The sequence below is a fragment of the Methylobacterium oryzae genome (assembly GCF_036441375.1).
GTDB classification, from domain to species: Bacteria; Pseudomonadota; Alphaproteobacteria; order Rhizobiales; family Beijerinckiaceae; genus Methylobacterium; species Methylobacterium oryzae_A.
Window position 1 is genome coordinate 1 of sequence record NZ_MLCA01000007.1, and the last position, 56,382, is coordinate 56,382.

49 protein-coding genes and 1 pseudogene (1 of these 50 only partly in view) are annotated in these 56,382 nt (G+C 71.2%); 35 read left to right on the forward strand and 15 right to left on the reverse strand.

All coding sequences use genetic code 11. The features are described from left to right. From MOTC310_RS14270 to MOTC310_RS14300, 7 genes are all read left to right on the forward strand, one after another. Window positions 1-819, forward strand: an 819-nt coding sequence (locus MOTC310_RS14270) for an acyl-CoA dehydrogenase family protein (protein WP_331302240.1), incomplete at its 5' end; no start/stop codon positions are given. Window positions 820-835: 16 nt separating this feature from the next. After that, complete coding sequence (locus MOTC310_RS14275) at window positions 836-2,077, forward strand: CaiB/BaiF CoA transferase family protein (protein ID WP_331302241.1); 1,242 nt, start codon at window positions 836-838, stop codon at window positions 2,075-2,077. Beyond that, window positions 2,074-2,871, forward strand: a complete 798-nt coding sequence (locus tag MOTC310_RS14280; protein ID WP_331302242.1) for an enoyl-CoA hydratase/isomerase family protein — start codon at window positions 2,074-2,076, stop codon at window positions 2,869-2,871. The genes MOTC310_RS14275 and MOTC310_RS14280 overlap by 4 nt, the downstream gene beginning before the upstream one ends. Before the next feature lie 170 nt (window positions 2,872-3,041). Continuing rightward, a complete protein-coding gene (locus tag MOTC310_RS14285) occupies window positions 3,042-4,043 on the forward strand; it encodes a TRAP transporter substrate-binding protein (RefSeq protein ID WP_331302243.1) in 1,002 nt (333 codons plus the stop codon). A 28-nt stretch (window positions 4,044-4,071) separates the two neighbouring features. Beyond that, complete coding sequence (locus tag MOTC310_RS14290) at window positions 4,072-4,659, forward strand: TRAP transporter small permease (protein ID WP_331302244.1); 588 nt, start codon at window positions 4,072-4,074, stop codon at window positions 4,657-4,659. After that, window positions 4,656-5,939 carry a TRAP transporter large permease gene (locus tag MOTC310_RS14295; protein ID WP_331302245.1) on the forward strand — a complete coding sequence of 428 codons (1,284 nt, stop codon included), beginning with the start codon at window positions 4,656-4,658 and terminating at the stop codon, window positions 5,937-5,939. Before MOTC310_RS14290 ends, MOTC310_RS14295 begins: the two co-directional genes overlap by 4 nt. Before the next feature lie 124 nt (window positions 5,940-6,063). Beyond that, complete coding sequence (locus MOTC310_RS14300) at window positions 6,064-6,258, forward strand: hypothetical protein (protein ID WP_331302246.1); 195 nt, start codon at window positions 6,064-6,066, stop codon at window positions 6,256-6,258. A 1,013-nt stretch (window positions 6,259-7,271) separates the two neighbouring features. On the opposite strand, the gene MOTC310_RS14305 is transcribed toward MOTC310_RS14300, so the two are convergent. Continuing rightward, entirely contained in the window at window positions 7,272-7,628 is a 357-nt protein-coding gene (locus MOTC310_RS14305; protein ID WP_331302247.1) for a hypothetical protein, read from the reverse strand. A 407-nt stretch (window positions 7,629-8,035) separates the two neighbouring features. Between MOTC310_RS14305 and ccoN the strand changes: the two genes are divergently transcribed. The 14 genes from ccoN (at window position 8,036) to MOTC310_RS14375 (ending at window position 22,980) form a co-directional block, all read left to right on the forward strand. Then, window positions 8,036-9,715 carry a cytochrome-c oxidase, cbb3-type subunit I gene (gene ccoN / locus MOTC310_RS14310; protein ID WP_331302248.1) on the forward strand — a complete coding sequence of 560 codons (1,680 nt, stop codon included), beginning with the start codon at window positions 8,036-8,038 and terminating at the stop codon, window positions 9,713-9,715. Between the two features lie 64 nt (window positions 9,716-9,779). Continuing rightward, on the forward strand, window positions 9,780-10,526 hold the full coding sequence (gene ccoO, locus MOTC310_RS14315; protein WP_331302249.1) for a cytochrome-c oxidase, cbb3-type subunit II: 747 nt from the start codon (window positions 9,780-9,782) through the stop codon (window positions 10,524-10,526). A 5-nt stretch (window positions 10,527-10,531) separates the two neighbouring features. Next, on the forward strand, window positions 10,532-10,681 hold the full coding sequence (locus MOTC310_RS14320; protein WP_331292901.1) for a cbb3-type cytochrome c oxidase subunit 3: 150 nt from the start codon (window positions 10,532-10,534) through the stop codon (window positions 10,679-10,681). A 5-nt stretch (window positions 10,682-10,686) separates the two neighbouring features. Then, a complete protein-coding gene (ccoP, locus tag MOTC310_RS14325; protein WP_331302250.1) occupies window positions 10,687-11,565 on the forward strand; it encodes a cytochrome-c oxidase, cbb3-type subunit III in 879 nt (292 codons plus the stop codon). Between the two features lie 374 nt (window positions 11,566-11,939). After that, complete coding sequence (gene ccoG, locus MOTC310_RS14330; protein ID WP_331302251.1) at window positions 11,940-13,457, forward strand: cytochrome c oxidase accessory protein CcoG; 1,518 nt, start codon at window positions 11,940-11,942, stop codon at window positions 13,455-13,457. Window positions 13,458-13,459: 2 nt separating this feature from the next. Then, complete coding sequence (locus tag MOTC310_RS14335; RefSeq protein WP_331302252.1) at window positions 13,460-13,987, forward strand: FixH family protein; 528 nt, start codon at window positions 13,460-13,462, stop codon at window positions 13,985-13,987. Between the two features lie 12 nt (window positions 13,988-13,999). Beyond that, the gene (locus MOTC310_RS14340) at window positions 14,000-16,330 is read left to right on the forward strand and encodes a heavy metal translocating P-type ATPase (RefSeq protein ID WP_331302253.1); all 2,331 of its coding nucleotides are present in this window, start codon (window positions 14,000-14,002) and stop codon (window positions 16,328-16,330) included. Next, complete coding sequence (gene ccoS / locus MOTC310_RS14345; RefSeq protein WP_331302254.1) at window positions 16,327-16,464, forward strand: cbb3-type cytochrome oxidase assembly protein CcoS; 138 nt, start codon at window positions 16,327-16,329, stop codon at window positions 16,462-16,464. Before MOTC310_RS14340 ends, ccoS begins: the two co-directional genes overlap by 4 nt. A 177-nt stretch (window positions 16,465-16,641) precedes the next feature. Further along, complete coding sequence (gene hemN / locus MOTC310_RS14350; protein WP_331302255.1) at window positions 16,642-17,988, forward strand: oxygen-independent coproporphyrinogen III oxidase; 1,347 nt, start codon at window positions 16,642-16,644, stop codon at window positions 17,986-17,988. Between the two features lie 139 nt (window positions 17,989-18,127). After that, window positions 18,128-19,681, forward strand: coding sequence for a PAS domain S-box protein (locus MOTC310_RS14355; RefSeq protein WP_331302479.1), 1,554 nt, complete (start codon window positions 18,128-18,130; stop codon window positions 19,679-19,681). Beyond that, the gene (fixJ, locus tag MOTC310_RS14360; RefSeq protein ID WP_331302256.1) at window positions 19,671-20,288 is read left to right on the forward strand and encodes a response regulator FixJ; all 618 of its coding nucleotides are present in this window, start codon (window positions 19,671-19,673) and stop codon (window positions 20,286-20,288) included. The genes MOTC310_RS14355 and fixJ overlap by 11 nt, the downstream gene beginning before the upstream one ends. Window positions 20,289-20,719: 431 nt before the next feature. After that, window positions 20,720-21,127 (forward strand): response regulator transcription factor, encoded by a 408-nt coding sequence (locus MOTC310_RS14365; RefSeq protein ID WP_331302257.1) that lies wholly within the window; start codon window positions 20,720-20,722, stop codon window positions 21,125-21,127. 72 nt (window positions 21,128-21,199) lie between these two features. Beyond that, window positions 21,200-21,880, forward strand: a complete 681-nt coding sequence (locus MOTC310_RS14370) for a helix-turn-helix domain-containing protein (protein WP_331302258.1) — start codon at window positions 21,200-21,202, stop codon at window positions 21,878-21,880. Window positions 21,881-22,296: 416 nt separating this feature from the next. Next, complete coding sequence (locus tag MOTC310_RS14375) at window positions 22,297-22,980, forward strand: OmpW/AlkL family protein (protein ID WP_331302259.1); 684 nt, start codon at window positions 22,297-22,299, stop codon at window positions 22,978-22,980. A gap of 70 nt (window positions 22,981-23,050) precedes the next feature. Here MOTC310_RS14375 and MOTC310_RS14380 read toward each other — a convergent pair whose 3' ends face one another. The 4 genes from MOTC310_RS14380 to MOTC310_RS14395 all read right to left on the reverse strand — a co-directional run bounded on the left by MOTC310_RS14380 (window position 23,051) and on the right by MOTC310_RS14395 (window position 26,546). Continuing rightward, window positions 23,051-23,791, reverse strand: a complete 741-nt coding sequence (locus tag MOTC310_RS14380) for a Crp/Fnr family transcriptional regulator (RefSeq protein ID WP_331302260.1) — start codon at window positions 23,789-23,791, stop codon at window positions 23,051-23,053. Window positions 23,792-23,963: 172 nt separating this feature from the next. Next, entirely contained in the window at window positions 23,964-25,208 is a 1,245-nt protein-coding gene (efeB, locus tag MOTC310_RS14385) for an iron uptake transporter deferrochelatase/peroxidase subunit (RefSeq protein WP_419539902.1), read from the reverse strand. 75 nt (window positions 25,209-25,283) lie between these two features. Further along, window positions 25,284-26,171, reverse strand: coding sequence for an iron uptake system protein EfeO (gene efeO / locus MOTC310_RS14390; RefSeq protein WP_331292771.1), 888 nt, complete (start codon window positions 26,169-26,171; stop codon window positions 25,284-25,286). 189 nt (window positions 26,172-26,360) lie between these two features. Next, a complete protein-coding gene (locus tag MOTC310_RS14395) occupies window positions 26,361-26,546 on the reverse strand; it encodes a hypothetical protein (RefSeq protein WP_331302261.1) in 186 nt (61 codons plus the stop codon). Between the two features lie 540 nt (window positions 26,547-27,086). On the opposite strand from MOTC310_RS14395, the gene MOTC310_RS14400 reads away from it, so the two are divergent. Continuing rightward, entirely contained in the window at window positions 27,087-29,111 is a 2,025-nt protein-coding gene (locus tag MOTC310_RS14400; protein WP_331302262.1) for a HAMP domain-containing sensor histidine kinase, read from the forward strand. Then, window positions 29,108-30,460 (forward strand): sn-glycerol-3-phosphate ABC transporter substrate-binding protein UgpB, encoded by a 1,353-nt coding sequence (gene ugpB / locus MOTC310_RS14405; protein WP_331302263.1) that lies wholly within the window; start codon window positions 29,108-29,110, stop codon window positions 30,458-30,460. The genes MOTC310_RS14400 and ugpB overlap by 4 nt, the downstream gene beginning before the upstream one ends. 120 nt (window positions 30,461-30,580) lie before the next feature. On the opposite strand, the gene MOTC310_RS14410 is transcribed toward ugpB, so the two are convergent. The 4 genes from MOTC310_RS14410 to MOTC310_RS14425 form a co-directional block, all read right to left on the reverse strand. Beyond that, window positions 30,581-32,218: an ABC transporter substrate-binding protein gene (locus MOTC310_RS14410; RefSeq protein WP_331302264.1), complete on the reverse strand. Its 1,638-nt coding sequence runs from the start codon at window positions 32,216-32,218 to the stop codon at window positions 30,581-30,583. Beyond that, complete coding sequence (locus MOTC310_RS14415; protein ID WP_331302265.1) at window positions 32,215-34,563, reverse strand: HAMP domain-containing sensor histidine kinase; 2,349 nt, start codon at window positions 34,561-34,563, stop codon at window positions 32,215-32,217. Before MOTC310_RS14415 ends, MOTC310_RS14410 begins: the two co-directional genes overlap by 4 nt. A gap of 112 nt (window positions 34,564-34,675) precedes the next feature. Beyond that, window positions 34,676-34,897 carry a hypothetical protein gene (locus MOTC310_RS14420; protein WP_331302266.1) on the reverse strand — a complete coding sequence of 74 codons (222 nt, stop codon included), beginning with the start codon at window positions 34,895-34,897 and terminating at the stop codon, window positions 34,676-34,678. A 426-nt stretch (window positions 34,898-35,323) separates the two neighbouring features. Next, window positions 35,324-36,079, reverse strand: a complete 756-nt coding sequence (locus tag MOTC310_RS14425; protein ID WP_331302267.1) for a response regulator — start codon at window positions 36,077-36,079, stop codon at window positions 35,324-35,326. A 134-nt stretch (window positions 36,080-36,213) separates the two neighbouring features. Here MOTC310_RS14425 and MOTC310_RS14430 point away from each other — a divergent pair, with 134 nt between their 5' ends. Together MOTC310_RS14430 and MOTC310_RS14435 are read left to right on the forward strand one after the other, a co-directional pair. Further along, window positions 36,214-37,968, forward strand: coding sequence for an ATP-binding response regulator (locus MOTC310_RS14430; protein ID WP_331302268.1), 1,755 nt, complete (start codon window positions 36,214-36,216; stop codon window positions 37,966-37,968). Between the two features lie 242 nt (window positions 37,969-38,210). Next, a complete protein-coding gene (locus tag MOTC310_RS14435) occupies window positions 38,211-38,342 on the forward strand; it encodes a hypothetical protein (protein ID WP_331292763.1) in 132 nt (43 codons plus the stop codon). Window positions 38,343-38,465: 123 nt separating this feature from the next. On the opposite strand, the gene MOTC310_RS14440 is transcribed toward MOTC310_RS14435, so the two are convergent. Beyond that, window positions 38,466-38,978 (reverse strand): c-type cytochrome, encoded by a 513-nt coding sequence (locus MOTC310_RS14440; RefSeq protein ID WP_331302481.1) that lies wholly within the window; start codon window positions 38,976-38,978, stop codon window positions 38,466-38,468. A 220-nt stretch (window positions 38,979-39,198) separates the two neighbouring features. Further along, window positions 39,199-40,590 (reverse strand): aminotransferase-like domain-containing protein, encoded by a 1,392-nt coding sequence (locus MOTC310_RS14445; RefSeq protein ID WP_331302269.1) that lies wholly within the window; start codon window positions 40,588-40,590, stop codon window positions 39,199-39,201. A gap of 193 nt (window positions 40,591-40,783) precedes the next feature. Here MOTC310_RS14445 and MOTC310_RS14450 point away from each other — a divergent pair, with 193 nt between their 5' ends. From MOTC310_RS14450 to MOTC310_RS14465, 4 genes are all read left to right on the forward strand, one after another. Continuing rightward, window positions 40,784-41,188 (forward strand): DUF983 domain-containing protein, encoded by a 405-nt coding sequence (locus tag MOTC310_RS14450; RefSeq protein WP_331302270.1) that lies wholly within the window; start codon window positions 40,784-40,786, stop codon window positions 41,186-41,188. 246 nt (window positions 41,189-41,434) lie between these two features. Then, entirely contained in the window at window positions 41,435-42,361 is a 927-nt protein-coding gene (locus MOTC310_RS14455) for a LysR substrate-binding domain-containing protein (protein WP_331302271.1), read from the forward strand. Between the two features lie 118 nt (window positions 42,362-42,479). Further along, on the forward strand, window positions 42,480-43,724 hold the full coding sequence (locus MOTC310_RS14460) for an MFS transporter (protein WP_331302272.1): 1,245 nt from the start codon (window positions 42,480-42,482) through the stop codon (window positions 43,722-43,724). Next, on the forward strand, window positions 43,721-44,674 hold the full coding sequence (locus tag MOTC310_RS14465) for an alpha/beta hydrolase family protein (protein WP_331302273.1): 954 nt from the start codon (window positions 43,721-43,723) through the stop codon (window positions 44,672-44,674). Before MOTC310_RS14460 ends, MOTC310_RS14465 begins: the two co-directional genes overlap by 4 nt. 215 nt (window positions 44,675-44,889) lie before the next feature. Here the strand turns inward: MOTC310_RS14465 and MOTC310_RS14470 are convergent, their stop codons facing one another. Next, window positions 44,890-45,315 carry a Ros/MucR family transcriptional regulator gene (locus MOTC310_RS14470; RefSeq protein ID WP_419539903.1) on the reverse strand — a complete coding sequence of 142 codons (426 nt, stop codon included), beginning with the start codon at window positions 45,313-45,315 and terminating at the stop codon, window positions 44,890-44,892. A gap of 382 nt (window positions 45,316-45,697) precedes the next feature. Here MOTC310_RS14470 and MOTC310_RS14475 point away from each other — a divergent pair. Then, window positions 45,698-45,850 (forward strand): annotated as a pseudogene (locus MOTC310_RS14475) (methyl-accepting chemotaxis protein); the annotation flags it as partial. A 512-nt stretch (window positions 45,851-46,362) separates the two neighbouring features. On the opposite strand, the gene MOTC310_RS14480 reads toward MOTC310_RS14475, so the two are convergent. Beyond that, window positions 46,363-48,144 carry a putative bifunctional diguanylate cyclase/phosphodiesterase gene (locus MOTC310_RS14480; RefSeq protein ID WP_331302275.1) on the reverse strand — a complete coding sequence of 594 codons (1,782 nt, stop codon included), beginning with the start codon at window positions 48,142-48,144 and terminating at the stop codon, window positions 46,363-46,365. A gap of 1,145 nt (window positions 48,145-49,289) precedes the next feature. Between MOTC310_RS14480 and MOTC310_RS14485 the strand changes: the two genes are divergently transcribed. Further along, window positions 49,290-49,991 carry a GntR family transcriptional regulator gene (locus MOTC310_RS14485; RefSeq protein WP_331302276.1) on the forward strand — a complete coding sequence of 234 codons (702 nt, stop codon included), beginning with the start codon at window positions 49,290-49,292 and terminating at the stop codon, window positions 49,989-49,991. 10 nt (window positions 49,992-50,001) lie between these two features. Here MOTC310_RS14485 and MOTC310_RS14490 read toward each other — a convergent pair whose 3' ends face one another. After that, window positions 50,002-50,418: a nuclear transport factor 2 family protein gene (locus MOTC310_RS14490; RefSeq protein ID WP_331302277.1), complete on the reverse strand. Its 417-nt coding sequence runs from the start codon at window positions 50,416-50,418 to the stop codon at window positions 50,002-50,004. 198 nt (window positions 50,419-50,616) lie between these two features. Here MOTC310_RS14490 and MOTC310_RS14495 point away from each other — a divergent pair, with 198 nt between their 5' ends. From MOTC310_RS14495 to MOTC310_RS14510, 4 genes are all read left to right on the forward strand, one after another. Beyond that, window positions 50,617-51,798 carry an ABC transporter substrate-binding protein gene (locus MOTC310_RS14495; protein WP_331302278.1) on the forward strand — a complete coding sequence of 394 codons (1,182 nt, stop codon included), beginning with the start codon at window positions 50,617-50,619 and terminating at the stop codon, window positions 51,796-51,798. An 8-nt stretch (window positions 51,799-51,806) separates the two neighbouring features. Beyond that, window positions 51,807-52,676, forward strand: coding sequence for a branched-chain amino acid ABC transporter permease (locus MOTC310_RS14500; protein WP_331302279.1), 870 nt, complete (start codon window positions 51,807-51,809; stop codon window positions 52,674-52,676). Between the two features lie 4 nt (window positions 52,677-52,680). Next, complete coding sequence (locus tag MOTC310_RS14505; RefSeq protein WP_331302280.1) at window positions 52,681-55,026, forward strand: branched-chain amino acid ABC transporter ATP-binding protein/permease; 2,346 nt, start codon at window positions 52,681-52,683, stop codon at window positions 55,024-55,026. A gap of 11 nt (window positions 55,027-55,037) precedes the next feature. Continuing rightward, on the forward strand, window positions 55,038-55,928 hold the full coding sequence (locus tag MOTC310_RS14510; protein WP_331302281.1) for a polysaccharide deacetylase family protein: 891 nt from the start codon (window positions 55,038-55,040) through the stop codon (window positions 55,926-55,928). A 22-nt stretch (window positions 55,929-55,950) separates the two neighbouring features. Here MOTC310_RS14510 and MOTC310_RS14515 read toward each other — a convergent pair whose 3' ends face one another. Further along, window positions 55,951-56,382, reverse strand: partial view of an amino acid ABC transporter ATP-binding protein gene (locus MOTC310_RS14515; RefSeq protein ID WP_331302282.1) — the 3' portion only. Its footprint extends 348 nt past the window's final position; the window shows 432 of its 780 coding nt (coding positions 349-780); its start codon lies off the right edge, out of view; its stop codon occupies window positions 55,951-55,953.

Genomic DNA, 56,382 nt, shown 5'->3' on the forward strand with positions numbered 1-56,382 from the left:
CTCTGGGCCGCGGCCGGCGGGGGCGCGAGCGCCGACGCCCTGTCGCTGGTCCCGCGCGGCGGCCCCGTGCGGATCGCGCCGCAGGCGGAGGGCTTCGTCCTGGACGGACGGGTCGCGCAGGTGCCCTGGGGCGGTTCGGTCGCCGCTTTCCTCCTCGACGCCGTCGACGCGGCCGGCGTCCCGCAGCTCGTGCGGATCGCCGCGCCCGGCACGATCCGCGACACGCGCCACAATCTCGCGGGCGAGCCGCGCGACACGCTCGACCTCACGGGCTGCACCGTCCCCGCCGACGATATCCGGGCCGCGCCGGGCTGGGCGACCGAGGCGGGCGTGCCGTCCGTCGAATCCGTCGGCGCCTGGGTTCGCGCGCAGCAGATGGTGGGCGCCCTGGAGACCTGCCTCGGGTCCGCCCTCGATCACGCCCAGGAGCGGCAGCAATTCGGCCGGCCGCTCGCCAAGTTCCAGGCGATCCAGCACATGCTGGCCGAGGCCGCGGGCCACGTCGCGGCCGCGACCGCGGCCGCCGATCTCGCGGCCGCCTGCTGGGGCGACCCGCGCTTCGTCCTCGCGACCGCGATCGCCAAGGCGCGCTGCGGCGAGGCGGCGGGGCACGTCGCGGCGATCGGCCACCAGATCCACGGGGCCATGGGCTTCACCCAGGAGCACCCGCTCCACCGCGCGACGCGGCGGCTCTGGTCCTGGCGCGACGAGTTCGGATCCGACGCCCTCTGGCAGGAGCGGATCGGGCGCGCGGTCTGCGCGGGCGGCGGCGCGGCCCTCTGGCCGATGCTGGTCCGGCTCCGGGGCGGCGCCGGCTGAGATGGGAGATCAGTGCGTGCCGGACCACTCCGCCGAGACGAAGAAGGCCGGGCCGCTGGCGGGCGTGCGGGTGGTCGACCTGACGAGCGTGATCATGGGGCCCTCGGCGACGCATATCCTCGCCGATCTCGGCGCCGACGTAATCAAGATCGAGACGCCGGAGGGCGATTCCTTCCGGCATTACCGGCCGGCCCGGGGCGCCGGGATGGGCGGCAACTTCCTGCACCTCAACCGCAACAAGCGCAGCGTCCGCCTCAACCTGAAGCGGGCTGCGGCGCGCGCGGCACTGGACCGGCTGATCGCCACGGCCGACGTGTTCGTCCACTCGATGCGGCCCGACGCGATCCTGCGCCTGGGCTACGGCTACGATCGCGTGCGCGCGCTCAGGCCCGACATCGTCTTCTGCGGCGCCTACGGGTTCGGGGCCGACGGCCCCTACGCCCACAAGGCGGCCTACGACGACCTGATCCAGGCGGGCTCGGGCCTGGCGGCCCTCCAGACAGCCGCTACCGGCCAGCCCGGCTACCTGCCCACCGTGCTGTGCGACAAGATCGCCGGACAGGCCATCGCCTGCGCGATCCTCGCGGCCCTCTACGAGCGCCGGGCCGGCGGCGGCGGGCAGGCGGTCGAGGTGCCGATGTTCGAGACCATGGTGGAGTTCAACTTCGTCGAGCACATGGTCGGCTACGCCTTCGAGCCGCCGCTGGGGCCGCCGGGCTTCAACCGGGTGCTGAGCCCGCGGCGCAAGCCCTACCGGACCCGGGACGGCCACGCCTGCATCCTGCCCTATTCCGACCGGAACTGGCGCGACTTCTTCATCCATACCGGCCGGCTCGAATTCGTGGACGACCCGCGCTTCGCGCCGCTCGCCGTGCGGGTGGAGAACATCGAGATCCTCTACGCGCTGGTGGAGGAGGAGGCGCCGCGCCGGACCACCGCCGAGTGGGTGGCGTTCTGCGACTCGGTGAGCATCCCGTGCATGCCGGTCCTCGGCCTGGAGGACCTGCCGGAGGACGCGCACCTGAAGGCGGTGGGCTTCTTCGGCAGCGCCGAGCACCCGAGCGAGGGGCGCTACCGCACCATGCGCCGGCCGGTCTCGTTCAGCGGCAGCCGCTTCGCGATCCGCCGCCACGCCCCCCGGCACGGCGAGCACACCGCCGAGGTCCTGGCCGAGGCCGGGCTCGACCCGGCGGAGATCGCCGCCCTGATCGACGCGCCGGACAAGCCCGACACCGCGCCCCTGGAGGCCGCCCGATGACTGCCGAGACCCGAGACGCCGGCGAGGACCTGCTGCTCTCCGTCGCGGAGGGGGTGGCGACCATCACGCTGAACCGGCCCGAGCGGAAGAACGCCTTCACCTTCCCGATGATCGAGGCCTGGACGGCGGCCCTGCAGCGCTGCCGCACCGACGCGGCGATCCGCGTCGTGGTGGTGACCGGGGCGGGCTCGGCCTTCTGCAGCGGCGGCGACATCGTCGAGATGGGCGAGCGCCTCGACCAGCCGCCGGCGCGGCGCAAGGACGAGCTCCACGGGCGAATCCAGCGCATCCCGCTGACGCTGGAGGATCTCGACAAGCCGGTGATCGCCGCCCTGAACGGCGTGGCGACCGGCGCGGGCCTCGACCTCGCCCTGATGTGCGACCTGCGCTACGCGGCGAAAAGCGCCCGCTTCGCCGAGACCTACGTGCGGGTCGGCCTGGTCCCGGGTGCGGGCGGCGCCCATTTCCTGCCCCGTCTCGTCGGGACCGCGAAGGCGCTGGAACTGTTCTTCACCGGCGATTTCGTCGACGCCGACGACGCCCTGCGGATCGGCCTCGTCAACGGCGTTCACGCCGACGCGGATCTGATGCCGGCCGTCGCGGCGCTGGCGCGCAGGATCGCCAAGGCGCCGCCGCTGACGCTGAGCCTGATCAAGCGCGCGGTCTACCAGGGGATGCGCAACGATTTGCGCACCAACCTCGACCTGATCTCCTCGCATTATGCCGTCGTCACCGCCACGCCCGAGCACCGGGAGGCCGTGCGGGCCTTCATCGGCGGGCGCGACAAGGCGTAATCCCGCTGGATCCGGCTCTCGCGTCGTCCCGGACGAGGGAGAGAACCGCCGCCGCGCGCGACATCTACCCTCGGGCGTCGCACTTTCGCGCTTGTCGCCACCGCGCTCAACTGCAAGTCTATCCAAAATTCAATCTGCGCAACGACGCGGAATCAGTCTGGGAGGACACGATGACGGCTCGGATTCTCGGTGCGCTCGCCTGTGCGCTCGCCTTCATCGCGCCGACCGCGGCGCAGACGCCGATCGTCATCAAGTTCAGCCACGTCGTCACCACCGACACGCCCAAGGGTCAGGGCGCCGAGCGGTTCAAGCAGCTCGCCGAGGAGCGCACCAAGGGCGCGGTCAAGGTCGAGATCTACCCGAACAGCACGCTCTACAAGGACAAGGAAGAGGTGGAGATGCTCCAGCTCGGCGCCGTGCAGATGCTGGCGCCGTCCACGAGCAAGTTCGGCCCCCTCGGCGTGAAGGAGTTCGAGGCCTTCGACCTGCCCTACATCTTCCCCAACGAGCAGGTGCTGCGGCGCGTCCAGGACGGGCCGATCGGCCAGGGGTTGTTCAAGAAGCTCGAATCCAAGGGAATCAAGGGCCTCGGCTACTGGGACAACGGCTTCAAGATCCTCACCGCCAACAAGCCCATGCACGCGCCCGAGGACGTGAAGGGCCTGAAGTTCCGGATCCAGTCCTCGAAGGTGCTGGAGGCGCAGTTCAAGCAGCTCGGCGCGCTGCCGCAGGTCCTGGCCTTCTCCGAACTCTACCAGGCGCTGCAGACCGGCGTGGTCGACGGTCAGGAGAACCCGCCGTCGAACGTGACGACCCAGAAGATCAACGAAGTGCAGAAGCACGCCACGCTCACCTACCACGGCTACATCGGCTACGCGGTCATCGTGAACAAGGGCTTCTGGGACGGCCTGCCCGCCGATATCCGCACGACGCTCGAGGGCGCCATCAAGGACGCGACCGCCTACGAGCACGAGATCGCCGACAAGCAGAACGAGAAGGCGCTCGCCGACATCCGCGCCACCGGCAAGACCGAGGTCTACACGCCGACCGAGGCCGAGAACGCCGCGTGGCGGAACGCCCTGGCGCCGGTCCAGCGCGAGATGGCCTCCCGCGTCGGCAAGGATCTGGTCACGGCGCTCAACAAGGAAGCCGAGGCGGCGCCGAACAACTGATCCCGCCGCAGCAGCGCCCGGACCGACCATGTTGCTGAAACTTCTCGATCGGCTCGAAGAGGTGCTGATCGGAACGCTGATGGCGGCCGCGACCGTCATCACCTTCGCCACGGTGGTGCACCGGTTCCTCTCCGGCATCCCGGCGCTGCAGGACTACACCGACCGGATCGACTTCGGCTGGTCGCAGGAACTGTGCATCTACATGTTCATCTGGGTCGCGAAGTTCGGCGCGGCCTACGGCGTGCGCACCGGCATCCATGTCGGCGTCGACGTGCTGGTCAACCGGCTGCCGCCGGGCGCGCGCCGGGTCATGGTCCTGGTCAGCCTCGCGGCGGGCGCCCTGTTCACCGGGATCGTCGGCACGCTCGGCGCGAACTTCGTCTGGCGCATCGGGCACACCGACCAGACGACGCCCGACATGGAGATCCCGGTCTGGATCGTCTACCTCGCGATCCCGCTCGGCTCCTACCTGATGTGCTTCCGCTTCCTGCAGGTCGCGTGGGGCTACTGGACGACCGGGCACCTGCCCGCCCGAGACCACGCCCATGTCGACGGCGTCCGGACCGTCGAGGGGGTCGACCCGGTCCAGCTCGGCCGCGAGGGAGGCCCCGCATGAGCGGCCTGATCATCTTCGGGCTGCTCATCGCCCTGATGCTCACCGGCATGCCGATCTCGATCGCACTCGGCCTGACGGTGCTGACCTTCCTGTTCACCCTGACGCAGGTGCCGATCGAGAGCGTCGCGCTCAAGCTGTTCACCGGGATCGAGAACTTCTCGATCATGGCGATCCCGTTCTTCATCCTCGCCGGCAACTTCCTGGCCCATGGCGGCGTGGCGCGGCGGATGATCGCCTTCACGACCTCGCTCGTCGGGCACTGGCCGGGGGGGCTCGGCCTCGCCGGCGTGGTCGCCTGCGCGCTGTTCGCCGCCGTGTCGGGGTCGAGCGTGGCGACGGTGGTGGCGATCGGCTCGATCATCCTGCCCGCCATGGTGGCGGAGGGCTACCCGAAGCGCTTCGGCGCCGGGGTGATCACCACGTCGGGGGCGCTCGGCATCCTCGTGCCGCCCTCGATCATCCTCGTGCTCTACGGGGTGTCGACGAACTCCTCGATCGGCAACCTGTTCCTGGCCGGGGTGATGCCCGGCATCGTCCTGTCGGCGATGCTCGCCAGCGTCACCTTCGTCATCGCCAAGCGCCGCGGCTATCCGCGCATGCCGAAGGCCTCCTGGGCCGAGCGCCTGCGTGCGTTCCGCGAGAGCGCCTGGGGCCTGTTCCTCGTGGTGATGGTGATCGGCGGCATCTACGCCGGCATCTTCACGCCGACCGAGGCGGCCGCGACCGCGGCGGTCTACGCCTTCGTCATCGCGGTGTTCGTCTACCGCGACCTGAAGCTGTCGGACGTGCCCCGGGTGCTCCTCGCCTCGGCCAACATGAGCGCGATGCTGCTCTACATCATCACCAACGCGGTGCTGTTCTCCTTCCTGATGACGTCGGAGAACATCCCGCAGGCGATGGCGGCGTGGCTGATCGCGATGAACTTCAGCCCGCTGGTCTTCCTGCTCGTGGTCAACATCATCCTGCTGATCGCCGGCAACGTGATGGAGCCGTCCTCGATCCTGCTGATCATGGCGCCGATCCTGTTCCCCATCGCGGTCAAGCTCGGGATCGACCCGATCCATTTCGGGATCATCATGGCGGTCAACATGGAGGTCGGCCTGTGCCACCCGCCGGTCGGGCTCAACCTCTACGTCGCGAGCGGCATCGCCCATATGGGCATCTCCGAGCTGACGGTCGCGGTGCTGCCGTGGCTGCTGACGATGCTGGCCTTCCTGGTCCTGGTGACCTACTGGCCCGCCCTCTCCCTGTGGCTCCCGCGGGCGCTGGGGGCAATGTGACGGGCGCCGGGCCGCGCGCGGGTGCAGCCTAGGGCTCGGCCGGCGTTATCCAGAGCCGCCACTCTACATCTGGCGCTCGCTGGATGAGACGGAGGAGTTCCTCGAGCGCGAGCCGAGGCCGTCCATGAACGAGGTGTTCGGCTCGCTCGCCCGCGACTGGCAGATCGTGCTGCTCGGCACGCTCCTCGTCGGCATGACCACGATCTCGTTCTACACGATCACCGTCTCCACGCGGCTCATCGAGGCCACGTGCAAGCGCGCGGCCCCCGGTCTGTGGATGGCCTTCGGGGCGCCTGCGGCCTCGTCGCCACGCTCCTGATCTACCGCCGTGCGGCCCAGCCGGACGCCCTGGGCGCTCCGGCCTGATCGGGCCGGCCCTGGACCGGCAGGGGTCGCTCACGCCCCCCCTGCCCCGCCGGGAGAGCCGGCTGGGCGAACCGCGCGGCCGGGACGGTGGCGCGGCGCAAGCTGCGTGCGAGGCAGACGATCGGGAGGGCGCGGGCCGCGAGCAGTGTCGTTTAGCCGACCAGCGCGCTCGCCGGGCATGGCCACGCCAGTGCACGTCCTCGACGGTGCGGGCCCAACCCCGGCCCACCATCCAGCGGAGTTCGCCCTCGTTGAGGTCGTGTCCCGGACCGCCCCCCCTTCCCGACGATGCGCAGCGCATCCGTCCCGCAGGCGGCCTCCACGCGTTCGACGGCGGCGGCGGCGAGTTGGGCCGCGGCACGGGCGAGGCGCGCCTGACGCTCGACCCCCCCATCCACCGGGAAATCGCCGCCCGCCAACGGGGCGCTTCGAAGCGAGAGCACCCCCGCGCCGGAGGTCACGCCCGGCCCATTCGCCACCCGGACGAGCCGTCGGGCTCGCGGGAAGGCTCCGACGGACCGTGCCCGGCCCGAGGCTGGCAGCGCCCCGTCTCGAAACGTGCCACCAACCGCAGCCCGGCCCAGAGCTCGACGACCGCGTCCGCAACCAGCGCCTCAGCCAGAAGCCGAGCGTCCGCTTCGCTGGAAGCCTCCAGAGGCTCCATCCCGAGCACACGTCCGTTCGGGGCGACGAAGAACGCCCTGAAGGCTTCCCCGCCTCGTGCCGGCGCAAGGGTCGGGATGCCCGTCGAAGTCTGATCCATCGCGAAATCTCTCAAGCTGCGCGGCGGGATGGCCCGGGGTTTGCGGTCGCTGCGCGGCCGTCGCCGACGCCGTGATCCGGGCCGGAGATCACGGGTCGGATCCGCCTGGCGGTTCGCGAGCGGGCGATCGGACGGTGCCCCCGAGGACCGGCAACGATCGATCGCGCAGTCCTGGTTCGCCGGCCGGCCCGCATCGTCCGCCGCTACGGCAGGGGCCCCATGAGGCGCTTGGCGTCCGTGAGGATGTTCTCGCAGGCGCGTTGGTCGCCCTCGCGATCCGCATCCAGCGCTTCGCCGATGAGAAGCTTGGCCGCCACGACGTTCCCGCGGGTCGGACCGCTCTGCTGGCTGGTCGGCTCAACCGGCAGAGCGCGCGGAAGCGCCTTGAGCGAGCCGGTGGTCAGAGTGTGTCCGGGATCGAGGCCCGCGACCTGCACCGCACCGAAGCTGTCGAGGCGGCGCTGGAGGGCGCTGATCTGCTGCGTGCAAGAGGAGGCGACGACGGGGAGGGCCGAGCAACTGAGGAGGGCAGCGGCGACAACGAGGGATGAGGCGCGCATAGCAATGTTTCCTTGATCGTCGGGCAGGTCGTGACCGTACCGGACGGCCCGTTCTGCGATGCCCCGCGCGGCCAAGCCTTGCGATGGATCAAGGACCTCGACGGGCGCCGCCGCGGAAGGCTGCGGATGATCGTCCCGTCGGGCAACGAAGCGCCCCCCCACACACCCCGTTTCGCGCGGACGCCGTCGCTCGATCCAGTGTAGATTGACTGACGTCTACAGTTGTCGGCACCCGGACGATCGAAATTCGAGCGCCGCGATCGAACACGACTGGCAGTCGCGCGCGGTTCGACCTCGCAATCCCGCGTCGATGCGCGAGCCCGGTTTGATTCAGGTCAAGGCCGAGCTTCGCCCCGTCTCTTATCCGCCGCAGGACCCGTACCCGCGCGACGCGAATAGAGCGAGCCATGGCCGCCACACCTGTTGCCAAGTATATGACCGAAGGCGAGGTCGGGCTGGGTCTCGCCCTGCTCGTCGGCGCCTTCGTATGCGCCCTGGCATCGACATACGCGGTCGACGCGCCGTTCAGCTTCCATATGGGCCTGTTCGCCCTGGCCGGCCTGGCGGGCGTCGTCGCGATCCTCAAGCGCTACGAGGCGCGGGCGTTCGAGCCGGCGCCGCAGGAGATCGACGGCAAGCCGAACTACAATCTCGGCCCGGTCAAGTTCGCGGTCGTCGCCGCCATGGTCTGGGGCATCGCGGGATTCACGGTCGGCTGCATCATAGCCTTCCAGCTCTGGGCGCCCGCGCTCAATCTCGGGCTCGAATACACGACGTTCGGTCGCCTGCGTCCCCTGCACACCTCGGCGGTGATCTTCGCCTTCGGCGGCAACGTCCTCATCGGCACCTCGCTCTACGTCGTTCAGCGCACGTGTCGCGCGCGCCTCGCGGGGGATCTGGCGCCCTGGTTCGTGGTCCTCGGCTACAACCTGTTCATCGTCGTGGCCGGCACCGGTTACCTGCTCGGCGTCACGCAGTCGAAGGAGTACGCCGAGCCCGAATGGTACGCCGATCTCTGGCTGACGATCGTCTGGGTTGCCTACCTGCTGGTGTTCCTCGCCACGCTCTGGAAGCGCAAGGAACCCCACATCTTCGTGGCGAACTGGTTCTATCTCGGCTTCATCGTCACCATCGCCATGCTCCACATCGTCAACAACCTGGCGATGCCGGTGACGGTCCTCGGCTCCAAATCGTACCCGATGTTCGCGGGCGTTCAGGATGCCCTGATCCAGTGGTGGTACGGCCACAACGCGGTGGGCTTCTTCCTGACGGCGGGCTTCCTGGCCATCATGTACTACTTCGTGCCGAAGCGTGCGGAGCGGCCGATCTACTCCTACCGCCTGTCGATCATCCACTTCTGGGCCCTGATCTTCATGTATATCTGGGCCGGCCCGCATCATCTGCACTACACAGCCCTGCCCGACTGGGCGCAGACGCTGGGCATGACGTTCTCGATCATGCTGTGGATGCCCTCCTGGGGCGGCATGATCAACGGCCTGATGACCCTCTCGGGCGCCTGGGACAAGCTCCGCACCGACCCGGTCCTGCGCTTCATGGTCGTCTCCCTGGCCTTCTACGGCATGGCGACCTTCGAGGGCCCGATGATGGCCATCAAGGCCGTGAACTCGCTGTCGCATTACACGGATTGGACGATCGGCCACGTCCATTCCGGCGCGCTCGGCTGGGTCGCCTACATCTCCTTCGGCGCCCTGTACTGCCTCGTCCCCTGGCTGTGGAACCGCCGGGAGCTCTACTCCCTGAAGCTGGTCGAGTGGCACTTCTGGATCTCGACCCTCGGCATCGTCCTGTACATCAGCTCGATGTGGGTCGCCGGGATCATGCAGGGCCTGATGTGGCGCGCCTATAACGCCCTCGGTTTCCTCGAATATTCCTTCGTCGAGACCGTCGAGGCGATGCAGCCCTACTACCTCGTGCGGGCACTCGGCGGTGTCCTGTTCCTGACCGGCGGGCTGATCATGGCCTACAACCTCGCCATGACCATCGCGGGCCGGACCGCGTCGGACTCCGCCGCCCTGCCGATGGACGAGCACCGGCCCGGAACCCCCGTACTCGCCGCCGCCGAGTGAGCCCGCTGAACGGAGCCGCGCGCGGTCGCGGCTCAGTCCTTCACCGCTTTACGGAAGACCGTCGATGGCCACCGCTCAACCCGGCCTCTGGAAGAGGCACGAGATCTTCGAGAAGAACTCGATCCTCCTGCTCATCGGCGCGCTCATCGTCGTCGCGATCGGCGGCCTCGTCGAGATCACGCCCCTCTTCTACCTGAAGAGCACCGTCGAGACGGTCGAGGGCGTCCGTCCCTACACGCCGCTCGAACTCGCCGGCCGCAACATCTACATCCGGGAAGGCTGTTACCTCTGCCACAGCCAGATGATCCGCCCGATGCGCGACGAGATCGAGCGCTACGGCCACTTCTCGCTCGCGGCCGAGAGCATGTACGACCACCCCTTCCAGTGGGGATCGAAGCGGACCGGCCCGGATCTCGCGCGCGTCGGCGGCAAGTATTCGGACCAGTGGCATCGCGAGCACCTGAAGGACCCGCGGGCGGTCGTGCCGGCCTCGATCATGCCGGCCTACGCGTTCCTCGACCGGCCGCTCGACGCCGACGCCATCGCGGACGACCTCGTGGCCAACCGCGCCCTCGGGGTCCCCTACACCGACAAGATGGTCGCCCTGGCCCGGAGCGACCTGAAGGCGCAGCTCGATCCCGACGGGCCCGGCGCGGCCGATCTGCAGCGTCGCTATCCAGGCGCCAACGTCCGCGATTTCGGCGGCGACAAGGCCAGGGCCGCGGAGATCGACGCCCTGATCGCCTACCTGCAGGTGCTCGGCACCATGGTCGATTTCAAGATCTACGAAGACAAGAAAAACCTGAGGTGATCACGATGACATACGAGAGCGCCGCCGCTTTCGCACAGACAAGCGGGCTCCTCTACTTCGTCGGCATGTTCGCCGCGGTCGCGCTGTACGCGTTCTGGCCCCGCAACCGCGCACGGTTCGAGGCGGCCGCCCACCTCCCGCTGACTGAGGACTGACCGCCGTGGCCGACACCCCGCATCCCGGCCCCTCGCCGGCGGACCCGCAGACCACCGGGCACGCCTGGGATGGGATCGTCGAGTACAACAATCCCCTGCCCCGCTGGTGGCTCTACACTCTGTACGCGACCATCATCTGGTCCGTCGGCTACTGGATTGCCTACCCGGCCTGGCCGCTCGTGACCGGCTATACCGGCGGCCTGCTCGGCTACTCCCAGCGCGGGGTCGTTCTGGACGAGGTCGACGCCGTGCGCCGGGCGCGCGACGCGCGCGGCCAGGCGCAGCTCGCCACCGCGTCGGTCGCGGAGATCCGGGCCGATCCGGCTCTCCTGCGGCTCGCGCTCGCCACCGGCAAGGCGGCGTTCGGCGACAATTGCGCCGCCTGCCACGGCAGTTCGGCCACAGGCCGGCCGGGCTACCCCAACCTGCAGGACGACGACTGGCTCTGGGGCGGCACGCCCGAGGAGATCGAGCGCACGATCCGGTACGGCGCACGGTCCGGTCACGGAGAGGCGCATGTCGGCGACATGCCGGCCTTCGGGCGTGACGGCGTGCTCAAGCGGGACGAGATCGCGGCGGTGGCGACCTACGTGCTCTCGCTCTCCGGCAAGCCGGGCGTCGCGGGCGCGCGCGTCGCGACGGGCGGCGAGGTCTTCGCCGGCAACTGCGCCGGCTGCCACGGCGAGGCCGCCAAGGGGAATCCCGAGATGGGCGCTCCCGACCTCACCGACGCGATCTGGCTCTACGGCGCCTCGCCCGAGCAGGTCGTCGCCACGATCACGAACGGGCGCAGGGGCATGATGCCGGCGTGGGAAGGCCGGCTCGATCCGGCGACGATCAAGGCCTTGGCGGTCTACGTGCACGACCTCGGCGGCGGCCGCTAGAGCCGTTCCCGATCGTGTCGCAACGGTCGGGAGGGACGGCGCCCCCGGTCTCGGCAGCCGTGCCAGGCCCCCTCTCCCGTGCGGGAGAGGGTTGGGGTGAGGGACGAGACGGATCAGGATAAGGCGCGCCGTCAGATAGCCGACACGGCACGCCTCGTCCGGACAAACCTGATCCCTCACCCTGTCCGTCTCCCGCACGAAGAGGGCACCCGTGCCTCGTTCGGCACGGGCTCGGCAATCGCCTCCGTCCCGACCCGGTCGGGAACGGCTCTAGGCGGTCTCCGGGCGCTCGCGTTTGCGCGAGATCAAGGCGGCCGGCGCGGCGGATCTCTAGTCCGGCGGCACCGGCCCGTGCGCCGGACGGAAGATGACCGATGCCCCTCGCCGAACGCACCGGCCCCCCTGCGGCCGCCGGGTCCGCGCCCGCACCGATCCACGCCGGGCGTGCCAAGAAATTCGGCGCGGCGGCGACCCGTGCCGCCATCCCGGCCGTGAACGGGTCCCTCTACGCCGCGCGGACGAAGATCCAGCCGCAATCCGTCCGCGGCACGTTCCGCCGGATCAAGTGGATCGTCCTCGCGGTCGCCCTCGGCGTCTACTATCTCACGCCCTTCGTGCGCTGGCCTCGCGGTGCGGGCGAGCCCTCCCAGGCGGTCCTGCTCGACCTCGACAAGGGGCGGTTCTACTTCTTCTCGATCGAGCTCTGGCCGCAGGACGTGACCTACGTCATGGGCCTGCTGATCCTGGCGGCCCTCATCCTGTTCCTGATGAACGCGGTCGCGGGGCGCGTCTGGTGCGGCTACCTCTGCCCGCAGACCGTCTGGACCGACCTGTTCCTCGCCGTCGAGCGCCTCGTCGAGGGCGACAGGCGCGCGCGCCTCAGGCTCGACGCGGCGCCCTGGTCCATGGAGAAGATCGCCCTGCGGACCATGAAGCATTCCATCTGGCTGCTCGTCGCCTGGTGGACCGGAGGCGCCTGGGTTCTCTACTTCGCGGACGCGCCGACGCTGGTGGTCCAGCTCGCGACGTTCCAGGCACCCGCGCCGGCCTACGTCGCGATCCTGACGCTGACCGCGACGACCTACCTGCTCGCGGGCCACATGCGCGAGCAGGTCTGCACCTACATGTGCCCCTGGCCGCGCATCCAGGCGGCGCTGACCGACGAGCACGCCCTCAACATCCTCTACCGGAACGATCGGGGCGAGCCGCGCGTCTCCGCGAAGAAGACGGCGGCGCTGCGCGCGGCCGGCCAGCCCGCTGGCGACTGCGTCGACTGCTTCGCCTGCGTCACCGCCTGCCCGGCCGGGATCGATATTCGCGACGGGCTGCAGATGGACTGCATCCAGTGCGGCCTCTGCATCGATGCCTGCGACACGGTCATGGGCAGGCTCGGCCGGCCCGCGGGCCTGATCGGCTACGATACCGAGGCGAATTGTCGGAGCCGGGCAGCCGGTCGCGGACCCGTCAGCCGGATCGTGCGACCGCGGACGATCCTGTACGCGACGCTCATCGCGGGCGTCGGCGGCTTCATGCTCTACAGCCTCGCGACGCGCAGCTTCACGACGCTCAGCGTTCTGCACGACCGCAATCCCCAGTTCGTGACCCTGTCGGACGGCTCGATCCGCAACGGGTTCACCCTGCGCGTGCTCAACAAGCGCCCGGCCGAACGTCGGTTCGCCCTGGCGGTGGACGGCGTCGCGGACGCCCGGGTCGAGGTGGTGGGCGGCACGCCGGAGGACCTGCCGGTCCCGTCCAACGGGACCCAGGAATTCCGGATCCTGATCTTCTCGCCGCCGGGCCGGACCGCGCAGACGTCCGATCTCTCCTTCGCGATCGCCGATCCGGCATCCGGCGAGACGGCCCACGCCCGGGACTACTTCAAGGCACCCTGACCATGAACGACACCCAGACGTCGCTCGCCCCTCCGCGTCGGGGACGGGCCGGCATCCGTCTCACGGGCAGGACGATCCTCGCGATCTTCGCCGCCTTCTTCGGCACCGTGGCCTGCGCCGACGCGGTCCTGGTCGGTTCAGCGCTGCGGACCTGGTCGGGGCTGGAGGAGCCCTCCCCCTACCAGGCGAGCCAGCGCTACAACGCCGAGTTGCTCAGGTCGCGGCAGCAGGACGCCCTCGGCTGGCACCTCACCGCCTCGGCCGCCCGCCTCCCCGCAGCGGCGGCCTCGATCACGGTCACCTTGGCGGACGATGCGGGCCATCCGCTCCGGGGCCGGACGATTCGGGCCCGGCTGGAGCGGCCGACGGACAAGCGGAAGGACCGGCGGGCCGACCTCGCGGAGGTCGGCGCCGGGACCTACGCGGCCCGCGCCGAGTCGGTCGAGCGCGGGCAGTGGGATCTCGTCGTCGAGGTCGTCGAAGGGGACGGCGTCGCCTTCCGACGCCGGCACCGGGTCGTCTTGGATTGAGGGGAGCGCCCGATGTGCTGCACCGACATGGCCCTCGCCTACGTCGAGGCCCACGCCTCCTGGAGCGCGGCGAACACCAGGCCCTCGCTCGGGCGGGACTACGCCGCCTTCCTGACGCGGGGCCCCGACGGATCCGCCCGCGCCGCCTTCGCGGTCGAGGACGTCCGCTGCGCGTCCTGCATGAGCACCATCGAGCGGGGCCTGGCCGGTCTTCCCGGCGTGACGGCCGCGCGCCTCAACTTCTCCGACCGGCGCCTCGCGGTCACGTGGCGCCCGGACGCCGAGCCCGATGTGCCCGCCGTGCTCTCGGCGCTGGACGCGCTCGGCTTCCGGGCGCAGCTCTTCGATCCCGGCAGTCGCCCCGATGCCGAGACCGCCGAGACGAAGCGCCTGATCACGGCACTCGCGGTCGCGGGCTTCGCCTCGATGAACGTGATGCTGCTCGCCATCTCGGTCTGGGCAGGCACCGTCTCGGACATGACCCCCGAGAACCGGGACCTCTTCCACTGGATCCAGGCACTGATCGCCCTCCCGGCGGCGGCCTACGCGGGACGCCCCTTCTACGAGGGGGCGTTCCGGGGCTTGCGCGCGGGGCGGGTCACGATGGACTTCCCGATCACGCTCGGCATCGTCCTGACCCTCGTGATGTCCGTCGTCGAATCCCTCTCGGGCGCGACCCACGCCTATTTCGACGGCGCGGTGATGCTGCTGTTCTTCCTGCTGATCGGGCGCGTCCTCGAGCAGTCCATGCGCCGCCGCACGCGGATGCTGGCCGAGAACCTCGCGGCGCTGCGCAGCGAGGGCGCGACTGTCGTTGACGCCGACGGGAGCCTGCGGGACGTGCCCACCTCGGACCTCGTCCCGGGCTTGCGGATCCTCATCCGCCCCGGCGAGCGGATCCCGGCCGACGGCGTCGTCGAGCGGGGCATGTCCGACCTCGACCACAGCCTCGTCACCGGCGAGACCGCCGCAATCGCCGTGCGCGGCGGCGACACCGTCTTCGCGGGGGCACTCAACGGCAACGGCGCGCTCACGGTCCGGGTCGCCGCCGCGTCCGGGTCGAGCCTGCTCGACGCGGTGGAGGCCCTGATGCGCCGCGCGCTCGAGGCCCGCTCGCGCACCCTCGTCCTCGCCGATCGTGCGACGCGCCTCTACGTCCCGCTGGTCCACGCCGCGGCCGCGCTGACGCTGGCAGGCTGGCTCGCGGCCGGCGCCGGCTGGCACGCCGCGATCCTCAGCGCCGTCGCGGTGCTGATCGTGACGTGTCCCTGCGCGCTGGGGCTCGCGATACCGGCCGTGCAGGTCGTGTCCGCCGGCTCCCTGTTCCGGGACGGCGTCCTCCTCAATGACGGAACGGCGCTGGAGCGCTTCGCCGCGATCGACACGGTCGTGTTCGACAAGACCGGGACGTTGACCCTGCCCGAGCCGAGCCTGACCGACGGGGACCACCCCCCGGGTATCCTGGCGCTGGCGGCGCGCCTCGCCCTGTCCAGCCGGCACCCGATGGCGGCGGCGCTGGCGAAAGCCGCCGGCGGCGCGGAGCCGGTCCCGGACGCTCAGGAGGCGGCGGGGCTGGGTGTGCGGGCCCTCGTCGACGGCGTGGAACTGCGCCTCGGCTCCGCCCGCTTCTGCGGCGCCGAAGCGGAGGCCGCCGCGGCCCTGGCCGAAAACCCCGCCGCGTCCGTGATCTGCTTCCGGGCCGGCGACGCGGCGCCCGTCGTCTTCCCGGTGCACCAGGCCCTTCGGCCGGAGGCCGCGCAGGTCGTCGAAGCGCTCCTGGCCGCCGATCGCCGCGTCCTGATCCTGTCCGGCGACCGCGCCCCGGCGGTGGAGGCCGTGGCCGCGCGGCTCGGGATCGCGGAGTGGGAGGCCGGCCTCACACCGCTGGAGAAGATCGCCCGCATCGAGGCGCTCCAGCGGGCCGGCCGGCGCGTGTTGATGGTCGGGGACGGCCTCAACGACGCCCCGGCGCTGGCGGCGGCGCACGCCTCGCTCTCGCCCGTCACGGCGGCCCATGTCAGCCAGGCGGCGGCCGACGCCCTGTTCCTGGGGCGCAGCCTCACCCCGGTCCTGTCCGTGCTGGACGCCGGCGCGCGGGCGCGGCGGCTCATGCTGCAGAACCTGTGGTTCTCGGCCGCCTACAACCTGCTGGCCGTCCCGCTGGCGGCCGCGGGCTGGCTGACGCCGCTCATCGCGGCGCTGGCGATGTCGGGGTCGTCGGTCATCGTCACCCTCAACGCGCTGCGCGCGCGCGTCGCGACCGGCGCTCGCCCGGCTCCCGTCGCGATCGCCGGCCGGCGCGCCCCGCCCTCCGCGTTCCCACTTCTCCCGGGCCGACCATGAACGTCCTGCTTCTCGTCATTCCGATCGCCCTCGCGCTGGGAACCCTCGGCCTCGTCGCCTGCGTGTGGGCGCTGCGAAGCGGGCAGTACGACGACATCGAGGGCGCGGAGTACCGCGTCCTGCACGACGACTGACATCGTGGCCGCTCCATCCGCGGCCTTGCGGCAGGCACGCCCGGATGCACGCGCCTCGGGACGTCCCGCCATCAGGGCGATTGCGTCAGATCAAGGTCGCGCGTGCCGGAAGGACGATAGGGCTGCCTCGACAGCTGGGGCCGGTGCGGGTCCCGGCGCGGACGATGAGGAAGGCGCATGCGCGAGGCGTTGAGGAGGATCTACGGCGAGGAGCGGCTGCCCCGATACACGAGCTACCCGGCGAGCCCCCATTTTTCCGGTGCCGTCGATGCCGGCATCTACGGAGACTGGTTGCGCGGGATCCCCGCGGACGCGACGGCGTCGCTCTACCTCCACGTCCCCTTCTGCCGGTCGATGTGCTGGTACTGCGGGTGCCACACGACCATCACCCAGCACGACGCGCCGATCGCCGGCTACCTCGCGACCCTGCGGGCCGAGACGGCTCTCGTCGCGCGCCACCTCGCCCGGGCTCCGCGCGTCCGCCACGTGCATTTCGGGGGCGGAACGCCCACCATCGTCACGCCGGACGCCTTCCGCGATCTCGTCGCGCTCCTGCGCGACCACTTCCCCGTCGACCCCGACGCCGAGATCGCCGTCGAGATCGATCCGCGCACCCTCACCCCCGCGATGACGCGGGCACTCGGCGCGGCCGGCGTCTCGCGGGCCAGCCTCGGTGTCCAGAGTTTCGACCCGGTGGTCCAGGAGGCGATCCGGCGTCGCCAGAGCTTCGCGGTGACCGCGGCGGCCGTCGCGGGTCTCCGGGCAGCGGGCGTCGGCGGGATCAATCTCGACCTGATCTACGGCCTTCCCCATCAGTCGGTGGACTCCTGCGTCGAGACGGTGCGGCAAGCCCTGCGCTTGCGGCCCGACCGCCTGGCCGTGTTCGGCTACGCCCACGTCCCGACGTTCAAGAAGCATCAGCGCCACATCGACGAGGCGACCTTGCCGGACGGCGGCGCCCGGCAGGCGCAGGCCGACGCCATCGCGACCCTGCTCGTGGAGGCCGGCTACGCCCGGATCGGACTCGACCATTACGCGCGTCCGGAGGATCCGCTGGCGCGGGCGGGACGCGCGGTCCGGCGGAACTTCCAGGGCTACACTACGGATCCGAGCGACCTGCTGATCGGCTTCGGAGCATCGGCGATCGGGCGGCTGCCGCAGGGCTACGTCCAGAACGACCCGGCCTTGCGCGCCTACGCGGAGCGCGTCGCCCGCGGCGAGCTCGCGACGCTGAAGGGCTACGCGCTCACCCCGGACGATCGTCTCCGGGCCGAGCTGATCGAGCGGGTCATGTGCGAGTTCCGCGTCGACGTCGGTGCCGTGTGCCGATCGCACCGGCGCGACCCCGATGCCCTTCTCGCCGGGCTGCCCCGCCTGCCGAGGCTCCTGGCCGACGGCCTGGTCCAGCGGGAGGGCGCGATCCTCCGCATCCCGGACGACGCCCGGACCTTCGTCAGAAGCGTCGCCGCGGCCTTCGACGCGCATCTCGGCACCTCCGCCGCCGTGCACAGCCGCGCGGCCTAGCCCGCCGCGCGGAGGGCGAGGTCTTCCCGCCGGCCCGACGATCACCTCGCGCCCGGGCTGTTTCTCGATGCAACCGGCGGTGTAAGACGGGCGCCGACGAACTGGACGGATGACGGTGCCGTCCCCCCGCGCGGCCGACATGACGACGCCTGAACCCACACACGCGCCCGCCTCACGCGGCGGCGACCCGTTCGACGCGGAAGGCCTTCGCCTCACGCTCGACGAAGCCGGCATCTGCGGCTGGGCCCTCGACATCCGGACCGGGCGCGTCACGATCCTGCCGTCCTGCATCCGCCTGTTCGGCGTGCCGCCGGACCGTCTCAGCACCTTGGACGAGATCCAAGCGCGCGTGCATCCGGACGACCGCGCCGACAGGGCGGCGGCGATCGGGCGCGCGCTGACGGAGGGCGGAAGCTACGAGATCGACTACCGCGCCGTGCATCCCGACGGGCGCGTTCACTGGTTGCGCTCGCGCGGGCGCGTGCAGGTCGATGCCGGCGGCCGGCCGTGCCGGCACCGCGGCGTGGTCTTCAGCATCCACGAACAGAAGCAGGCCGACGAGGAGTTGCGGGCGCGCGAGGCCCACCTGCGCTCGATCCTCGACACGGTGCCCGATGCCATGATCGTCATCGACGAGCAGGCGCAGATCAAATCGTTCAGCGCGGCCGCCGTGCGCCAGTTCGGCTACGGCTCGAACGAGATGGTCGGCCGGAACGTCAGCCTGCTGATGCCCGAACCCTATCGCGGCCAGCACGACGCCTACATGGCCCGCTACCTCGCGACGGGAGAGCGCCGCATCATCGGCATCGGCCGCGTCGTGGTCGGCCAGCGCAAGGACGGCTCGACCTTCCCGATGGAATTGTCGGTCGGCGAGATGCGCTCGGGCGGCGAGCGCTACTTCACCGGTTTCATCCGCGACCTCACCGAGCGGAACCAGACCGAGACCCGCCTGCAGGAGCTGCAGTCCGAGTTGGTGCACATGTCGCGCTTCACCGCCCTCGGGGAGATGGCGTCGACGCTGGCCCACGAGATCAACCAGCCGCTGACGGCGATCGCGAGCTACCTCAAGGGCTGCCGCCGCCTCCTCGGACGCATGGAAGGCCCCGAGGTGCCCATGCTCGCCGACGCGGTGAACCAGGCGGCCGACCAGGCCCTGAGAGCCGGGCAGGTGATCCGGCACCTGCGGGACTTCGTGTCGCGCGGCGAGAGCGAGCGGCACATCGAAGGATTGCCCAAGCTGATCGAGGAAGCGAGCGCCCTCGCCCTCGTCGGCGCCAAGGAGAAGGGCGTGCGCGTCCGCTTCGACCTCGACCCGGATGCGCCCCTCGTGCTGGCGGTCCGGATCCAGGTGCAGCAGGTCCTGCTCAACCTCATCCGCAACGCGATCGAGGCCATGCAGGACGTCGCCCGGCGCGACCTGACCGTCGCCACGCGGGCGCTTCCGGCCGAAGGCCTGGTCGAGGTGCGGGTCTCGGATACGGGACCCGGCATCGCCCCCGAGATCGCCGAGCAGCTCTTCCAGCCCTTCGTGACGACGAAGGCGAACGGCATGGGCGTCGGCCTGTCCATCTGTCGGACCATCGTCGAGGCCCACGGCGGCAAGATCCAGGCCGGCCCCGGCCCGGACGGCGGGACGACCTTCCGCTTCACCCTGCGCACGTTCGATCGGGAGGAGATGGCCCATGCCGAGTGACGCGCCCGTGCACATCGTGGACGACGACCTCGCGGTGCGCCAGTCGCTGGCCTTCCTGCTGGCGACCGACGGACTGGCCGTCCGCGTGCACGAGTCCGCGACCGCTTTCCTCGCCGCGGCGGCCGAGCGCGTCGGATGCGTCGTCACCGACGTGCGCATGCCCGGCATCGACGGCGTCGAATTCCTGCACCGTCTCCGTCAGCGGGGCAGCATGCCGCCGGTGATCGTCATGACGGGCCACGCGGACGTCGCGCTCGCGGTCGAGGCCATGAAGGCCGGCGCGGTCGACTTCATCGAGAAGCCGTTCGACGACGAAGTGCTCCTCGCCAGCATCCGGTCGGCCCTGGCGCGGGCGGACCGGACCCTGAAGCGCGCGTCCGAGAGCGACGCGGTGCGGGCGCGCCTGGCCGAACTGACCGAGCGCGAGCGGCAGGTCTTGGAGGGCCTGGTCGCCGGCAAGGCCAACAAGGTTATCGGCCTCGACCTCGGCATCAGCCCGCGGACGGTGGAGATCTACCGGGCGAACGTCATGTCCAAGCTTCAGGCGGGCAGTCTCTCGGAACTCGTCCGCATGGCGCTGATCGCAGGCGAAACGGACGGCGCCTGATCACGGAGGCGATCCGGCGTCCGCCCGGTCCGGCCGCTCTGCGGCGCGGGCTCCCGCGATCGAAGGCCCCCGGTCGCCGAACCGCGGGCGCCTGACGGGCGTCGGGCGCGGCCTTCACCGCACTGCCTTCGCGTCCGGGCGAACGCGGCCGGGGCCAGGCAGCCGAAGTACGGGGTGTCGAGCTGCGTCCGGAGCGCGTCGGACTTGAACGTCAGCGCCGCCATCGCGTGCCCCCTCGGCTCCGGCCCCGCGCGGTCCCTCGGGCCGGTGTCAGGATCTCAAGCAGGCGCGGCGCGCCCGCGGCGCCTTCACGCGCGGATCGGCGACGGGTCTCCTCGCGCCAGAGGACGCCCGCCAGCCGGCTTGAGACAGATCAAGGCACCCGCCCCGAGGTCAGCCTACTCCGATCCGACGAAAGATCGGGCCCCGCAATGCCGAAGCTCACGGGACCGGTCCTCGTCGTCGATGACGACGAGGCCGTCCGCGACTCCCTGAAATTCGCACTCGAGCTGGAAGGATTGCAGGTCCGCCTGTACAGCGGCGCCGCGCAACTTCTGCACGACGCCGCCTTGCCGACGGACGGTTGTCTCCTGGTCGATTACTGGATGCCCGACATGGACGGGTTCCAGCTCGTGGCCCGTCTGCGCGAACGCAGCGTCGCTCTGCCGGCGATCCTCATCACCGGCCGCCTGTCGGGCGACCTCGGCCGCCTCGCGGCGGATGCGGGCTTCCGACGCGTGGTCGAGAAACCGTTCGAGGATGGCTCTCTCCTCGAAGGGATCCATGAGGCCCTGGCCTGTCACGCCGAGGACCAGACCGGACTCCGTAAAACCCCTTAAGAGAAGCTCCCGAATTTCGCCGCCCCGGGGAGGAGCGTAGCCAAGAGCGACGTTCCGTCCCCGGAGGCTCTCATGCAGACCGCCCTCGCCACCGCCGGCCTCGCCCCCCTGTTCGGGCGGAGTGTGCCGGCCGTCCTTCCCGCGTCCCTCACGTCCGAGTCCCGGACCGTGACGCGCCGGACCGTCGCGGCCAACGATGAGATCTATGCCGAAGGGGACCGGGCGATGTCCTTCTACAAGATCGCCGCCGGGGTGGTGCGCACCTACAAGCTCCTGTCCGACGGTCGGCGGCAGATCGGCGCCTTCTACCTACCGGGCGATATCTTCGGCCTGGAATCGGGTGAGGATCACCGGTTCGGCGCGGATGCCGTGACCGAGACGCGGCTGCTCGTCCATCGCCGCGAGCCGCGGGCGCTGACCGGCGACGACGGCGCTCTGGCCCGCGAAGTCGTGGCCGCGATGATGCGCGATCTGGAGCGGGCGCAGGAGCACATGATGCTGCTCGGTCGCAAGTCCGCTCGGGAACGGATCGCGAGCTTCCTGCTCGCCCTGTCGGAGCGGATGGCGGATTCGGTTGGGACGGTCTGCCTGCCCATGTCGCGCAACGACATGGCCGACCATCTGGGCCTGACGATCGAGAGCGTCTCCCGCGCCGTCACCCAGCTCGAGCGGGAGGGGTTGATCGAGTTGCCGCCGAACCGCCGGACCGTCATCCTGCGCAACGCCGCCGCCCTGCGGCACCTCGCCGACTGACGGGCACGATCCAGCAGGAGGGTGCGTCCCCGGCAGGAGCCGCGCGCCGAACTGGACGACTTTGCGCGGGTCGCGGGCACGCCGAGCCACCCCTACTCGGCCTGAGTTTCGGCCCCTCGCGCCTCGGGCTTGCGCGCGCACCACACGGCGGTGCACGCGCGCATCCAACGGCCGATCGCGCGCGGCTGGCGCCGTTCTGCGGCCCGATGAATGCGAAATCGGCGTCCACCCAGCGCCCGGCCGCGCGATCCCGATCAGGAGCCGAGGCCGCCGCCCCGTCGGTCGTCGATCCGAACAGAGCTTGCTGGCGCCTTCGGCATTTTGATCCTGATCAAGGACCGGTCCGGGCAGGTCGCGTTGGTAGAGGCGTCTGCCGAACTGGCACCCGCTCCGTATTCCTGGATCAAACCACGTCCATGTTCAGAAGGATTACCCCCGCTCTCGCGGTTGTTGCGCTCGGGCTCGTCTCGAATGTCGCTCAATCCGCGGATCTACAGCCCTTCGCGCCGCCGGAGCCGCCTCTCCGCGTCTCGGACTGGTCCCCGTGGCTGGTGCGGGTCCGGGCGCTCGGCGTGCTGCCGGATCCCGGCGCGCGTCTCTCGGCAGGGCGCGCGCCGATGGCCGGTGCCGGTGTCGGTATCACCGACTCGGCCATTCCTGAACTCGACATCTCCTACTTCTTCACCCGCAACATCGCCGCCGAGTTGATCCTCGGCGTGACGCGGCACGGGATCCAGGGTGCCGGGACGCTCGCGGGAACGCGCATCGGCAGCACGTGGATTCTGCCCCCGACGCTCACGCTGCAATACCACTTCGACGGCTTCGGCCCGCTGAAGCCGTATATCGGGGCGGGTGTGAACTACTCGATCTTCTTCGGCGAGCGGGAGCGGAGCGGCTTCACGGGCTTCCGCCTGTCGAACAGCGTGGCGCCGGCCCTCCAGGCCGGCTTCGACTACATGCTCGACGCGCATTGGGGCCTGAATGTCGACGTGAAGAAGCTCTTCCTCGACACGAAGGTGAAGCTGAATGCCGGCGCAATCCGAGGCCGCGTCGACATCGACCCCTGGATCGTCGGCGCCGGCATAACGTACAAATTCTAGATCTGTCGGGGTCTTGCGCCGTAACCCTTCTACGCACTTGGCGGCGCGGCCGAGAGGGGCATCCTCCGCCTCAGCTGGCCGCCAAGCGTTCGAGCCGATCCTGATCGAGCAGCCGGACACCGCCCGGAACCAGCAGGATACTGTGGGCCCGGTCGAGCCGCGACAACATCCGGCTGACTGTCTCGATGGTCAGCCCGAGGTAATCCGCCATGTCCTGGCGGCCCATCGGCAACTCGACGGTGACGGAGTTATGCCCTATTCGCGCGAAGCGGTCCTTGAGGGACAGGAGGAAGGCGGCAACCTTCTCCTCCGCGGTTCGGCGGCCCAGCAGCAGCATCTGATCGTGGGCGAGCGTCAGCTCGAAGCGGGCGCGGTCGTGGAGGCTCTTCAACAGGCGTGCGTTCGCCTCGGTGACCGCAGCGAAGTCCTCGCGGTCGAAGCGGCAGGTTCTCACGTGACCGAGGGCCTCCGCGGAGACGGTGTAGCGCTCCTGAAGGGCCAGTCCCAGGAAATCGCCCGGGAGAGCGAAGCCCATGACCTGCCGCCTGCCGTCGGGCAGCAGGCGCGTGAGCCTCAAGCATCCCTCGATGACGTTGAACACGAAATCCGCGGGCTCGCCCTGACCGAACAAGGTCTGACCCTTGTCCAGGGTCAGATGCTGGCTGAGCGCCTCCAGTTGGTCCAGCTCCGGCAAGGTGAGCACCGAGCAGACACTGATCGGGCGCACCGCGCAGTCGCCGCATCCCGGCTCCGAGCGCCCGTGATGGCAGAGGTGCACGTTCCTCTCGCAAGCCCCGGTATCGACCAGCATGTCGGCTCCTCGCCATGGCGGGGCGCATCGTCGGGCCTTCCCCGCCGTCCCGTCCGTCCGGCCAGGATGGATCGAGCCGGCCGCCGCGCATTGATCCAACGCAACGGCTTCGCGTCGCCCTCGGGCGGTCGGCCCGCCGGCGTCACGGAACCGGCACGCGCGTCGACGCCGTCTAGATCGCGGCGAGCATGCCTTCTCCGAGGAACGACTCGGCCCCCGGAATACCTGGAAGAGCGAAGAAATAGCCGCCGCCGATCGGGCGGATGTACTCTTCGAGGCCCTCGCCGGACAGACGGTTCTGCACCGTGATGAAACCGGCGGCGAGGTCGGCCTGATAGCAGACGAACAGCAGGCCCATGTCGAGCTGGCCGGCGGCGGTAAGCCCGCGGGAATAGTTGTAGCTGCGGCGCAGGATCAGACTCCCCTCGGTGCCCGGCAGCCGCGGATTGGCGAGGCGGATATGGGCGGCGAGCGAGATGGCCTCGCCGTCCGGGTCGGCGGCGTAATCGGGAACGTCGCGCTCGTGTGCCTGCCGGAGCGGCGCGCCGGTGCCCTTGTGCCGGCCGATGATGGCCTCCTGCTCGCCGAGCGGCGTCCGGTCCCAGCGCTCGACGAGGGTGCGGATGATCCGCACCACCTGATAGCTTCCCCCGATCGCCCAGGCCGGCTCGTCCTGCCCCGGTCCGACCCAGACGTAGCGGTCCATCAGCCGGGGGTCCCGGGCGTCAAGGTTGGCGGTGCCATCCTTGAAGCCGAGCATGTTGCGCACGGTGTCGGCCCCCATGGTCTTCACCACGTGGGGCGGAAGGAAACCCTCGATCTTCCAGCGCGGCGTCAGGAGACCGGGCGTCGCCTTGATGACGTCGCGCAGGGCGTGGATGTTGGTCTCGGCGGTGTTCGAGCAGAACTGGATCAGCAGGTCGCCGTGGCACTGCGCCGGGTCGAGGGCATCGTTCGGGAAGCGCTCCATGGATCCGAGATGGCGCGGGCGGGCGCGCGCCAGGCCGAACCGGTAGTCGAACAGGCTCGCGCCGACCGAGACGGTGGCGGTGAGGTTGTCCGGGAGGACCGTCGGCCCGAGGATGCCGGAATTGCGCGGCGGCATTTGCGGGTGGACGTCGGGCACGGCACCGCCGCGCGTCAGGAAGGCGAGGCGCTCGGTGAGCGTCCGGAACAGGTGTGGAAGTTCGCCGCGCCGCTCGGCCAGCACGTCGAAGGCGACGTAGAGGGCCGCGGCCGGCTGCGGCGTGACGATCCCGGCCTGGTGGGACCCGTAGAAGGGCTGGGCGACGAGCGTTCCCTCCGTGGCCGTGGTCGGCGTCGCGTCCTCGGCTCGGGCCGGCCCGAGGAGAGCCGCCGCGCCGAGGCCGCCGAGAAACCGGCGGCGCGTGGAGACCGGGGAAGAAAAGCGCATCATCGCTCGGCAAAATCGTGTTGAGTCGCCGCCTGTAGCCTCGAACAAAGGCCACAGGGCGGCAACGCGGCAATGAGATCAGTCTATCCCCAACCGGCCACGCAGCGTCGACAGATCTTCGGCCAGAAGGGTGATGGGCCCCTTCAGGGCGTTGCGGTCCCGGGCCGTCAGGTTGTCGTAGCTCTGGAAGCCGCCGTCCGGGCTGCGGTAGCGGGCGAGCAGCTCCTCGACGCGCCTGTAGCTGCGCTCGACCCGGGCAACGAAGTCGCGGTCCGTCAGCAGCGGGCGCAGGAGCGTGAACACCACCTTCGACCCTTCGATATTGGCCTGAAAGTCCCACAGGTCGGTGCGGCTGTAGCGCTCTTCCTCGCCGCTGATCTTGGTGGCGGCGATCCCCTCGATCAGGGTCGAGGCCGCCCCGACCGCTTTCGCGGGCGGGATGGCGAGCGCCGCGATGCGGTCGCGCAGGGTCACGGTCTCGGCCGCGAGACGCTCGGCGACTTCCCCGAGCCCCTCCGTCCTGCCGAGGGTGAAGAGGGCCATCTCCAGGCGATGAAAGCCGACGAAGGCGGGATCGCGGTCGCGCAACTCGAACTCGTCGCTGCGCACGTCGAGACGCTTGATCAGGTCGGGAAACAGGGCCGCCACCGGCTCGATGCGCTCGTAGGGCGCGCGCGCCGGGGCGTAGAGCCGGCGCGCCTCCGTGAGCTCGCCGGCCTGGACCGCCGCGACGAAGCGCGCGGTCTCGCGCACGAAGGCGTCGGCCTGGGCCACGACGTAGGTCCGGTAGGCCGCGAGGGCCGCGGCGAGCTCCGGCGCCACCGGCCGGGACGGCCGCGCGGGGCGCGGGCTGTCCGGCTGCTCGAGGGACGAGGCCGGCCGCGGATCGCCGAGGCCGATCAGGATGGCCACGACGACCGCCGCGACGCGGCGTCGGTCCCTGTCGAGGCGTGCAATCTCGGGCATGCGTGGCCGGAGGCTGGTCCAAACGCGGAGCGCGGCGCGCGCCAACCGCCTGGTCCGGCTAACCGAGGCCGCGCACCGGGGCAACCGCCGTGGATCATGACAGCCGGCTCACACGAGAAGCGGGATCAGGATGGCGAGCAGGACATTCCCGCCGACGAGCAGGACCAGGGGCAGCGCGTCCATGGCCGCTCAGCCCAGGCAGGCCAGCGCGCGAGCGCCGGGGGCCGCGGGTTTCGCCGGGCAGGCGCGGGAGACCATCGCGGAGGTCCGGGCGTCGGCCGGCTGCCCGGTGACGGCCTGCGAGAGCGTCGGCAGATAGGTTGTACCGACCAGGATGCCGGCCGAGAGCAGCAGGCGGGCGATGACGTCGAGCATGGTGTTTCCCCTCATCCGGTCTTCGAGGACCGTTGTGCGGGGCGGTGTCTACGGGTTTCGTGATGCGGGAATATTGCGTCCTGTGTTGCTTCAGTGCTCTCGGGAAGTCATCGCGCGGATGCCACAATAACCGAATGTGTCGTCGCGGGGTCGGCGGCGGAACGGGAGACCGCAACGGTGGCGGGGCGCGGGACACGGTGTGGGGCGCGATGATGCGCGGGTTCGGCAGGTCCGGCATCGCGCGCCGCGTCCTCGTGGTCGGGGCGATCCCGACCCTGGTCGCCGCCGCGATCGCGCTCGGCGCCTGGATCCTGCTCCACGAGGCCGAGCGCGCCCGGGCCGGCGCCGTGGTGGCGACCGAGACGGCGCAGACGCTCGCGGCGATGAACCGGGCGCGGGCGGATGCCCTGAGCGCCAGCGTCGCGGGACGCGCGGAGGCCGACGGAGGCCGAGCGCCGCTTCGACGAGCGCGCCGCGACGGCGACGGCGCAGCTGGGCCGGTTGGAGCGGCTCGCGCGGACGCGCGGCCAGGCCGCCCTCGTGGCGACCGTGACCGGCGATCTGACCTCGCAGGTGACGCGGATGCGCGCGCTCCTGCTCTCCGAGCGGGCGGCGAATGCGACGATCGCCGACATGGCGCGGCGGGCCGACGCCCTGGTGGCGCTGACCGACGTCGCCCGCCGGCGCCAGCAGCAGGACAACGCCCAGCTGATCGCGGTCCTGGCCGTCAAGGACGCCGAGCTGGAGCGCAACCAGGGCGTCGTCACCGCCCTGCGGGAGCTGCGCGAGGCGATCAGCACGGCGGAGCTGAACCGGGCGCGGATCGGCCGCCCGGTCTTCCCGATCGAGTTCGACGAGCTCGCCGCCGATCTGCGCCAGCTCGACGCCGTGGGCGACCGGCTGCGCCGGGTCCTGCGGGTCGACGGCGAGGCCGGGGCGGCCGACCGGGCGACGGAGCTGCTGAAGGCCTATCGCGACCGGAGCCGGACCGAGGATGACCTCAACCGGGTGCTCTCGGAGGGGTTCGAGCTGACCCGGGCCACCCAGGCGGGCCGCGTCCTGGTCGAGTGGTGCGACCAGCTCGTCCAGGTGAACGTCGCCCGCCAGAGCCGGCTCTACGAGGAGGTCGCGCTCCTCATCCGCCACTCGGTCCTGTCGAACGAGGCCGAGCTCTCCGCCCAGGACATCGCCCTCACGGCCCTGCGCCTCGCCCGGCGGACGGACGCGGCGCTGGCGGGCCGGGACACCGCCGAGGCGTCGCGGGTGCTGGCGGCGGGCGCGGACCTGTCCGGCACCTCCCGGACGCTGCTGATCCCGGCGAGCATCCGCGACGAGATGGCGGGGGCGATCGACGGCTGGCGCACGCAGCTCGCCGCGACGATCGACAAGATCGGCGAGCAGAACGAGACCATCGCCGACATGGACCGGCGCGCCGCCACCATGAGCGCCAACGCCCAGACCCTGAGCCGGGCCTTCATCGACGACGCCGACCAGTTCGGCAGCGTGATCCGGCAGCTCCTGATCGTCGGGGCGGTGGGCGCCCTGTGCCTCGGGATCGGGGCCGCCGCCGCGGTGGCGCGCTCGATCACCCGGCCGCTGCACGCCCTCCAGCACAGCATCGTCACCGCCGCCGGCGCGCCCACGCCGGAGGATATCGGCCGGGACGGCCACCTGCTCACCCGGCGGGACGAGCTCGGCGACATCGCCCGGGCGACCAACGCCTTCCTGGAGCAGATCCGCCGCCGGGAGGCGGACCGGCGCACCGCGTCCCAGCGCGCCGACGACGCCCTCACGACCCTGCGGCAGGCGCAGGAGGACCTGATCCGGGCCGAGCGGCTCGCCTCCCTCGGCCAGCTCGTGGCCGGCGTCTCGCACGAGATCAGCACGCCGCTCGGCATCGCCCTGACCACGGCCACGCAGGTCCAGTCCGACTCGGCCGCGTTCGCACGCCTGGTCGAGGACAACCAGCTCTCCCGCTCGCGGCTGACCCAGTATGCCGGGCGCATGCAGGAGGGCGCGCAGCTCCTGACCAGCAACCTCATGCGGGCCGCCGACCTCCTCTACAGCTTCAAGCAGGTGGCGGCCGATCAGGCGATCGAGGACCGCCGCGCGCTGAACCTCGCCGACTGGATCGACGAGCTGCTGAAGAGCCTGCGGGCCCTGGCGCGCCCGGGCCGGCACGTCTTCGTGGTCGCCTGCCCGCCCGACCTCGTCGTCGACACCCTCCCGGGCATCCTGGCGCAGGTCGTGTCGAACGCCGTCAAGAACGCGATCGAGCACGGCTTCCGGGACCGGGAGGGCGGCCGCATCACCATCACGGCGACCCGGATCGGGGGCGGGATCGACCTGTCCATCGCGGATGACGGGCGGGGCATCGGCAGCGCCGATCTCGGCCGCGTGTTCGACCCGTTCTTCACCACGGCCCGCGCCCGCGGCGGGACGGGCCTGGGCCTGCACATCGTCCACAACCTCGTGGTGAACCGCCTCCAGGGGCGGGTCGAGCTGCAGAGCAGCGCCGCCGCCGGCACGGTGCTGCGGTTGTGGCTTCCGGAGCGGCTGGCATGAGCGGAGCGACGCAACCGACCCGGCGCGGCGGCCTCGCCCATCTGGGCTCGCTGATTGTCGGCCTGCTTCTCGCGCTGCGCCCGCTTCCGGCCGCCGCCGTCACAGAGCTCCAGTTCTGGCACGCCCTCGACGGGCCGAACGGCGAGCTGGTGACCCGCATCGCCGAGACCTTCAACGCGTCGCAGCCCGACTACCGGGTCGTCCCGGTCTACAAGGGCAGCTACGCCGAGACGATCAGCAGCGGCATCACGGCCTACCGCACCGGCGCGGCGCCGCACCTGCTCCAGGTCTTCGAGGTCGGCAACGGCACCATGGCGGCCGCCATCGGCGCCGTCAGGCCGGTCGCCACCGTGATGCGGGAGGCGAGATTCTCGGTGTCGCCGGAGGATTTCCTGCCGGTCGTCGCCACCAACTACCTGGATGCCGAGGGCGGGATGCTGTCCCTACCCTTCAACGTCTCCTCCACGGTGATGTGGATCAACCGCGACCGGTTCCGGCAGGCGGGCCTCGACGCCCATCATCTGCCGGCGACCTGGCCGGAGGTCTTCGAGGCCGCGCGGCGGCTCAAGGCGGCGGACGGCACGCGGTGCGCGCTGTCCTCGGCCTGGCCGACCTGGGTGCATCTCGAGCAGCTGTCGGTCTGGCACGACCGGCCGCTCGCGACCCGCTCCAACGGCCTGGACGGCTACGACGCCGAACTCGTCTTCAACGGCCCGCTCCAGGTCCGCCACCTGCAGAACCTCGTCGACCTGCACCGCGCGGGCGTGTTCGCGTACAACGACCGCGTCAACCGCGGGGAGAGCCGGTTCGTCTCGGGCGACTGCGCGATCTTCCTCACCTCGTCGAGCCTCTACGGCAAGGTCTCCACCGCGGCCCGGTTCGACTGGACCGTCGCGCCGATGCCCTTCTATCCCGACATCGTGCCGGAGCCGCAGAACGCGATCCTGGGCGGCGGCTCGCTCTACGTGATGCAGGGCAAGACGCCGGACGAGTACCGCGGCGTCGCCCGGTTCCTGGCCTTCCTCATGGAGGGACGCCAGCAGGCCGCCCTGTACCGGAACACCGGCTACATCCCCACCACGCGCGCGGCCTACGCCGACGCGGTGGCGGAGGGCTTCTTCGAGCGGCACCCGCAGCTCCACGTCGCCGTGCAGGAGCTCACCCGGCGCCCGCCGACGCGCAACACCGCCGGCCTGCGCCTGGGCAACATGCTGCAGATCCGGGACATCTGGGCCGAGGAGCTGGAGGCGGCGCTCAACGGCGCGAAGGCGCCGCAGCAGGCCCTCGACGACGCCGTGGCGCGGGGCAACCAGGTGCTGCGGGTCTTCCAGCAGCGGACCAAGAAGTGAGCGCGGCGGGTGGTCGAGCCGTCATCACGCGCGAAGCGAAGTGATTCAGGGTCGCGCGATATCGGCCTTTGCGGCGCCGCCCCGGATTGCTCCCCTCCGCTCGCAAGGACGGCTTTGCCGTCACCGGGGCGCGCGGAACCGCACCGTCTCGAACAGGTGGCGGCCGAGGGGATCCATCGTCAGGCCGAGCACGTCGTCGCGGATCGCCAGGTGCACCCTGGTGTGCGCCAGGGGTACCCAGGGCATCGCGCGCCGGACGATGGCCTGAGCCTGGCGGTACAGGGCCTGCCGCGTCTCCCGGTCGCCGGTGCGGCGGGCGGCCTCGACCAGCCGGTCGTAGGCCGGGTCGCACCAGCGGGCGAGGTTGGCCCCGCCGGTCTGGGCGGCCTTGCAGCCGAGCAGGACGTTCAGGAAGTTGTCGGGATCCCCGTTGTCGCTCGTCCAGCCGTAGAGCATCAGGCTGGGCTCCCCGCCGTAGAGCGCGGCGCGGTACGCGTTCCAGGGGCGCGTGACCGGGCGGACGCGGATGCCGACCTGCGCGAGGTCGGCCTGGATCATGTCGGCGACGCGCCGGCCGTTCGGGTTGTAGGGCCGGCTGACCGGCGGGTACCAGAGTTCCGTCTCGAAGCCCTCGGCGAGCCCCGCCTCCGCGAGCAGGCGCAGCGCCTCGGCGCGGTCGAAGGGCGTGTCCGGCAGGTCCGGGTCGTGCGCCCAGATCCCCGGCGGCAGGGGACCCTGCGCCAGGATCCCGGCATCGCCGTAGACGCCCGCCACGATCGCCTGCCGGTCGATCGCGAGGTTGACCGCGCGCCGCACCCGGACGTCGCCGAAGGGCGCCCGGGTCGTGTTGAGCGCCAGATAGGCGACGTTGAGCTCGGCGAGCGCCAGCAGCGTCAGGCCCGGCTCCGCCCGGATCGCGTCGAGGTCGCCGGTCGCCGGGAACGCCATGGCGTGGCACTCCCCGGCCCGCAGCTTGGCCAGGCGCACCGCCGCGTTCGGCGTGATCGCGAACACGAGGCTGTCGGGGCGCTCGCCGGGCTCGGCCCCGTCCGCCGCCGGGCGCCAGTAATCCGGGAAGGCGCGGTAGCGCAGGACCTGATCCGGCCGGTAGCCCTCGAACACGAACGGGCCGGTCCCGATCGGCGCGCGCGCGAGCTCGTCCGACGCGTTGCCGGCCGCGAGGGCGGCCGCGTACTCGGCCGACAGGATGGCGCCGAAGGCCTGGGCGATGTTGGCGAGGAAGGTGGTGTCGGCCTCGCGCAGGCGGAAGCGGACGTGGCGCGCGTCCGGCGCGTCGATGGCCTCGATCAGGTCGGCGAGGCCGAGGTCGTGGAAGTAGGTGAAGCCCGGCGCGGCGCCGTCGGGTCCGGGACGCCGCTGCCGGCTGAAGGAGAACACCACGTCCTCGGCGTTCAGCGGGCGGGTCGGGGTGAAGCGCGCGTTTGCGTGGAAGCGCACGCCGTCCCGCAGGGCGAACACGTAGGTCCGGCCGTCCTCCGAGACCGTCCAGGATTCGGCGAGCGCGGGGCGGATCGTCGTAGTGCCGGGCGCGAACTCCACCAGCGTGTTGTAGACCTGCCACGCGGCGTTCATCGTGGTGGTGGTCGTGGCGCGGGCGGGATCGAAGCTCTCCGGGCTGCCCTCCGAGCAGAACACGAAGGTGCGGGCCGCCGCCGGGCCGGGGGCCAGGGTAATCCAGGAGAGCAGGCCGGTCGCCACGGCGAGGAGCCCGGCCCGCCATCCCGCGGCCGGCCTCACGGCGTGCCGATCGCGGTGGGGAGCGCCCGGGCGGTCGTCTCCGCGCGGCGGGCGGGAAACTCGACCTGCACGACCGTGCCCTGACCGAGTTCGCTGGTGAGCGCGATGCGGCCCCCGAGCTTGGCGGTCACGAGGTTGTGGACGATGTGCATGCCGAGCCCGGTGCTGCCGGCGCTGCGCGCCGTCGTGAAGAACGGGTCGAAGATCCGGTCGAGATGCTCCGGCGGGATGCCCTGGCCGGTGTCGCGGACCTCCATCCGCACGAGGCCGCCGTCCCGCTCCGACACGTCCACGACGATCCGTCCCGGCTCGCCCGCGCGGAAGCCGTGCACGACCGCGTTGGCGATCAGGTTGGTCACGATCTGCGCCAGCACGCCGGGATTGGTGTCGATGACGAGGTCCGCCGGGCAGGCGCGCTCCACCGCGTGGCCGCCCTTGCGCAGCATCGGCCGCAGGCTCGCCAGCAGGTCGTCGAGCCAGGTCGCCAGCACGACGCTGCGGCTCTCGTCGCTGACCCGGTCGACCGCGACCTGCTTGAAGCCCTGGACGAGGTCGGCGGCCCGGGTGAGGTTGGTGCAGAGCAGGGTGGCGCCCTCCTCGACCCGGTCGACGAAGTGGTTCAGCCGGGAGCGCGACAGCGTGCCGGCGGACAGCCCCGTCCGGAAGGTCCGCGCCTCGTCGCTCATGAGCGTCCCGGTGGTCAGCGCGATGCCGAGCGGCGTGTTGATCTCGTGGGCGACCCCGGCCACGAGCTGCCCGAGGGAGGCGAGCTTCTCGGCCCGGACGAGATTGTCCTGGGTCCGGCGCAGCTCGACCAGGGCGACGTCGGCCTGATCCTTGGCCCGGCGCAGCGCCCCCTCCCGGCGGGTGATCTCGGAGACGAAGACCGCGGTGGCGCGGGCGATGTCGCCGAGCTCGTCCCGGCGCGCCGTGCCCCGCACGGCCGCGCCCGCCGGGTTCCCGGTCAGCATCACCATGTCGCCCTGGAGGGCGCGCAGGGGCACCAGGATCGAGCGGGCGACGCAGATCACCACCAGGGCGCCGAACAGCAGCAGCCCGGCCGCGCCGGCGAGCAGGATCCGCTGGATGAAGATGCCGAACCGGTCGGCATCGTCCACGAAGGCGTCGTTGAGGGCCTTGGCGCTGTCGATCATCGTCGCGGCGAGCCCGTCCATCGCCGTGATCATCGCGTTCTGCTGCCGCAGCCCGCCGATGGTCGTGGTCAGGCGCGCCCGCCAGCCGTTCAGGGCCTGGATCATCTCGGCCTGGATCAGCGGCGAGATCGGCAGGGCGCTGGCGCTCCGGGCGAGGCGCTCGCCCTCGGCCAGCATCCGCTCGGCGAGGGCGGCGTCGCGGTGCAGCAGGGCGCTCGCGGTGCGCGGCCCGAGCTTGAGGGTGCCGATGGCGACGTTCTGCGTGGCCTGCTCGATCTCGTTGGCCTCCACGGAATAGGCCAGCAGCTGCGCCACCTCGTCGTGCAGGCTCTCCTGGCCGGAGGTCTCGATCTTCAGGATGCGCTCGATCCAGCCGTCGAGCTTGCCGCGGTCCGGGCTCTGCCCCGCGGCCTCGGCGGCCAGCGCGTCGAGGATCTGGGCCTCGGCCTCACGGCCGTCGGCCTGCAGCGCCGCCACCACGGCGCGGCTGGCGGCGCAGAAGCGGGCCTGCGCGCGCTGGACTTCGGGTTCGGAGGCCGCGGGTCCGGCCGGATCGGCGCCCTGGCCTGTACTCTGGGCTGTGCCTTGGCCTGGACTCTGGGGGGAGCCTTGCGCGGCGGTCACCGCGCTCTCGGCAGTCCGGACCTGCAGGGTGTTGAGGCGGGCCACGAGGCCGCGGGCGACCCGCAAAGCCTCGACCTTCTCGGCCAGCGAGCGGGCGAGGTCGGCGTTCGAGGCCTGCTGCCGGAGTCGCGCCCGGTCGGCGAGGTCGATCAGGGTCTCGGCCCGCTGGGTCATCTCGCGGATCAGGCCGTCATTCTCCTGGGTGCGCCGGACGAAGGCGTCCATCTGGCCGCGGTAGGCGGCCAGGGCCTCCTCCGCCGAGGCAATCCGCGCGCGCTGCGCGTCGATGCGGGCGAAGCCCCTGAGCCGGCCGAGCCCGGCCTCGGCCCGCGCCGTCAGGCTCGCGAAGCGCGCGGCGTAGGCGGAGCGGTCCGGCGCGTCGGCGGCGGCGTACTGGTCGCGGACCAGGCGCGCGGTGGCGATGTCGTGATACACGTCGGCGACCAGGACCGCGCCGCCCCGGGCGCGTTCCTCCTGGGCCAGGAGGAGCCAGCCGGCCAAGGCGATCGCGCCGGCGGCGAGGATCGGCACGCCCCCGACCAGGGCGATCTTGGGTCCAACGCGCATCCGCGTCCCGACAGAGGGGTCCGGCAACAACTTAAAGCCGTGTCTGCGCGCGGAGCAATCGGGCGGCGCCCCGGCATGACGCGGCGGCGTGGCCAGTGCGCGAGAGGCCGGATCAGCGCGGCGGCCGTCGAGATCCGGGCGCCTGCAGGTCGGGACCGGCCAGAACCGGATCCTCCGAATTACGCGCGCCACCGCGCGGCGCCGGCACGCCGAACCGCTCTTCGCAGGTCGGCAGACGCCGCGGCGCGCGATCGCTGCCGTGCAGCATGCGACGCAGCCGGAGGAGCAGGTCGGGATCTTCGTCGGCACCGGGATCGTCGCTGAAGTGCGGCATGGCGGCGTCCGGCCCTCACCGCGGGCCGGACGCGGCACCGACCGCGATGAGCCGGATGCGGCGGGGCGCCGAGTGCCCGACCGGGCCGCTCCCCGTGCAGGCGCCCGGAGGGTACGGCCAAGCCGCTCCGGCACAGGGGGCGCCGTCACGGTGCACCGCGGAGGTTTGGCCGCCGCCTCGGGCGGTCACGGAAACAGGGCCGCCTACGGGCGCCCAGCCGATCACCGCCAGGACGCAGAGCGCGCCGGCCGCCGCGGCCGACGAGGTTTCGATCACGTGTCGCATGGCCTGTCCTCCGGGCCCTCCCGGCCCCCGGTCCTGCCACGCTGATAGGGACGCTCCGTACCGCCAATATTGCTTCCACGTCGAACAGCGACCCAGATTGTTGCGTTGCCACGACCGGACGCAACATACATTCGCGGAACATCAGTCCCCTTCAGGCCGGAAGATGTATCCAAGACCCCGCACCGTGCGGATGTAGCGGGGGTTTCCGGGATCCGGCTCGACCTTCTTGCGGATGCGGTTGATCCGCACGTCGATGGCGCGGTCGAACGCGTCCGGGTCGCGGGCATCGGCGAGGTCGAGCAGGCGCTCGCGCGAGAGAGCCCGCCGCGGGTTGTCGGCGAACGCCTTCAGCAGGTCGAATTCCGATCGGGTGAGCGCCTGCTCCAAACCGGCATCGTCGCTCAGGCGCAGGGCGTCGAGTTCCAGCCACTTGGTGCCGAACCGGATTCTGCGCCCACCCACGGGGGCCGGCGCGGCGATCGGCATCTGCACGCGGCGCAGGACCGACCGCACGCGGGCAACCAGTTCCCGCAACTCGCAGGGTTTCGGCAAGTAATCGTCGGCCCCGAGCTCCAGCCCGACCACGCGGTCGATGGCGCTCGCCGTGGCGGTGAGCATGATGACCGGGATCGCCGTCCGTGCCTTGAGATCGCGCACGATGGAGAGCCCGTCCTCCTCGGGCATGTTCAGGTCGAGCACGATCAGGTCCGGGCAGTGGCGGTCGAGGTGCTCCCGCAGGGCGCGCCCGCCGTCGCACTCGACCACCGCGAACCCGTGGAGCTTCAGGTAATCCCCGACCATCTCGCGGGTCGCCGCCTCGTCGTCGACCACGGCGATCGATGGGATCGCCGCGCCGCCGCGGGAAGCGCCGGGCGCGGGCCTGTCTGGAATTGTCATCGCAGCTATGCGCACTTTCCGGGTTCGCTCTGGAACGAATGCAGGAATCGTATCGACTCACGGTACCGTGACAAGTTTTCAACACGATTTCTAGCGTACTCGTCCGGTTGCGAGCAGCATTTCAGGTCGCAGCCATGGACGATGATACCCTTACGCTGATCCCCGACGATCTCGATGAGGCGCAGCCGAATGCGGGGGCCTGGGTGATTGCCGTGATCGACGACGATCCGGCGGTCCATGACGGCACGCGCTACGCGCTGGCGAGCTACACGCTCGACGGGCGCGGCCTGGAGATCCTCACCGCCCGCTCGGCCGCGGAGGCGCGGGTGCTGCTCGCCGAACGCCGCGACGTGGCGGTGGTGCTGCTCGACGTCGTGATGGAGACCGACAATGCCGGGCTTGAGCTGGTGGACTACATCCGGCGGGACCTCCGGCAGGAGACCGTGCGCATCATCCTGCGGACCGGCCAGCCCGGGCAGGCACCGGAGCGGCGGATCATCGTCGATTACGACATCAACGACTACAAGGCGAAGACCGAGCTGACCGCCGACAAGCTGTTCACCAGCCTCACCGCGGCGCTGCGCGCCCATCAGCAGCTCAAGCGCCTCGACGAGACCCGGCGGGGACTCGAGATCATCATCGACGCCGCGCCGATGCTCCTCGATCACAAGTCGATGCAGCGACTGGCGGAGGGGGTCCTCACCCAGGTCGCCTCGCTCCTGAACGTCGCCTGCGCGGGCATCCTGGTCCTGCGCGAGACCGCGGCCCCGCAGGAGCGCTTCTGCGTGCTGGCCGGGTCCGGCTGCTACGGACACTACGCGGGCCGCGAGCCGGCCTGGCCGCTGGAGGAGCGGGTGCAACCCCTCGTCGAGCGGGCCTTCGCCGAGCGCCGCCACAGCTTCGGCGAGCACTGGTCGACGCTGTACCTGCACACCGCGAGCGGCAGCGAGATCGTCGCGCTGATCGAGGCCGACCGGCAGCTCTCCGAGACCGACCGCTCGCTCATCGCGCTGTTCACGAGCCGGCTGTCGATCGCCTTCGACAACGTCATCCTCTACGAGCGACTGCAGCAGAGCAACGCCGATCTGGAGCGGCGGGTCGTCGAGCGCACCGCCGAGCTGATCCGGGCGAACCGCCGGCTGGACCTGCAGCGCTCGGACCTTCGGCGCGCCAACAGCCTCAAGACCGAGATTCTCGGCACCATCGCGCATGATCTGAAGAACCCGCTGGCGGTCATCCTCGGCCGCGCCGAGATGCTGTCGGACCTGATCGACATGCAGGGAGACCGGGAGCAGATGCGGGCGCAGGTGCAGCACGTCCGAGCCAGCGCCAAGGGGCTGACGACCATGATCGACAGCCTCATGGCGGATGCGATGAACGACGCGCTCGACATCACCCTGCGCCGGGAACCGGTGGATCTCGCGAGCCTCGCCCGGGAGGTGTGCGAGGCCGACCGGCCGCTCGCCGACGCCAAGGGCCAGAGCCTGGTCTGCGAAGGCCCGGACGAGCTGTTCCTCTGCGGCGACGCCGAGCGCCTGCGCGAGGCGCTCGACAACCTCGTCTCCAACGCCATCAAGTACAGCCCGGCGGGCGGGGCGATCACCGTGCGGGTCAGCCGCGAGCCGGGTCCTCGCGGCGCGGAACTGGTCTGCGCCGTCGCCGATCACGGGCCCGGCCTGTCACCGGAGGATTCGACCCGCGTGTTCGGGCGGTTCCAGCGCCTGTCGGCGAAACCCACCGGGGGCGAGAACTCGACGGGTCTCGGGCTGTCGATCGTCCGTCGGATCGCCGAGCTTCACGGCGGCCGCGCCACGGCCGAGAGCGCCGGCCCGGGCCTGGGGGCTGTCTTCGCGATCCGCTTCCCGGAAGACTCCGTCGGGCTGATCTGAAGGCAGGCGTCCGGAGCTCTCCTCGACCGCGCGCACAGCGCACCTCCGTCGAGAGGAACGGTCGGAGCGGGTGATGCAGCGTGAAAGTGTCGGCGACCCCTCGCGCGGACCGAAGACTCGCCGGGGCGGTCTATCGCGTCGTGGGCGACGCAATAGTTCGCGCAATGATGACGCAAAGGAGCTTGACCATAACGTCGTCCCAGAGCGGCCAATCCTTGGCTGCGACGGCCTGGAGACGGCAGATGGTCACGCGAATGATGACGAACAGCGCATCCGGATCCGACCGTATCGTCGTCTGGTCGATGATCGCGGGGCTCGCGCTGGCCTTGATCCAATACGCGCAGGCAGCCGCTCTGCCGACACACTTCGTCTGATCGGACCGGCTCCTCCGGAGTCGATCTCCTCCGAAAACGACGAGCTCATCGGTTCACCAAGTGCCCGCCGGTCCAGTTGCCGCGAGGCAGGCAAGCCGATGCGCGCGAACTCGGAGGACCCGCTCACGGCGCCGACGGGCGCGCCGCGGCGCCGCCTCCCTCGGGCGAACGCGTCCGAAGGTACGCGATGATATCCGCCCGATCGAGGGGATCGGGAAGTCCGGGGAAGCTCATGCTCGTACCGGGCGCCAGCTTCGCAGGAGCAGACAGCCAGAGATCCATGCGCTCCGGGGTCCAGACGCCTCCCAGAGACCGGAGCGCCCCGGTATAGCCGTAGCGCCTGCTGTTGCTGGCGACGGGCTTGCCGAGCACGTCGTACAGACCGGGGCCGTTCCGGTCGCCGGCCCCCATGCTGGTCGTGTGACAGGCGGCGCACTGACCGAACAGCCGACCGCCGCGCGCCGCGTCGGCCACCCGCATGACGTCGTCGAACTTCGGAGACTCGCCCAGGGAACGGCGGCGGTCCCGTCCATCATCCGAGCAGGCTGTCGCGAGCAGTGCCAGCGCGAGCGGCGCGATTCGCGCGCCGAGCCCACGACGACGCGGGATCCGCGTCCGCGTGAGACACCACAGCATCGCACTCCCTCGAAGATCGGAGAGGGTGCACGGCAACGACCCTGCCGCCCGACGGCGAGCCCGACGCTCAACCCCGATCCAGCCGTCGCGGAGCCTGGCGGCGCATCGCCGGACTGCGACAAGCGCGGCCGCCCGGTTCAGGTCCCGTTCCGCGCGACCCAACGCGGCCGGATCGGCGGAGACTGGCGGATCGCGAGATGCGCGCACAGGAGCAGCCCAGTCACACAATGGTGGAGATCGCGCCGGGTGGATGCGCCAGCAACGTCGCGAGCAGGCTGAGCCCATACCGGAGCGTCTCGGCATCGGGCGCGGCCCCGAGGGAGACGCGGATGGCTTCCGGGGCGGCCCCGACCGCGAAGGCGTCGCTCAGGATGACCGAGACGCCGAGTTGCCGCGCGTGTGCGCCGAACTCGCCGCGCCGCCAGGGATCGGGAAGCTTGAGCCACAGATGGTGCCCGCACGGATGCGCCCGGACATCGAGATCCCGGAGCGTCTCGCGCGCGACCGCCTGCCTGAGGGTGTTCTCCTGCCGGATCGCCGCGACGATCCCGTCGAGGTCACCCTCGGCGATCCAGTTCGAGGCGAGCGCGGCCGTCAGGGGCGAGGCCATCATGTTGATGGCGCGCAGTTCGGCCGCCAGCCGCACCGCCTCGTTGGTCCCGGGTACCGCCACGTAGGCGATGCGCAGGCCGGGGCTGGCGCATTTGGACAGCGTCGCGATGTGCCAAGTGATGTCGCTCGCCTGCGACGCGATGGGAGCCGGCGCGTCAACGGGCAATGCGCCGTACGCGTCGTCCTCAATGATGGCGACGCCGTGCGTGCGGGCGATCTCGGCGATCCGCAGGCGCCGGATCGCGGGCAGCGTTGCCGTCGTCGGATTGTCGAGCGTCGGAACGAGGTAGAGGGCCCGCGGCCGATCGGATCGGCAGCGTTCGAGGAAGGCGTCCGCATCGAGCCCCTCCGCATCGCCGGCCACCGGGACGAGGCGGACGCCGCGGCGCTCCGCGGCCATGCGCAGCCCGGGATAGGTGAGCGCCGGAACGCAGAGGGCATCGCCCGGTTTCAGGATGGCGGCGAGCACGGCGGCGAGCACGACCTGGGCACCACCCGCCACGAGGACGCGCTGCACCGGAAGTGTCCCGAGCCGCTGACCGAGCCAATGGGCTGCCGCGGCCCGGTCGGCCAGATTCCCGGCACTGTCCTGATACTGCATTCGGGCGAGGAAGCCGGACGAGCCGGCGAGCCGTGAAAGGCCCGCCTCCATACGCTCGGTCAGACGCGCTGCCGCCGGCTGGGGCGGCATGTTCATGCTGAAATCGACGCTGCCGGTTGGATCCGGCCGGCGCATCTCGGCGGCTGGCGATCCGGGGATCCGAACGAAGCTGCCCCGGCCGGCCGCCGCATCGATCAGCCCCGATCTGCGCGCCTCGTTGAAGGCGCGCGTGACCGTCGTCAGGTCGACGTTGAGGTGCTTGGCCAGGGTGCGCTGCGGCGGCAGGCGCGCCCCGGGCAAGAGCCGGCCGGCGCGAATATCCTCGGCCAACGCCTTGACGATGGCGAGGTATTTGGGCCCGGCATCGCCAGTGATTGTCGGGTTCCAAATTCCCATCATTGACCACCCGCTTCACGCCGTTGTATGCATACATTCGATATGCAGACAAGGCGAGCGCCCCCGCCGCGCTGCCCGATCTCTCGGCCGGGGCTCTCTGCGCCACCATTGTATGGACGCTATGCCATACATTCGAGGTGCACAACCCGGGCCTCACGGCCCGACCGAGCGGGCGGGTAGTTCAGGAACGCGGATAATGCAGAGGACCACCGATCAATCGCTCATGTCAGTCGGCCTGCGCTGCCGCTGCCCACGCTGCGGGACCGGACACCTCTTCGACGGCTTCATCACCCTGAAGCCGCGCTGCGAGGCGTGCGGCCTCGACTACAGCTTCGCCGATCCGGCAGACGGGCCTGCCTTCTTCATCATGATGACGATGGCTTTCCCCGTCACGGCCTTCGGGATCTGGCTGGAACTTGCCTACGATCCGCCGCTCTGGGTCCACGCTGTGGTGACCCTGCCGCTCCTCCTGCTGGCCTGCGTGCCGATCATCCGGCCGCTGAAGGGGCTCTTCATCGCCAGCCAGTACATCAACAAGGCCGAGGAGGGACGCCTCGCGATCCCGAGCGCACCCGTGTCCGGTTCAGCAAAGCGGGACTGACCGCTTCTCCCGCCGATCGGACCGCCCGACACAGGCAAGTCGGCCGCGATGGGCGCTCCGGAACCGGGTGCGCGGCTTCGAAGACCTGCTCAACGCTTCCGTGTAAGCGGTCGAACCGTTCAATCCGCCGGACATGCGGGCCGCCGGCCTTGGGCACGCGATGGGCACGCGATCTCATCCAGGCTAGCTTGCCCGCCCGATGATGTCGCCGCCGCCCGGCGACCGGTTGCCTCAACCTGACGATCCATGCGGCCCCGCACGCCTCCCCTCGCCACGCTCAGGCTGTTCGAAGCGGCCGGCCGCCATCTCAGCTTCGCCCGCGCGGCAACCGAACTGAACCTGACACCGAGCGCCGTGAGCCACGGGATCGTCGGCCTGGAGAAGGCGCTGGGGGTGAGGCTGTTCGTCCGGGAGCCGGGCAGGCTGGTGCTGACACGCGAGGGTGCCGAGTATCTGACCTACGTGTCCGAGGCGTTGTCGCTCATCCTGATCGGAACGCGGCGCCTGCCCACGCCCCGGTCCGGCAAAACCCTGGCCATCAGCTGTGCACCCACCCTGGCGACGCAGTGGCTGCTGCCCCGGCTCCCGGCCTTCCGCAGCCGCCATCCGCAGATCGCGATCCGGATCGACACCTCGCATCGACAGGTCGGCTTTCCGATCGACGGCTTCGATGTCGCCCTTCGTCTCGGTCGGCTCCCGCCCCCGCGGCAGCACAGCATCCGCCTCTTCGAGGATTGGCTGCTTCCCGTCTGCAGCCCCGCCTACCGCGAGGCCGTCACCGGCCCGGACGGCACCGTCGATGTCCGGCGCGCGACGACGATCCACGTCACATCCGCGACCGAGGATTGGCAGGCCTGGGGCGACGCGACAGGGACGGACGAGCGGTCCTCGGCCGATACCCTCCACGTCGACACGTTCGCGCTGTCGCTCCGGGCAGCGGGCGCGGGCCTGGGCATCGCGCTGGGCCGGGGCGCGCTCATGGACCGCGAACTCCGCGACGGCACGCTTGTCGGGGTCGGTCACGCCGTCCCGGCGGCGACATCCCACTGGCTCGTGAGCGCCGCAGGCGACGACGATCGGCAGGAACCCGAACAGTTCCGGGTCTGGCTGCTGGCGGAAGCGAGCCGGTTCGCGGCCGAGCAGAGGGAGCGCTTCCCGCCGGGATCGGCCTGACCGCCCGAAAGGGCCGGGACGAGTCCGCTCGACCGTGAGCGCCGCTCACCGCCCGAGGAAATCTTCTCGTTTGTCGCCCCGACCGCCGGCTGCGAGCGTCTCCGCGAAGGAGACCGCGATGGCAACGATCGGGCATGGGCGCGCAGCGCTGTGGGGCGGAGCGCCGGCGGTGGCGGTCGCCGCCGGGCTGGTGCTGAGCGGCGCGATGGGGATCCGGCAGACCTTCGGCCTGTTCCTCGGGCCCTTCTCCCTCGAGACCGGCATCCCGGTGGCGACGACCGCCCTCGCCATCGCCTTGCACAACCTCGTCTGGGGCTTCGCGCAGCCCTTCGCGGGCGCGGCGGCGGATCGCTACGGGAGCGCGCCGGTCATCGCCCTCGGCGCGCTGATCTACGCGGGCGGGCTCGTCCTGACGGCGCTCGCTCCGTCGGCGCCGACGCTGCTGCTCGGCCTGGGGCTGATGGTCGGGATCGGGATCAGCGGCACCAGCTTCGGGGTCGTCCTGACCGCGGTCGGCCGCGCCGCCACCCCGGAGCGCCGCAGCGCGGCGCTCGGTCTCGCGAGCGCCGGCGGCTCGCTCGGCCAAGTGCTGCTCGTCCCGTTCGCGCAGACGATCACCGCGGTCGCGGGCCTGAGCGCCGCGCTCCTCGCGCTCGCGGCCATCATCGTGGCGCTCGCGCCGTTCGGCATCGCGCTCGAGCGAATGCCCCGAGGCACCCCGCCCGGCGGCGAGTCGGCATCCGGCAACCTGCCGGAGGCGATCCTGCTGGCCTGGCGGAACCCTGGCTACCGCCTGCTGACCCTCGGCTTCTTCACCTGCGGCTTCCAGCTCGCCTTCATCGCGACGCACCTTCCGGGATACCTCGCCCTCTGCCACATGCCGGTGGGCCTGGGCGCGACGGCGCTGGCGCTGATCGGCCTGTTCAACATGGCCGGAAGCTGGGGGTGCGGCTGGCTCGGCGGCCGGTACCGCCCCCAGCACGTCCTCGCCTGGCTCTACCTGATCCGCGCCGTCGCGATCGGCACCTTCGTCCTCGCGCCGAAATCCGAGGCGGCGGTCGCGGCCTTCGGGGCGGTCATGGGCCTGACTTGGCTCGGAACGGTTCCGCTGACGAGCGGCCTCGTCGCGCGGGTCTTCGGGGTCCGCCACCTCGGGACCTTGTTCGGGATCGTCTTCCTGAGCCACCAGATCGGGTCGTTCCTCGGGGCGTGGCTGGGCGGCGCGGTGCTGGAGGCCACCGGGTCCTACCGTCCGGTCTGGCTCGCCACGGCCCTGGCGGGCCTGGTCGCCGCCCTCCTCCACGTCCCGATCGACGATCGTCCCGTCGCCGTCGCGCCGCCTGCCCCGGAGCGGGCCCGATGACGACCGCCATCGACGGGCCGTGCGGGACCGAGGGTGTCGGCTCCCTGGCCGTGGCGATCACCTGCCGCGACGGCACCCGGCTCCAGGGCCATCTCTGGCGGCCGGACGGGAGCCGGTCGCCGAACCGGGGCGCAATCATCGTCAACCCGGCGACCGGCGTTCTGGCGCGCTACTACCACCCCTACGCGCGGTTCCTGGCCGGCCGGGGCTTCGCGGTGCTCACCTACGATTACCGCGGGATCGGCGGCTCGCGGCCCGCGAGCCTGAGGGGATCCGGCATCCGGTGGCGGGACTGGGGCGAGCTCGACTTCGACGCCGCCGTCAGGTGGATCCGGGAATGCCGGGCGGGGCCCCTGATGGTCGTGGGCCACAGCATCGGAGGCTTTCTCCCGGGCTTCGCCGAGGCGGCCGGCGCGGTGGACCGCATCCTCACCGTCGGCGCGCAGTTCGCCTACCGCCAGGATTATCGTGCCCGCGACAGGCTGCGCATGACCGCGCGATGGCATCTTCTGATGCCGCTCGTGACCGCCCTCGTCGGCTACTTTCCCGGGCGCCGGCTCGGATGGCTCGAGGATCTCCCGGCCGGGGTGGCCTACGAGTGGGCGTTCCGCGGCGAGCGCATGGAGGCGAGTTATCCGGCCGCGGACCGCCCGGCGCTCCTCGCCCGCTTCGCCGCCGTGCGCGCCCCGATCCTGGCGGTCGGAACCCCGGACGACCCGTTCGGCACGCCGTCCGCGATCCACCGGGGCCTCGGCTACTACGTGGCGAGCCCGCGCATCCAGGTCCAGCTGATGCCGTCCGCGATCGGCGCGGCGGAACTCGGCCATTTCGGCCTGTTCCACGCGGGCAAGAGCGGCACGTTCTGGACCGACACGCTGCGTTGGCTGGGCGACGGGGAGAACCCCTGGCCGGAGGCCGCGATCGATCCGGGGCGAGCGGGCCGCGCCTGACCGGCGTCGAGGAAAGCCTCCGGGGGCGTCACCCGGGCAACGGCGCGACGGCGGTTCGTCGCGCGGCCCCGTCCGCGCCGGCTGACCCGATCGGGGTCCGGCCACCGCGCGCCCGGACACGGCACCGGCAGGAGCCCGCATCCGGGTCGTCAGAAGGAGCAAGTCGCGGCGGCGGATGAATTCGGCCGGACCGGCTCCCGCAGGGTCGAGACCGCCTACCCCGTCCTGTGACGGAGCTGCAGCGACCGGGCGATCTCGGAACGCTTGGCGGCGTAGCCCGGAGCGACCATCGGGTAGTCGCGGGGCAACCCGTACTTGGCCCGGTAATCCTGCGGCGTGAGGCCGTGGGCCGTGAGATGACGCTTGAGCGTCTTGTAGGACCTGCCGTCGATGAAACTGATCAGGCCCTCGGCCTGGATGGACGTGCGGATCTCCCGCGGGGTCGCGGCTTCGGGTGCCTCCACCGCTCGCGCCGACCCCACGCTGATCTGGCAAAGCATTTCGTACGTACTGGCTAGAACCTCGCGGAGCTGGACAGGCGAGACCGGATTGCGGGACACGTAGGCGCAAACAATCTTTATAGAGTTTCTCAAGGCCGCGTCAAAAACTTTTCTCCCGCCAACACCAACCTCAGGTAGCATGCCTGCCATTCCCCCTCTGAACACGCCTGATAAGAGTTGTATATCAATTTTAGCATGTCAATCCTTTGTCTTGACTGAACTTGAAAAAAGACCCGCGCGTCGGATATTCTACTTTTAGAAAAGTGGATTGAAGGATATTTCAACCAGAAAGGGGCAGCTCTGCACACCAGTCCGGTCCGTCGATCGACCGCTCGGACGCGAAGTTCGAGCCTCGCGAGCGGCCCCGAAGGAGGCCGGCCTCTCGGCGCATCGACAGGAGCACCCCCTTGAAGCCGGTCCCTGCGCGCCGCGACGGCCGCGCGAAGGCTCGATGATGACGGTCCCGAACCGCAAACACGCTTCCATCCCGGCGGCGGCCGATTCTTCCGGTCCCGTATCCGACGCGGTGACGGGCAACATAGCCGGCGCAGCGCAGGCCTCGGAGGAGACGGGGGCGGCGGCCAGCCAAGTTCTGTCGACGGCCGCCGAGCTGTCGCGGCAATCCGAGCATCTCGGCGCCGAGGTCGCCCGCTTCCTCGCCGCCGTCCGCTCAGCCCGACAGGGCCCTGGCCGAGATCCTCCCGCTCCAGCTCCGGCTGCGCGGCACGGGCCGAACGGGCCGGCCGCGCGCGGATCTCGCTGCCGCGCACGTGCTGGACTTCCCGGTCCGGGGGTGCCCCAAGTCCAGGACTGTGGCGAGCGGCTCCGCGCGCTGAGCCGCGCGTCCGAGGCTGCCGTCGACAGGCCGGACCGGTCGCTGGGCGAACCCGGCCCGGAGGATCGGGGAACGGGCGACACCCTCCGGCACCTGCCCGGCTTCCCCCGCGGGCTCCCCGACAGGCCGCAGCACCTCCCGCTCGGCGCCGGACCGCGAGAGTGTGCGCCACACCGGTGGGGGTGGGCTGTCACGTCTCGGGATGGCCGGCCCGGGCGGGCTGTCGCTCATCTGCGACGACCCGTTCCGGATCTCGCGTCGCGCCCGCGACCTCGATCCGGCCCGGGAGCTTCGGCCCCGGTGCGGCGTGCATCGGCCCGTGGCGACGCCGGCCTCAGGGCTCATCGGTCCGCTCACCATCGATGCTGCGGCAGGCCCGTCCTCGACAGCATCGCCTGCGGCTGCGGCCGGCTCAGGAGGTAGCCCTGGACCTGCCCGACCCCCTCGGAGCGGGCGAGTTCGAGCTGCTGCGCCGTCTCGACGCCCTCGACCACCGTGGTGATGCCGAGGCTGATCCCCAGTCCCGCCACGGCCCGGATGATGGCGCGCGCGTCGGCGCTCGTCGCGGCCTCGCTCATGAACGAGCGATCGATCTTGATCTTGTCGATGGGGAACCGGCGCAGATAGCTCAGCGACGAGTATCCGGTGCCGAAATCGTCCATGGCGATCCGGATGCCGGCATCGTGGAGCGCGGCGAGATTCTCCTGTGTCGCCTCGCTCCCCTCCAGCAGCGAACTCTCGGTGATCTCGATCTCCAGCCGCGCGGCGGCCAGGCCGGTCTCCGCCAGCACCGCGAGCACCTCCGCGCCGAACCCCTTCTGACGCATCTGGACACTGGAGACGTTGACGGCGACATCGACCGTCTCGGGCCATGCCTGGGCGTCCCGGCAGGCGCGCTCGAGGATCCAGCGGCCGAGCGGCAGGATGAGGCCGGTATCTTCCGCGAGGGGGATGAACGACAGCGGCGGGATCAGGCCGCGCGTCGGGTGGCGCCAGCGGACCAGCGCCTCGACGCAGACGACGTGCCCTTCGCGGGCATCGACGAGGCTCTGATAGTGCAGTTCGAACTGCTCCTCTTCCAGGGCGGCCCGGAGGTCGGCCTCGGTCCGGCGGCGCGCCTCGAAGGCGTCCGACATGCTGGGCTCGAAGACGCTGTAGACGCCGCGTCCCCCGGTCTTCGAGTGGCGCAGGGCGAGATCGGCGTCGTGCAGCAGCGGGTCCATGTCGAGGTCCTGCACCGCGCGGATCGCGAGGCCGATGCTGGCCCCGGTATGGACGCGGCCGCTCGCGAGATCGAACGGCTCCGACAGGACGTTGAGGAGGCGCTGGGCGGTCGACGTCGCGGCGGCCTCGTCGCTGACGCGGTGGACGAGCGCGAACTCGTCGCCGCCGAGGCGGGCCACGACATCGCCCCGTCGCGTGTTCTTCCGCAGCCGCGCGGCCACCTCCTGCAGGAGTTCGTCGCCGGCGGCATGGCCGTAAGTGTCGTTGACGAATTTGAAGCGGTCGAGGTCGATGTAGTACATCGCGAGCAACGGCCGCTCGTCGTCGCGCGCGACGATGAGATCGCGGTAGCCCTGCCGCATCGCCCGGGTGTTGGCGAGGTCGGTCAGCGCATCGTGATGGGCCAGATGGGCGATGCGCTCCGCGCTCCGCCGCTGCTCAGTGATGTCCTCGAACGTCGAGACCCAGCCGCCGCCGTCCATGATGCGGTGATTGATCGCCAGCGTGCGTCCGTCGCAGAGTTCGCGCGTGATCGGCGCGGGTTCGGCGGCCTGCAGCGCGGCCCGGGTGCTGCGCTCGATCTCCTCGAGGGTGACTTCGGGCGAGTAGAGGCCGCGCGCAACCAGGGCGGAGCAGATCTCGTGCTGGGCCATGCCCGTGAGGACCATGTCGTGCGGGAAGTTGAAGATGTCGCGGTAGCGCTGGTTCGACACGACGAGGCGGGACTGCGCGTCGAACATGCACAGGCCCTGGTTCATGTTCCGCAACGCGCCCTCGAACAGGCGGATCTGCTCCGTGAGCGCCGCGTTCAGCGCCGAGAGCCGGTCGAGCCCCTCGAGCCGCGGCCGCAGGACGAGGCCGTGCTCCGGACCGCCCGGGATCTCGCTGCGCCGGAGACTGGTATGCGGCACGATGATGTCCTCGAAATCGGATTGGGTTGCCGTACGATGCGGAGCGTCGCCGCGTATGCCGCGGCCTGAAGCGGCGACGATCCGGTCCGGACACCGGCTCGGAGAGCGGGCCGATCCGGGATGCTCGGTTCGGGATGACGGGTCCGCCGCCGGGTGCCCGGCGGCGCGCTAGGCCGCCACCCCGCAGGCTTCCGCCCGGACCTGCCGCGTGGCCGCCCGCGCGCGCGCGGCCCCCACGGTTCGATTGGCACGGCCGAGTCGGGAGATGTCCGTCACGCGCGCGATCCCAGTTTACAATCGGCCGAAAGAAGCATGTCGAACGCAGAAATTAGAGGCCACCATCGAATGGACCGCTACTAAAATGCATTACATTACGGAATTCAACCGTCATATTATCATGAACGTGTAAGATTTTATCAAATAATCCCAGGAGATATACCTTCCAGGTAGAAACCTGGCTCGATGCTACTACCATCGTGCGAAAGTCAGGCTGCGCCGCGACCCGCTGGCGCGGCGTATGTCCTTGCAGATCATCGCGCTTTGATCGCCGAGGCGGCGGTGGGAGGACCGTGAGGTTGCCGCAGATCCTGCCCGCGCATGGCAGGATTGCTTCCGCAAGCGGTGATGCGGGATATCGGTGCGGATCGGCGGCCGCCCGGCACGCGGTCGGGTCGATAGCCGGCCGTGCCGCGGCGGAAACGGGACGTGACCGTACCGCCTGAACGATCGGGGACAGCCCCTGCACCGGCCGGGACTGGGCCAATCTGCCGTCCCGGCGCGTCCGCGGCAGGAGCGCGGAATCCGCCCATCCGGCGGGCGCGGGCGGGACAGATGCCGCGTTCCTGTCACGAACCTCTGCACGCCGCGGCGACCTGATCGGAAGCGGTCGGGCAGGCACCGCACGGGTGGTTCGCGGCCGCGCCGCGCTATGCCCGCGGACGGCGGTGCGCCCTCGTCCCGGTCGACGCGAGTCCAGAGGTGCGGGGGCCGCCGACAGGTCTGGCGCGACCGTTGCACCGTCGGCTTCAGGTCTGCGAAGAGCCCACCCGGCGCCGCCCCGGATGCGTCGCCGTGGATCGTGGCCGAGAGAGGATCATGACGGATCAATCCGCACGGACGCGGGCAACAGAGCCCGGGCGCCGTCCATGAAGGTGGCGGAGGAAGGCGATCGCGTGGGCGCGATCTGCCAGGCCCTGCGGCACGCCATCGTCGAACGGGCGCTCGCCCCCGGCGACCGCCTGCCGGAGGACGCGCTGGGCGAGCGGTTCGGGGTGAGCCGCACCATCGCCCGGCAGGCCCTGCTGCGGCTGGCCGGGGAAGGCCTGGTCGACTTGCGCCGCAACCGCATCGCCGTCGTGGCGACGCCGAGCTGGGAGGAGGCGCGCGACACCTTCGACGTGCGCCTCGGCCTGGAGCGGCTGGTGGTGCGCCGCCTCGCCGGGCAGCTCAGCCCGGAGCAGCGCCAGGTTCTGCTGGACCAGATCGCCCGCGAGGAGGCCGCCCGCGGCGGGCCGGAGGCGCTGTCGATCCGGCTCGCGACTGAATTCCACCTGATGCTCGCCGAGATGACCGGCAGCGCCGTGCTGACCCGCTACGTCGCCGAACTCGGCTATCGCTGCGCCCTGATCCTGTCCCTCTACAGCCGGCCGCACTCCTCGGACTGCGCCGTGAGCGAGCACCGCGACATCGTCGCCGCCCTGGTGGCGGGCGATGCCGAGCGCGCCGCCGCGCTCATGGACCACCACCTCGACGCCGTGGCGGACCGGGCGCGCATCGTCCCGCCGGCCCCGCGCGAGCGCGATCTCGGACGCCTGCTGGCGCCCTACGTCGCGGGCGGCGGGGCCTGACCGCGCGGCGTCAGGCCGTGAGGCCGTGCCGGGTCAGCAGGCGCTCGGCGCTGTCGTTCCAGACCTCCATGCCGACGATCAGCCCGTCGCGCACGGTGAAGCGGTCGACGTAGCGGTTGCCCTCGAAGGGCGTGCCGTCCGGCCACGCGCCGTACAGGGTGCCGAGGCTGTAGACCGTGGTGACGCCGTCGCCCGGGACCACGTCCAGCCGCTCCATCCGCTTCTTCACCCAGGCGTAGCGGCCGGCATTGAAGGCCGTGACCTCGGACGGATGGTTGAAGACCCGCGCGCCGGTGAACACGATCCGGGTGCCCGGGGCCATGTAGCGGGCGGCCGTCTCGGGATCCGGGACCATCGAGGCCTCGAGATAGGCGGTGACGTTGGCGGCGTCGCGCGCGGTCGCCGCGCTGGGGGTCACATCGGTCATGGCAGGCCTCCTGTCGGGCCTAACGTGCCGCAAAAGCCCGATCCGTGCATGCAGGAAGTGTATGCACTTTGACACGCGATTGAGCACAGGATGCCTCGGAAGGTGCACGCACGCGGCACCGGAAGGTGGCAGGGCATCCGGATCGCGGTGGCATGGAGGTTGCGGTCCGCTGGGGCGCCCCGCCCTCGGAGACACGCCATGGCCTCCCTCCTGCCCCCGACCCTGCGCCGCTTCGCGGTGACGACGAGCGCCCTGCTCGGCCTCGCGGTCACGACCGCGCAAGGTGCCGACACCCTCAAGATCGGCCTCGTGACCGCCCTGAGCGGCCAGTCCGCGAAATCCGGCGAGGCGATCTCCCGCGGGATGAGTCTCGCCATCGACGAGATCAACGCCAAGGGCGGCGTCCTCGGGCGCCCGCTCGAACTGGTGGCCCGCGACGACGAGGCCAACCCGTCCAAGGGCGTGCTGGCGACCCGCGAGCTGATCCAGCGGGTCGGCGTCGTCGCGGTGGTCGGCGGCCTCGACACGCCGGTCTCGATGGCGATCGTGCCGATCGCCAACCAGATGAAGGTGCCGTTCATCGGCCCCTGGGCGGCCGGCACCGGCATCACCCGCAACGGCGCCGCCGACAACTACGCCTTCCGCGTCTCGGCGGTCGACGCCCTCGTCGACGAGGCGCTGGTCGCCTACGCGGTGAAGACCTACGGGGCGAAGAGGCCCGGGATGATCCTCGTCAACAACGCCTGGGGCGAGTCGAACCAGAAGGGCCTCAAGGACGCCCTGCAGGCGGCCAACCTCCCGGCGGCGGGCATCGAGAAGTACGAGGCCAACGACGTCGACATGGTGCCCCAGCTGTCTCGGCTGAAGGAGGCCGGGGCCGACGCGCTGTTCCTCGTCGGCAATGTCGGCCCCTCCGCCCAGGTGGTGAAGTCGCTGGACCGGATGGGCTGGTCGGTGCCGGTCGTCTCGCACTGGGGTCCCGCGGGCGGCCGCTTCGACGAGCTCGCCGGCCCGAGCGCCGGCAAGGTCCACTTCATCCAGACCTTCACCTTCGCGGGCAATTCATCGCCGAAGGCGGGCGCCGTGCTCGGCGCGCTCAAGGCCAAGTACCCGGCGATCAAGTCGATGGCCGACGTCACCCCCGCCGTCGGCATCGCCAACGCCTACGACGCGACCCACCTGCTGGCGCTTGCCATCCAGGCCGCCGGCTCGACCGAGGGCGCGAAGGTCCGCGACGGCTTCTACAAGATCGGCACCTATCCGGGCCTGATCAAAACCTACGAGAAACCCTTCGCCCCCGGCCAGCACGACGCGCTCGGCCCGAACGATTACGTGTTCACCCGCTTCAAGGACGGTGAGATCGTCGCGGTGACCAACTGAGCCCGGCAATGCTGACCTCCATCCTCGTCAGCGGCCTCGGCCTCGGCAGCATGTACGGGCTCGTGGCCCTGGGCTTCCACGTGACCTACGCGGTGTCGGGGACCGTGAACTTCGCGCAGGGGAGCGTCGTCACCCTGGGGGCGGTCCTGGCCTACGCGCTCGGCGTCACCCTCGGCTGGCCGATGCCGGCCGCGATCGTCCTGGCGCTCGCCGGCTGCGCCCTGTTCGGCCTCGTGGTCGAGCGAACGCTGGTCCGCCCCTTCGCGGCGCGCGGCTCGGACGCGTGGCTGCTCGCGACGGTGGCGGGCGGCATCGTCCTCGACAACACCGTGCTGTTCACCTTCGGCAAGGAGCCGCGCAGCCTGCCCTCGCCGCTGGCCACGCGGCCGGTGGAGATCCTCGGGACCGGCATCTACCCGCTGCAGCTCGTGATTCCGGTGGTCGGGATCGCGCTCGCCTTCGCGATCCGCACGGTGTTCCGCCGGACCGATCTCGGCCGCGTCCTCCTCGCCGTGGCGCAGAACGCCGACGCCGCCCGGCTGATGGGGATCGACGTGCGCCGCACCGTGGCCTGCGCCTTCGCGCTCTCGGCGGTGCTGGCGGGCATCGCGGGCCTGCTGATCGCGCCGCTCTTCTCGGTCTCGGCCGAGCTCGGCACGCTGTTCGGCCTCAAGGCCTTCGCGGTGGCGATCCTCGGCGGCATCGGCTCCGCCACCGGGGTGATCCTGGCGGGGCTGCTCTACGGCCTCGTCGAGGCCGGCGTCACCGCGACCCTCGGCTCGACCTACACGCAGCTCGTGGTGTTCTCGGTGATCATCCTGGCCCTCACCCTGCGCCCCGACGGCCTGCTCGGCCGCGCCGCGGTCAACAAGGTCTGACGCGATGCCGTACCTGCGCTCAGGCCCGGCGATGCGGCTCGGCATCGCCGGCCTCACCGCCGCCGCGCTCGGCCTCGTCGCGCTGACCGCCGGCTACAGCCACTTCGTGATCGCCCTCGTGGCGCTGACCACGGTGGCGGGCGTCGGCCTCAACGTGCTCCTCGGCCTGACCGGGCTGATCTCCTTCGGCCAGGCCGGCTTCTACGCGATCGGCGCCTACGCGAGCGCGATCCTGACGCTCCACGGCGTCAGCTTCTGGCTGGCGCTCCCGCCGGCGGCCCTGGTCGCGGCGCTCGTCGGCGGCCTCGTGGCGGTGCCGGCGATGCGGGTGAAAGGCCCCTACCTCGCCATGCTGACGATCGCCTTCGGCTTCATCGTCGAGCACGGCCTGATCGAGGGCGGCGAGCTGACCGGCGGCCAGAACGGCCTCGTCGTCACCGACGCGCCGACGGTTTTCGGCGAACCGCTCTCGCCGGCCGGCCTCGCGGTGCTGGCGGTGCTCGCGGCCGGGGCGAGCCTCGCCGGGTTCGACCTCCTCGCCCGCAGCCGCCTCGGGCGGGCGATGCGCGCCGTGCGCGACGCCGACGTCGCCGCGGCGGCTCTGGGCTTCGACCCGGTCCGGGTGAAGACCCTGGCCTTCGCGATCTCCGCCGCCCTGACCGGCCTCGCGGGGGCAATCCTGCCGCCGCTGATGCTGTTCATCGCGCCGAGCTCGTTCCCGTTCTCGCAGTCGATCCTGTTCGTCCTCTCGGTGATCGTCGGCGGGGCCGGCACGGTGCTCGGCCCGCTCCTCGGGGCCCTCGTCACCGTGCTGCTGCCGGAGGCGCTGTCCGGCCTCGCCGAGTACCGCCTGCTGTTCTTCGGCGTCGCGACCCTGGCGGTGCTGTGGCTGGTACCCTCGGGGCTGGTCGGCAGCCTCGCCCGGCTGCTGCCCCGAGGCCGCGACGAGGCGGCCGCCCCGGAGAGCGAGGAGGTACCGCTGCCCGGCACGGCGGCGCGCGAGGCACTCGTCCTCGACGGCGTCGGCATCCGCTTCGGCGGCATCACGGCGGCGGACGGCGTCGACCTCACGGCGCGGCCGGCGGCCGTCACCAGCGTGATCGGCCCGAACGGGGCCGGCAAGACCACCGTGCTCAACATGGTCTCGGGGTTCTACCGCCCGAGCGCCGGGGCGATCCGGCTGGGCGGGCGCGACCTCGCCGGTCGGCCAGCCCACGTCGTCGCCCGCGCCGGCATCGCGCGCACCTACCAGACCACGCGCCTGTTCGGCTCGCTGCCGGTGGCCGACAACGTCGCCCTCGGCCTCGCGCCAGGCCGGCTGTGGCGCCGNGCGCTCGCCGGCAGCCCCGCGGTGCTGCTCCTCGACGAGCCCGCCGCCGGCCTTTCGCGGGCCGACACCGATCGGCTGGCCCGGCTGATCCGCCGGATCGCCGACAGCGGCGTCGCGGTGGTGCTGGTCGAGCACGACATGCCGCTGGTGATGGGCATCTCCGACCACATCCTCGTCATGGATGCCGGCCGCCCGATCGCGCGCGGCACGCCCGCTGAGGTCCGGCGCGACCCGGCGGTGCTGCGCGCGTATCTCGGCGGCGCCGACACCCCGGCCCGGCCGCGGAGCGCGCCGTGGCAGGGACCGGCGGACGCCGTCCTCTCGGTCCTCGACCTGACCGCCGGCTACGGCGCCGCGCCCGTCCTCGACGGCGTCCATCTCGACGTGCGGCCCGGCGAGACCGTCGCCCTGCTGGGCGCGAACGGGGCCGGCAAGTCCACGGCGATGCGGGCGCTGGCGGGGCTGCTGCGCCCGGTCGCGGGATCGGTCGTGTTCGACGACCGGCGCGTCGACGCGCTGCCCGCCCACCGGATCGCCCGCGGCGGCCTCGTCCTGGTGCCGGAAGGGCGGCAGGTCTTCCCGGAGCTCACCGTCGTCGAGAACATCCGCCTCGGCGCCTTCGGGCGCGGGTCGCCGATCGACCCGGCCGAGGTCGAGCGCCTGCTCGACCGGTTCCCGCGGCTGCGCGACCGGGCGGCGAGCCGGGCGGGCCTGCTCTCCGGCGGCGAGCAGCAGATGCTGGCGATCGCCCGCGGGTTGATGGCGCACCCGCGCATCCTGCTCCTCGACGAGCCGTCGCTCGGCCTCGCCCCGGCGATGATCAACGCCCTCTACGCGACCGTGGCCGAGCTGCGCGACGAGGGCGTCACCATCCTGATCGTGGACCAGATGGCGGCGCTGGCCCTCACGGTCGCCGACCGCGGCTACGTGCTGGAGCAGGGCCGGGTCGTCGCGCGCGGAACCGCCGCGGAGCTGTCGGCGGACAAGGGGCTGGAGGCGGCCTATCTCGGTGCGGCGTAACGGGGGCTCTGATGGACACGAATGCCGGACACGGTCGCTACGGCTACAGCGCCCTCCCCGACCGCCCGGTCTACGACTGGCCGGAGGGCAAGCGGCTGGCCGTCTATGTCGGGCTGAACCTCGAGACCTTCGCGTTCGGCGAGGGCCTGGGTGCCGAGCTGGCGCCCGGCGGCCCGCAGCCGGACGTGCTCAACTACGCGTGGCGCGACTGGGGCAACCGGGTCGGCGCGTGGCGGATCGCCGAGATGCTGGACGCTCTGGCGATGCCGGCGAGCGTGCTCGTCAACAGCAACCTCTACCGGGACTGCCCCGGGCTGATCGAGGCGTTCCGGTCGCGGGGCGACGAGATCGTCGGCCACGGACGCACCAACGCCGAGCGGCAAGGCACCCTCGACGAGGATGCCGAGCGGGCGCTGATCGCCGAGACGACCGCGGTGATCGCCGCGCAGGAGGGCCGCCCGCCGGCTGGCTGGCTCGGGCCGTGGATCTCACAGTCGCGGGTGACGCCCGATCTCCTCGCCGAGGCCGGCTACCGCTACCTGCTCGACTGGGACCACGACGACCAGCCGACCTGGTTCGCGACCCGCGGCGGCGGCCGGATCCTGACGGTGCCCTACCCGCAGGAACTCAACGACATCCCCGCGATCGTCGCCCGCAAGGAGACGGGCCGCCAGTTCGCCGAAGCCATCGTCGACGCCTTCGAAGAAATGCTGGAGCAGTCTCGGGGCACGCCGCTGGTGATGGGCATCGCGCTCCATCCCTATATCGTCGGGCGCCCGCACCGGCTGCGGCCCCTGCGGCAGGCGCTCCGGCACATCGCAGACCGCCGCGACGCCATCTGGCTCACCACCGCCGGGGCGATCGCCGACCACATCGCGGCGCGGGAGGCCGGGCCGCGCTGACGCGGCCCTGACCCCGGCGGGCTCAGAGCACCTGCGACAGGAACCGGCGCGTGCGCTCGTCCCGGGCGGAGGCGAAGAAGGTCGCGGGCGGCCCGTGCTCGACGATCACGCCGCGGTCGGTGAAGTAGATGTGGTCGGCGACGTCGCGGGCGAAGTTCATCTCGTGCGTGACGAGCATGCAGGTCATGCCCTCCTCGGCGAGTTCCCGGATCGTCACCAGCACCTCCTTGACCGTCTCCGGATCGAGGGCGGCGGTGACCTCGTCGAACAGCATCACGTCCGGCCGCATCGCCAGCGAGCGGGCGATGGCCACGCGCTGCTGCTGGCCGCCCGACAATTCGCCCGGATAGGCGTTCTCCTTGCCGGCGAGCCGGACCTTGGCGAGGAGCGCTCGCGCCCGGGCCTCGACCTCGCGCTTCTCCTGCCCGAGGACGTGGATGGGGGCCATCATCAC

What these genes read in the sequence shown, in the direction of transcription:
- MOTC310_RS14280 (WP_331302242.1), top strand. Translation starts at nt 2,074, where the DNA reads ATGACTGCCGAGACCCGAGACGCCGGCGAGGACCTGCTGCTCTCCGTC.
- MOTC310_RS14285 (WP_331302243.1), top strand. Translation starts at nt 3,042, where the DNA reads ATGACGGCTCGGATTCTCGGTGCGCTCGCCTGTGCGCTCGCCTTCATC.
- MOTC310_RS14290 (WP_331302244.1), top strand. Translation starts at nt 4,072, where the DNA reads ATGTTGCTGAAACTTCTCGATCGGCTCGAAGAGGTGCTGATCGGAACG.
- MOTC310_RS14295 (WP_331302245.1), top strand. Translation starts at nt 4,656, where the DNA reads ATGAGCGGCCTGATCATCTTCGGGCTGCTCATCGCCCTGATGCTCACC.
- MOTC310_RS14300 (WP_331302246.1), top strand. Translation starts at nt 6,064, where the DNA reads ATGAACGAGGTGTTCGGCTCGCTCGCCCGCGACTGGCAGATCGTGCTG.
- MOTC310_RS14305 (WP_331302247.1), bottom strand. Translation starts at nt 7,628, where the DNA reads ATGCGCGCCTCATCCCTCGTTGTCGCCGCTGCCCTCCTCAGTTGCTCG.
- ccoN (WP_331302248.1), top strand. Translation starts at nt 8,036, where the DNA reads ATGGCCGCCACACCTGTTGCCAAGTATATGACCGAAGGCGAGGTCGGG.
- ccoO (WP_331302249.1), top strand. Translation starts at nt 9,780, where the DNA reads ATGGCCACCGCTCAACCCGGCCTCTGGAAGAGGCACGAGATCTTCGAG.
- MOTC310_RS14320 (WP_331292901.1), top strand. Translation starts at nt 10,532, where the DNA reads ATGACATACGAGAGCGCCGCCGCTTTCGCACAGACAAGCGGGCTCCTC.
- ccoG (WP_331302251.1), top strand. Translation starts at nt 11,940, where the DNA reads ATGCCCCTCGCCGAACGCACCGGCCCCCCTGCGGCCGCCGGGTCCGCG.
- MOTC310_RS14335 (WP_331302252.1), top strand. Translation starts at nt 13,460, where the DNA reads ATGAACGACACCCAGACGTCGCTCGCCCCTCCGCGTCGGGGACGGGCC.
- MOTC310_RS14340 (WP_331302253.1), top strand. Translation starts at nt 14,000, where the DNA reads ATGTGCTGCACCGACATGGCCCTCGCCTACGTCGAGGCCCACGCCTCC.
- ccoS (WP_331302254.1), top strand. Translation starts at nt 16,327, where the DNA reads ATGAACGTCCTGCTTCTCGTCATTCCGATCGCCCTCGCGCTGGGAACC.
- hemN (WP_331302255.1), top strand. Translation starts at nt 16,642, where the DNA reads ATGCGCGAGGCGTTGAGGAGGATCTACGGCGAGGAGCGGCTGCCCCGA.
- MOTC310_RS14355 (WP_331302479.1), top strand. Translation starts at nt 18,128, where the DNA reads ATGACGACGCCTGAACCCACACACGCGCCCGCCTCACGCGGCGGCGAC.
- fixJ (WP_331302256.1), top strand. Translation starts at nt 19,671, where the DNA reads ATGCCGAGTGACGCGCCCGTGCACATCGTGGACGACGACCTCGCGGTG.
- MOTC310_RS14365 (WP_331302257.1), top strand. Translation starts at nt 20,720, where the DNA reads ATGCCGAAGCTCACGGGACCGGTCCTCGTCGTCGATGACGACGAGGCC.
- MOTC310_RS14370 (WP_331302258.1), top strand. Translation starts at nt 21,200, where the DNA reads ATGCAGACCGCCCTCGCCACCGCCGGCCTCGCCCCCCTGTTCGGGCGG.
- MOTC310_RS14375 (WP_331302259.1), top strand. Translation starts at nt 22,297, where the DNA reads ATGTTCAGAAGGATTACCCCCGCTCTCGCGGTTGTTGCGCTCGGGCTC.
- MOTC310_RS14380 (WP_331302260.1), bottom strand. Translation starts at nt 23,791, where the DNA reads ATGCTGGTCGATACCGGGGCTTGCGAGAGGAACGTGCACCTCTGCCAT.
- efeB (WP_419539902.1), bottom strand. Translation starts at nt 25,208, where the DNA reads ATGATGCGCTTTTCTTCCCCGGTCTCCACGCGCCGCCGGTTTCTCGGC.
- efeO (WP_331292771.1), bottom strand. Translation starts at nt 26,171, where the DNA reads ATGCCCGAGATTGCACGCCTCGACAGGGACCGACGCCGCGTCGCGGCG.
- MOTC310_RS14395 (WP_331302261.1), bottom strand. Translation starts at nt 26,546, where the DNA reads ATGCTCGACGTCATCGCCCGCCTGCTGCTCTCGGCCGGCATCCTGGTC.
- ugpB (WP_331302263.1), top strand. Translation starts at nt 29,108, where the DNA reads ATGAGCGGAGCGACGCAACCGACCCGGCGCGGCGGCCTCGCCCATCTG.
- MOTC310_RS14415 (WP_331302265.1), bottom strand. Translation starts at nt 34,563, where the DNA reads ATGCGCGTTGGACCCAAGATCGCCCTGGTCGGGGGCGTGCCGATCCTC.
- MOTC310_RS14420 (WP_331302266.1), bottom strand. Translation starts at nt 34,897, where the DNA reads ATGCCGCACTTCAGCGACGATCCCGGTGCCGACGAAGATCCCGACCTG.
- MOTC310_RS14425 (WP_331302267.1), bottom strand. Translation starts at nt 36,079, where the DNA reads ATGACAATTCCAGACAGGCCCGCGCCCGGCGCTTCCCGCGGCGGCGCG.
- MOTC310_RS14430 (WP_331302268.1), top strand. Translation starts at nt 36,214, where the DNA reads ATGGACGATGATACCCTTACGCTGATCCCCGACGATCTCGATGAGGCG.
- MOTC310_RS14435 (WP_331292763.1), top strand. Translation starts at nt 38,211, where the DNA reads ATGGTCACGCGAATGATGACGAACAGCGCATCCGGATCCGACCGTATC.
- MOTC310_RS14440 (WP_331302481.1), bottom strand. Translation starts at nt 38,978, where the DNA reads ATGCTGTGGTGTCTCACGCGGACGCGGATCCCGCGTCGTCGTGGGCTC.
- MOTC310_RS14445 (WP_331302269.1), bottom strand. Translation starts at nt 40,590, where the DNA reads ATGATGGGAATTTGGAACCCGACAATCACTGGCGATGCCGGGCCCAAA.
- MOTC310_RS14450 (WP_331302270.1), top strand. Translation starts at nt 40,784, where the DNA reads ATGCAGAGGACCACCGATCAATCGCTCATGTCAGTCGGCCTGCGCTGC.
- MOTC310_RS14455 (WP_331302271.1), top strand. Translation starts at nt 41,435, where the DNA reads ATGCGGCCCCGCACGCCTCCCCTCGCCACGCTCAGGCTGTTCGAAGCG.
- MOTC310_RS14460 (WP_331302272.1), top strand. Translation starts at nt 42,480, where the DNA reads ATGGCAACGATCGGGCATGGGCGCGCAGCGCTGTGGGGCGGAGCGCCG.
- MOTC310_RS14465 (WP_331302273.1), top strand. Translation starts at nt 43,721, where the DNA reads ATGACGACCGCCATCGACGGGCCGTGCGGGACCGAGGGTGTCGGCTCC.
- MOTC310_RS14470 (WP_419539903.1), bottom strand. Translation starts at nt 45,315, where the DNA reads ATGCTACCTGAGGTTGGTGTTGGCGGGAGAAAAGTTTTTGACGCGGCC.
- MOTC310_RS14485 (WP_331302276.1), top strand. Translation starts at nt 49,290, where the DNA reads ATGAAGGTGGCGGAGGAAGGCGATCGCGTGGGCGCGATCTGCCAGGCC.
- MOTC310_RS14490 (WP_331302277.1), bottom strand. Translation starts at nt 50,418, where the DNA reads ATGACCGATGTGACCCCCAGCGCGGCGACCGCGCGCGACGCCGCCAAC.
- MOTC310_RS14495 (WP_331302278.1), top strand. Translation starts at nt 50,617, where the DNA reads ATGGCCTCCCTCCTGCCCCCGACCCTGCGCCGCTTCGCGGTGACGACG.
- MOTC310_RS14500 (WP_331302279.1), top strand. Translation starts at nt 51,807, where the DNA reads ATGCTGACCTCCATCCTCGTCAGCGGCCTCGGCCTCGGCAGCATGTAC.
- MOTC310_RS14510 (WP_331302281.1), top strand. Translation starts at nt 55,038, where the DNA reads ATGGACACGAATGCCGGACACGGTCGCTACGGCTACAGCGCCCTCCCC.